Annotated in this window: 55 protein-coding genes, 2 tRNA genes and 2 riboswitches (1 of these 59 only partly in view); of the genes, 21 read left to right on the top strand and 36 right to left on the bottom strand. The window is 63.8% G+C overall.

The genetic code is table 11. From position 1 onward, the window contains the following. Positions 1-158: 158 nt before the first annotated feature. Together NKJ15_RS11115 and NKJ15_RS11120 are read right to left on the bottom strand one after the other, a co-directional pair. Entirely contained in the window at positions 159-941 is a 783-nt protein-coding gene (locus NKJ15_RS11115) for a CbtA family protein (RefSeq protein WP_352815291.1), read from the bottom strand. 15 nt (positions 942-956) lie between these two features. Continuing rightward, a complete protein-coding gene (locus NKJ15_RS11120) occupies positions 957-1,136 on the bottom strand; it encodes a CbtB domain-containing protein (protein ID WP_023676561.1) in 180 nt (59 codons plus the stop codon). A 36-nt stretch (positions 1,137-1,172) separates the two neighbouring features. Then, positions 1,173-1,370: riboswitch (cobalamin riboswitch) on the bottom strand. 122 nt (positions 1,371-1,492) lie between these two features. Between NKJ15_RS11120 and NKJ15_RS11125 the strand changes: the two genes are divergently transcribed. Beyond that, positions 1,493-1,885 carry an SRPBCC family protein gene (locus NKJ15_RS11125; protein WP_352815293.1) on the top strand — a complete coding sequence of 131 codons (393 nt, stop codon included), beginning with the start codon at positions 1,493-1,495 and terminating at the stop codon, positions 1,883-1,885. A 107-nt stretch (positions 1,886-1,992) separates the two neighbouring features. Here NKJ15_RS11125 and NKJ15_RS11130 read toward each other — a convergent pair whose 3' ends face one another. Both NKJ15_RS11130 and NKJ15_RS11135 read right to left on the bottom strand, forming a co-directional pair. Then, positions 1,993-2,319, bottom strand: a complete 327-nt coding sequence (locus NKJ15_RS11130) for a hypothetical protein (RefSeq protein WP_352815295.1) — start codon at positions 2,317-2,319, stop codon at positions 1,993-1,995. Then, entirely contained in the window at positions 2,316-3,311 is a 996-nt protein-coding gene (locus NKJ15_RS11135) for an IS5 family transposase (protein ID WP_352815297.1), read from the bottom strand. The genes NKJ15_RS11130 and NKJ15_RS11135 overlap by 4 nt, the downstream gene beginning before the upstream one ends. A 186-nt stretch (positions 3,312-3,497) precedes the next feature. On the opposite strand from NKJ15_RS11135, the gene NKJ15_RS11140 reads away from it, so the two are divergent. Beyond that, positions 3,498-4,496, top strand: coding sequence for a heparan-alpha-glucosaminide N-acetyltransferase (locus tag NKJ15_RS11140; RefSeq protein ID WP_352815299.1), 999 nt, complete (start codon positions 3,498-3,500; stop codon positions 4,494-4,496). Positions 4,497-4,512: 16 nt separating this feature from the next. Further along, positions 4,513-5,019: a methyltransferase family protein gene (locus NKJ15_RS11145; RefSeq protein ID WP_352815301.1), complete on the top strand. Its 507-nt coding sequence runs from the start codon at positions 4,513-4,515 to the stop codon at positions 5,017-5,019. Positions 5,020-5,037: 18 nt separating this feature from the next. Here the strand turns inward: NKJ15_RS11145 and NKJ15_RS11150 are convergent, their stop codons facing one another. The 4 genes from NKJ15_RS11150 to NKJ15_RS11165 all read right to left on the bottom strand — a co-directional run bounded on the left by NKJ15_RS11150 (position 5,038) and on the right by NKJ15_RS11165 (position 8,108). Continuing rightward, positions 5,038-5,424 carry a MerR family transcriptional regulator gene (locus tag NKJ15_RS11150; RefSeq protein WP_023676566.1) on the bottom strand — a complete coding sequence of 129 codons (387 nt, stop codon included), beginning with the start codon at positions 5,422-5,424 and terminating at the stop codon, positions 5,038-5,040. A 139-nt stretch (positions 5,425-5,563) separates the two neighbouring features. Beyond that, positions 5,564-6,961, bottom strand: coding sequence for a magnesium transporter (gene mgtE / locus NKJ15_RS11155; RefSeq protein WP_502894205.1), 1,398 nt, complete (start codon positions 6,959-6,961; stop codon positions 5,564-5,566). 350 nt (positions 6,962-7,311) lie between these two features. Next, the gene (locus NKJ15_RS11160; RefSeq protein WP_352618927.1) at positions 7,312-7,794 is read right to left on the bottom strand and encodes an SRPBCC family protein; all 483 of its coding nucleotides are present in this window, start codon (positions 7,792-7,794) and stop codon (positions 7,312-7,314) included. Next, positions 7,791-8,108 carry an ArsR/SmtB family transcription factor gene (locus tag NKJ15_RS11165; RefSeq protein ID WP_352815303.1) on the bottom strand — a complete coding sequence of 106 codons (318 nt, stop codon included), beginning with the start codon at positions 8,106-8,108 and terminating at the stop codon, positions 7,791-7,793. Before NKJ15_RS11165 ends, NKJ15_RS11160 begins: the two co-directional genes overlap by 4 nt. A gap of 346 nt (positions 8,109-8,454) precedes the next feature. Here NKJ15_RS11165 and NKJ15_RS11170 point away from each other — a divergent pair, with 346 nt between their 5' ends. Next, complete coding sequence (locus tag NKJ15_RS11170; protein ID WP_352815490.1) at positions 8,455-9,366, top strand: phosphatase PAP2 family protein; 912 nt, start codon at positions 8,455-8,457, stop codon at positions 9,364-9,366. Positions 9,367-9,711: 345 nt separating this feature from the next. Here the strand turns inward: NKJ15_RS11170 and NKJ15_RS11175 are convergent, their stop codons facing one another. Together NKJ15_RS11175 and NKJ15_RS11180 are read right to left on the bottom strand one after the other, a co-directional pair. After that, positions 9,712-10,779: a cyclic nucleotide-gated potassium channel gene (locus NKJ15_RS11175; protein ID WP_352470245.1), complete on the bottom strand. Its 1,068-nt coding sequence runs from the start codon at positions 10,777-10,779 to the stop codon at positions 9,712-9,714. 454 nt (positions 10,780-11,233) lie between these two features. After that, positions 11,234-11,318, bottom strand: a tRNA-Leu gene (locus tag NKJ15_RS11180). Between the two features lie 175 nt (positions 11,319-11,493). On the opposite strand from NKJ15_RS11180, the gene lipB reads away from it, so the two are divergent. Continuing rightward, positions 11,494-12,237: a lipoyl(octanoyl) transferase LipB gene (gene lipB / locus NKJ15_RS11185; protein WP_352539628.1), complete on the top strand. Its 744-nt coding sequence runs from the start codon at positions 11,494-11,496 to the stop codon at positions 12,235-12,237. A gap of 389 nt (positions 12,238-12,626) precedes the next feature. Here lipB and NKJ15_RS11190 read toward each other — a convergent pair whose 3' ends face one another. The 23 genes from NKJ15_RS11190 to NKJ15_RS11300 form a co-directional block, all read right to left on the bottom strand. Then, complete coding sequence (locus tag NKJ15_RS11190; RefSeq protein ID WP_254818120.1) at positions 12,627-13,310, bottom strand: ABC transporter ATP-binding protein; 684 nt, start codon at positions 13,308-13,310, stop codon at positions 12,627-12,629. Next, positions 13,307-14,593: a lipoprotein-releasing ABC transporter permease subunit gene (locus tag NKJ15_RS11195; RefSeq protein WP_352815306.1), complete on the bottom strand. Its 1,287-nt coding sequence runs from the start codon at positions 14,591-14,593 to the stop codon at positions 13,307-13,309. Before NKJ15_RS11195 ends, NKJ15_RS11190 begins: the two co-directional genes overlap by 4 nt. Beyond that, a complete protein-coding gene (proS, locus tag NKJ15_RS11200) occupies positions 14,590-15,918 on the bottom strand; it encodes a proline--tRNA ligase (protein WP_352815308.1) in 1,329 nt (442 codons plus the stop codon). Before proS ends, NKJ15_RS11195 begins: the two co-directional genes overlap by 4 nt. A gap of 560 nt (positions 15,919-16,478) precedes the next feature. Next, positions 16,479-16,763: a DUF1467 family protein gene (locus NKJ15_RS11205; RefSeq protein ID WP_352470241.1), complete on the bottom strand. Its 285-nt coding sequence runs from the start codon at positions 16,761-16,763 to the stop codon at positions 16,479-16,481. Next, a complete protein-coding gene (mce, locus tag NKJ15_RS11210; protein WP_352815310.1) occupies positions 16,760-17,164 on the bottom strand; it encodes a methylmalonyl-CoA epimerase in 405 nt (134 codons plus the stop codon). Before mce ends, NKJ15_RS11205 begins: the two co-directional genes overlap by 4 nt. A 120-nt stretch (positions 17,165-17,284) precedes the next feature. Beyond that, positions 17,285-18,955, bottom strand: a complete 1,671-nt coding sequence (locus tag NKJ15_RS11215; RefSeq protein ID WP_352815312.1) for a ribonuclease J — start codon at positions 18,953-18,955, stop codon at positions 17,285-17,287. A 118-nt stretch (positions 18,956-19,073) separates the two neighbouring features. After that, positions 19,074-19,895: a biotin--[acetyl-CoA-carboxylase] ligase gene (locus NKJ15_RS11220; RefSeq protein WP_352767887.1), complete on the bottom strand. Its 822-nt coding sequence runs from the start codon at positions 19,893-19,895 to the stop codon at positions 19,074-19,076. Positions 19,896-19,899: 4 nt separating this feature from the next. Continuing rightward, a complete protein-coding gene (gene nuoN / locus NKJ15_RS11225; RefSeq protein WP_352767884.1) occupies positions 19,900-21,336 on the bottom strand; it encodes an NADH-quinone oxidoreductase subunit NuoN in 1,437 nt (478 codons plus the stop codon). Between the two features lie 17 nt (positions 21,337-21,353). Further along, entirely contained in the window at positions 21,354-22,859 is a 1,506-nt protein-coding gene (locus NKJ15_RS11230; RefSeq protein WP_352815314.1) for an NADH-quinone oxidoreductase subunit M, read from the bottom strand. Continuing rightward, complete coding sequence (gene nuoL / locus NKJ15_RS11235) at positions 22,859-24,832, bottom strand: NADH-quinone oxidoreductase subunit L (RefSeq protein ID WP_352815316.1); 1,974 nt, start codon at positions 24,830-24,832, stop codon at positions 22,859-22,861. The genes NKJ15_RS11230 and nuoL overlap by 1 nt, the downstream gene beginning before the upstream one ends. Before the next feature lie 10 nt (positions 24,833-24,842). After that, positions 24,843-25,151, bottom strand: coding sequence for an NADH-quinone oxidoreductase subunit NuoK (gene nuoK / locus NKJ15_RS11240; RefSeq protein WP_023676620.1), 309 nt, complete (start codon positions 25,149-25,151; stop codon positions 24,843-24,845). A gap of 1 nt (position 25,152) precedes the next feature. After that, complete coding sequence (locus tag NKJ15_RS11245) at positions 25,153-25,773, bottom strand: NADH-quinone oxidoreductase subunit J (RefSeq protein WP_023676621.1); 621 nt, start codon at positions 25,771-25,773, stop codon at positions 25,153-25,155. A gap of 118 nt (positions 25,774-25,891) precedes the next feature. After that, a complete protein-coding gene (gene nuoI, locus NKJ15_RS11250) occupies positions 25,892-26,383 on the bottom strand; it encodes an NADH-quinone oxidoreductase subunit NuoI (protein WP_023676622.1) in 492 nt (163 codons plus the stop codon). Positions 26,384-26,579: 196 nt separating this feature from the next. Beyond that, positions 26,580-27,623: an NADH-quinone oxidoreductase subunit NuoH gene (nuoH, locus tag NKJ15_RS11255; RefSeq protein ID WP_292663045.1), complete on the bottom strand. Its 1,044-nt coding sequence runs from the start codon at positions 27,621-27,623 to the stop codon at positions 26,580-26,582. 2 nt (positions 27,624-27,625) lie between these two features. Continuing rightward, complete coding sequence (gene nuoG / locus NKJ15_RS11260) at positions 27,626-29,707, bottom strand: NADH-quinone oxidoreductase subunit NuoG (protein ID WP_352815318.1); 2,082 nt, start codon at positions 29,705-29,707, stop codon at positions 27,626-27,628. Positions 29,708-29,781: 74 nt separating this feature from the next. Next, positions 29,782-30,477, bottom strand: coding sequence for a helix-hairpin-helix domain-containing protein (locus tag NKJ15_RS11265; RefSeq protein WP_352539620.1), 696 nt, complete (start codon positions 30,475-30,477; stop codon positions 29,782-29,784). Between the two features lie 77 nt (positions 30,478-30,554). Then, positions 30,555-31,859, bottom strand: a complete 1,305-nt coding sequence (gene nuoF, locus NKJ15_RS11270; RefSeq protein WP_023676626.1) for an NADH-quinone oxidoreductase subunit NuoF — start codon at positions 31,857-31,859, stop codon at positions 30,555-30,557. Between the two features lie 10 nt (positions 31,860-31,869). Next, positions 31,870-32,931, bottom strand: coding sequence for an NADH-quinone oxidoreductase subunit NuoE (gene nuoE / locus NKJ15_RS11275; RefSeq protein WP_352815320.1), 1,062 nt, complete (start codon positions 32,929-32,931; stop codon positions 31,870-31,872). A gap of 433 nt (positions 32,932-33,364) precedes the next feature. Then, positions 33,365-34,555, bottom strand: coding sequence for an NADH-quinone oxidoreductase subunit D (locus NKJ15_RS11280; RefSeq protein ID WP_352450015.1), 1,191 nt, complete (start codon positions 34,553-34,555; stop codon positions 33,365-33,367). Between the two features lie 66 nt (positions 34,556-34,621). Continuing rightward, positions 34,622-34,999, bottom strand: coding sequence for a four helix bundle protein (locus NKJ15_RS11285; RefSeq protein ID WP_352815322.1), 378 nt, complete (start codon positions 34,997-34,999; stop codon positions 34,622-34,624). Positions 35,000-35,032: 33 nt separating this feature from the next. Next, the gene (locus tag NKJ15_RS11290; protein ID WP_352617419.1) at positions 35,033-35,635 is read right to left on the bottom strand and encodes an NADH-quinone oxidoreductase subunit C; all 603 of its coding nucleotides are present in this window, start codon (positions 35,633-35,635) and stop codon (positions 35,033-35,035) included. Positions 35,636-35,640: 5 nt separating this feature from the next. Continuing rightward, complete coding sequence (locus NKJ15_RS11295; protein ID WP_023670824.1) at positions 35,641-36,222, bottom strand: NuoB/complex I 20 kDa subunit family protein; 582 nt, start codon at positions 36,220-36,222, stop codon at positions 35,641-35,643. Further along, positions 36,213-36,578, bottom strand: a complete 366-nt coding sequence (locus NKJ15_RS11300; protein ID WP_023676631.1) for an NADH-quinone oxidoreductase subunit A — start codon at positions 36,576-36,578, stop codon at positions 36,213-36,215. Before NKJ15_RS11300 ends, NKJ15_RS11295 begins: the two co-directional genes overlap by 10 nt. A 335-nt stretch (positions 36,579-36,913) precedes the next feature. On the opposite strand from NKJ15_RS11300, the gene NKJ15_RS11305 reads away from it, so the two are divergent. The 8 genes from NKJ15_RS11305 to NKJ15_RS11340 all read left to right on the top strand — a co-directional run bounded on the left by NKJ15_RS11305 (position 36,914) and on the right by NKJ15_RS11340 (position 47,160). After that, positions 36,914-38,113 (top strand): winged helix-turn-helix domain-containing protein, encoded by a 1,200-nt coding sequence (locus NKJ15_RS11305; RefSeq protein WP_352470229.1) that lies wholly within the window; start codon positions 36,914-36,916, stop codon positions 38,111-38,113. A gap of 29 nt (positions 38,114-38,142) precedes the next feature. Continuing rightward, positions 38,143-38,346, top strand: a riboswitch (cobalamin riboswitch). A gap of 38 nt (positions 38,347-38,384) precedes the next feature. Then, positions 38,385-38,819: a DUF1636 family protein gene (locus NKJ15_RS11310; RefSeq protein WP_352815324.1), complete on the top strand. Its 435-nt coding sequence runs from the start codon at positions 38,385-38,387 to the stop codon at positions 38,817-38,819. Further along, positions 38,816-39,856 (top strand): cobalamin biosynthesis protein CobW, encoded by a 1,041-nt coding sequence (gene cobW / locus NKJ15_RS11315; protein WP_352815326.1) that lies wholly within the window; start codon positions 38,816-38,818, stop codon positions 39,854-39,856. Before NKJ15_RS11310 ends, cobW begins: the two co-directional genes overlap by 4 nt. A gap of 18 nt (positions 39,857-39,874) precedes the next feature. Further along, complete coding sequence (locus NKJ15_RS11320) at positions 39,875-43,534, top strand: cobaltochelatase subunit CobN (RefSeq protein ID WP_352815328.1); 3,660 nt, start codon at positions 39,875-39,877, stop codon at positions 43,532-43,534. After that, a complete protein-coding gene (gene cobG / locus NKJ15_RS11325) occupies positions 43,531-45,000 on the top strand; it encodes a precorrin-3B synthase (protein WP_352815330.1) in 1,470 nt (489 codons plus the stop codon). Before NKJ15_RS11320 ends, cobG begins: the two co-directional genes overlap by 4 nt. Continuing rightward, positions 44,997-45,644: a precorrin-8X methylmutase gene (locus NKJ15_RS11330; RefSeq protein WP_502895661.1), complete on the top strand. Its 648-nt coding sequence runs from the start codon at positions 44,997-44,999 to the stop codon at positions 45,642-45,644. Before cobG ends, NKJ15_RS11330 begins: the two co-directional genes overlap by 4 nt. Continuing rightward, a complete protein-coding gene (locus tag NKJ15_RS11335) occupies positions 45,641-46,399 on the top strand; it encodes a precorrin-2 C(20)-methyltransferase (RefSeq protein WP_352815332.1) in 759 nt (252 codons plus the stop codon). Before NKJ15_RS11330 ends, NKJ15_RS11335 begins: the two co-directional genes overlap by 4 nt. After that, positions 46,396-47,160 (top strand): precorrin-3B C(17)-methyltransferase, encoded by a 765-nt coding sequence (locus tag NKJ15_RS11340; protein ID WP_352815334.1) that lies wholly within the window; start codon positions 46,396-46,398, stop codon positions 47,158-47,160. The genes NKJ15_RS11335 and NKJ15_RS11340 overlap by 4 nt, the downstream gene beginning before the upstream one ends. On the opposite strand, the gene NKJ15_RS11345 is transcribed toward NKJ15_RS11340, so the two are convergent. Then, entirely contained in the window at positions 47,124-47,906 is a 783-nt protein-coding gene (locus tag NKJ15_RS11345; protein ID WP_352815492.1) for a cobalt-precorrin-6A reductase, read from the bottom strand. The genes NKJ15_RS11340 and NKJ15_RS11345 overlap by 37 nt on opposite strands. Position 47,907: 1 nt before the next feature. Here NKJ15_RS11345 and cbiE point away from each other — a divergent pair, with 1 nt between their 5' ends. Genes cbiE through NKJ15_RS11385 form a run of 8 tightly spaced genes read left to right on the top strand, consistent with a single transcriptional unit; the run spans position 47,908 to position 54,937 of the window. Continuing rightward, positions 47,908-49,149, top strand: a complete 1,242-nt coding sequence (gene cbiE / locus NKJ15_RS11350) for a precorrin-6y C5,15-methyltransferase (decarboxylating) subunit CbiE (protein WP_352815336.1) — start codon at positions 47,908-47,910, stop codon at positions 49,147-49,149. After that, positions 49,146-49,526 (top strand): cobalamin biosynthesis protein, encoded by a 381-nt coding sequence (locus NKJ15_RS11355; RefSeq protein ID WP_352767859.1) that lies wholly within the window; start codon positions 49,146-49,148, stop codon positions 49,524-49,526. The genes cbiE and NKJ15_RS11355 overlap by 4 nt, the downstream gene beginning before the upstream one ends. After that, positions 49,523-50,287 carry a precorrin-4 C(11)-methyltransferase gene (gene cobM, locus NKJ15_RS11360; protein ID WP_352539603.1) on the top strand — a complete coding sequence of 255 codons (765 nt, stop codon included), beginning with the start codon at positions 49,523-49,525 and terminating at the stop codon, positions 50,285-50,287. Before NKJ15_RS11355 ends, cobM begins: the two co-directional genes overlap by 4 nt. Next, complete coding sequence (gene cobA, locus NKJ15_RS11365) at positions 50,284-51,090, top strand: uroporphyrinogen-III C-methyltransferase (protein WP_352815339.1); 807 nt, start codon at positions 50,284-50,286, stop codon at positions 51,088-51,090. Before cobM ends, cobA begins: the two co-directional genes overlap by 4 nt. After that, positions 51,087-52,457, top strand: a complete 1,371-nt coding sequence (locus NKJ15_RS11370; protein ID WP_352815340.1) for a cobyrinic acid a,c-diamide synthase CobB — start codon at positions 51,087-51,089, stop codon at positions 52,455-52,457. The genes cobA and NKJ15_RS11370 overlap by 4 nt, the downstream gene beginning before the upstream one ends. Before the next feature lie 4 nt (positions 52,458-52,461). After that, a complete protein-coding gene (locus NKJ15_RS11375; protein WP_352815342.1) occupies positions 52,462-53,235 on the top strand; it encodes an adenosylcobinamide-GDP ribazoletransferase in 774 nt (257 codons plus the stop codon). A gap of 24 nt (positions 53,236-53,259) precedes the next feature. Next, complete coding sequence (gene cobT, locus NKJ15_RS11380; protein WP_352815343.1) at positions 53,260-54,270, top strand: nicotinate-nucleotide--dimethylbenzimidazole phosphoribosyltransferase; 1,011 nt, start codon at positions 53,260-53,262, stop codon at positions 54,268-54,270. Further along, positions 54,224-54,937 (top strand): hypothetical protein, encoded by a 714-nt coding sequence (locus NKJ15_RS11385; RefSeq protein ID WP_352815344.1) that lies wholly within the window; start codon positions 54,224-54,226, stop codon positions 54,935-54,937. The genes cobT and NKJ15_RS11385 overlap by 47 nt, the downstream gene beginning before the upstream one ends. A gap of 178 nt (positions 54,938-55,115) precedes the next feature. Here the strand turns inward: NKJ15_RS11385 and NKJ15_RS11390 are convergent. Continuing rightward, positions 55,116-55,191, bottom strand: a tRNA-Lys gene (locus tag NKJ15_RS11390). 105 nt (positions 55,192-55,296) lie between these two features. Continuing rightward, on the bottom strand, positions 55,297-55,677 hold the 3' end of the coding sequence (locus tag NKJ15_RS11395; RefSeq protein ID WP_352681705.1) for a PhzF family phenazine biosynthesis protein. It continues 525 nt past the right edge of the window; only the last 381 of its 906 coding nucleotides appear in the window; its start codon lies beyond the right edge, outside the window; its stop codon occupies positions 55,297-55,299.

Raw genomic sequence — 55,677 nt, forward strand, 5'->3', positions numbered from 1 at the left:
CGGCCCCGCCCCCCCCCCCCGCCCCCCCCCCCCCCCCGCCCCCGCCCCGGCCCCCCCGCCACCCCCCCCCCCCCCCCCCCCCCCCCCCCCCCCCGCCCCCCCGCGCCCCCCCCCCCCCCCCCCCGCCGATGACCAGGGTCAGTGCCCCGACAGCGCGGTCAGGCAAAGCTGTCGCGCAGGCTGGTCGCCGTGCCCGTGAAGCGTCCGCGCACCACGCCGACGACCGCGCCGAGCACCAGCCAGAACACCAGATTGGTCAGCGTCACCGCCACCACGAACTGGTGGTGCAGGCCTTCCGGGATCGCCGTCTCGAAGCTATCGGGCTGCGGCGCGCCGACAATATGCGGCGCCACGATCAACGCTACGGCAAGGATCGCCAGCGGCAACGATCTGCGGAAGGCGATAAGGCCGAGCCCGGCGGCGGTCGCCACCACTGTTGCCCACCACCAGATCTGGCGTTGGACAAGGTCGGCCGCCGGCATCGCCGGCAGTTCCGGCGGCAGGCCGAGGCCCGGCGCCAGCGTGAACACGGCAAAGCCGGCAAGCCCCCAGAACACGCCCTGGCGCCAGTTGCCGATGCCGCCGGCGAATTCCGAAACCGCGACCAGGACCAGCGCGAAGCCGATGCCGGTGACGATATTGGCAACGACGCTGAAGGCGAAGCGTTCGAAACCGTCGGCCGGCGCCCAGCCTTCGCCTTCCGCCGGAGCCATTGCTTCAGCCGGTGCCGGCGCGGCGCTGCTCATAGCCGTCGTGCCCGCGGCGTTTTCGGCCGGTGCCGCAGGTGCCGCGGCATGCTCATGGCCGCCGCCGGCCTGTTCGTAGATTTCCGCCTTCAGGATGAGCGGCACCGTGGCATAGGCTTGCATGCAGGCGAGAGCCACGCCGGCCACAAGCCCTGCGATCGCCGCGATGAACACGACGTTGCGAAACAGTGTCATGATGTCAGCCCCTTGTCAGTGGCAGGGAAAGCCCATCGAATGGCGATAGTCGTGCGCGGCATTGTGGACCGCATCGATATGCGAGAAGCCGACAAAGCCCATGACGAAAATGCCGAGGAATGCAGCAAGCGCCAGCTGCATGAGACGCGACTGCGAGGAGGCGGAAGCGCCGAGCGAAACGGAAGCGGTATTCATGTCTTGTCCTTTCGCCCTCCACCCGAGGGCATAGAAGTCAGTTTCCTGTCGCCGGCAGGTCTCCTGGCTCGCGGATCAGCGCCCTTCCCCACCTTCCCGAAGGCGGACCTTCAGTGGCATATGGAGAGGACTACCGCACACAGTTGCGGGGGCAGCCGCGGCATTGGGCAAACAATTTCGCCCGCACCGCATTCCCTCTTGGTTCCAAACGGAACCGACGACATCAGCGACTATAGGCAGAATCGCCGCGCCCGGCAAACCAAATTCCGCCGGATCGTGTGGCGAATGCGCCGCCTCGCCAAGTTCGCAGACCGGCGCCGCGATTGACAATTTTCGCAGCCGGGTGTCGGCTGGCGGTGGGGAGGAAGCCGGCATGCAACCCAGCCCGAACAAGCGATCCCTACAACGGCCTGACGCGGCCCGAGCCGACGCTGCCGTCAAACAGCCTATTGGGACATCGCAGCCTATCAGCGCGATCTCGAGGCGATCTGGTATCGCAACTGGCTGCTCGTCTGCCGCGACGCGAAGCGCTCGCCGATCCGGCCGCCGATATCGACAACATCGTCGCGTTCGGTACCCAGGTGCTGGAGGAGGATGCTGATATCTGCGAGGTCAACCAGATGGGCCTGCGCTCGATGCGCCACAAGGCCGGCGTACTGATGCCCGAGGAATACGACTTGCACCGCTTCCACAACTGGGTGCGCGAGCGCCATGCGGCGCTCACACATCAAAGCGATTTGGGCAGATAGCGCCAGGTGACGAAGCCGCAGGCCACCGCCAGCAGGCCGAGCGTCGCGAAAACAGCGCCCAGTCCGAAAAACGCCAGCACGCCGGCCAAAGGCTTTCCGGCTCTGGCCTAACAGGCTGTTGAAGTAGTCCATTTGCGGGCGATGAAATCTACTTCGTCGCCGCGATGGAAGCCGATTTGCCCGTTGATAGAGCCGTTTGGCTGGATTTCAGCCCAGCCAGTGCCTTGGACCTCGTCCATTTCGTCATTGCCTTGCCAGGAGAAGGCGACGTTGTTGCCGTGGCCCGCGCCGAAGATCTGCCCGGTAACGCAGCCGAAGGCGAATTCGCCAGAGCCATCGGCCGCGAATTCAATGTAGGCTGGCTCCATCATATCGGGATAGTCCTCGACATAGTCGGGCATCTCAACGATCCGCCAGCGGGCCACGATGCTCATGCCGGGGCCGCCAGCAGCTTGGGCAGGCGGATCAGATTATAGGCCGCCAGGTTCAAGGTGAAGGCAGCATTCACACGGGCACATCCTCGCAGCTTAACCTTGGCCATGCCGGCCGAGGCCTTGATCCAACCGAACACCTCTTCGATCCGCTTGCGGCAGCGCTGGCTGACGTCATAACCCGGATGGCGTTTCGTGCGGTCATCGATTGCCGTCACGCGCGGCTTGCCGGTTTTGCTCAGATGGCCGTCGATGGCGATGTGCGGTGTGACCTTGCGCTCACGCAGATCCTTGACGAACTGGCGGACATCATAGGCTTTGTCGGCGCCCAGCGTGATGCGCCGCCGCGACGGTCTGCGGTCCAACATGGCGAGCGCGGCATCACGCTCGCCCGTGCCTGTCGCCTGGGTAATGCCGCCATCGACCGCCAGCCCATGACGGTTCTCCATTAGCGCATGCCCCAAGTAGCACAGCCTCGCCGGCTGACCATCGCCCTTCTTGTAGAGCCGCGCTTCGGGGTCGCTCGTGCTCTGGTGTGTGTCGTTGGAGCGCTTCTCCTTATGGAAGCCTCGTTCGGCGTTGCGGCCAGCACCATCCGGGCCGTTGTCGCCGCCATCCTTGCGACGGAAACTCTTGATCGAAGCCCAAGCCTCTATCAGCGTTCCGTCCACCGAGAAGTGATCCGACGACAACAGCCGCTTTACCCTTGGCTGCGCTAGCACCGCGCGCAGAAACTTTGCCGCGATCTCACCTTCCAACAGCCGATCCCGGTTCTTGGTGAAGCTCGAATGATCCCAGGCCGGCTCGTCAACACCAAGCCCCACGAACCAGCGGCCGAGCCCAGGCGGATAAAGCACCGCAAAATCGCCGTCCATCTCCACAAGAGCCGTGTTGACGATCTCCCGGATCGTCCGAAGCGGATGATCTCGCCGCACCCGCGCCTCAAGGTCGACATACGAAAACAGCGAACCTGTCCGCTCGTCCAATCCGCGCATCCGCAAATCCCCATTCTTCCGGGGAGCAGTGAATCACGCTACCAACGACTGCGCTAGCACTTCTTCAACAGCCTGCTAAAGCAGCTCTGATGCCGACCGGCGCCAACACGACGCAAGGCCCTGCTTCTTTTGACGGTGGCAACCGTGATAGTCGTCTTGCCGGGGCTGAACCAAGACAGCGAGACCATGAGCATCGACACGCCGAGCGCAGCCGTTCAGGATCAACCGAAGTCGAAGCGCATCGCCGCTATCGACATTGCACGCGGCATCGCTTTGCTTGCCATGGCGAGCTATCATTTCACCTGGGACCTCGAATTCTTCGGCTACACCGATCCCGGCCTCACCGCCTTCGGCTGGTGGAAAATCTACGCGCGCTGCATCGCCTCGAGCTTCCTGTTCCTGGTCGGCATCAGCCTCTATCTCGCCCATGGCAAAAAAATCCGCTGGACCGGCTTCTGGAAGCGCTTCGCCATGGTTGCCGGGGCAGCGCTCGCAATATCGCTGGTCACCCGCATCGCCACGCCCGACGGCTTCATCTTCTTCGGCATATTGCATGAGATCGCGCTCGCCAGCCTGCTCGGCCTGGCGTTCCTGCGCCTGCCGGCGCTGCTGACGCTGCTTGTCGCCGTATTCGTCGTCGCTGCGCCTTTCTACCTGCGATCCGGAACGTTCGATCATCCGGCTTTGTGGTGGGTCGGCCTGTCGGCGACCAACCCGCGCTCCAACGACTACGTGCCGCTGCTGCCCTGGTTCGGCGCCGTACTTGCCGGCATCGCGGTTACCAAGCTCGCCGCCACCTCCGGCGCGCTGACGCGGCTGTCGGCATTGGCGCCCGGCCGCTGGGCAAATCCGCTAGTCTTCATCGGCCGGCACAGCCTTGCTTTCTATCTGATCCATCAGCCGGTGCTGATCGGCTCGGTCTGGCTGTTTTCGCAATTCATGCCGGCGCAGGCCGAAACCAGGGAGGTGCGTTTTCTGAAATCCTGCCAGATATCCTGCGAGCAGGCACGCGACACCGAGTTCTGCTCCAGCTATTGTGCCTGCATGCTGGACACTCTCCAGGGCGAAGCCTCGCTTGACCGGCTCTACAGCGACGACCAGTCCCCGGAGTGGAAGGCGCATATTGGCGAGCTCGCCGGCACCTGCACCGCCCAAACCGAGGCGGCGGAACCGGGAACGCGCTAATCGAGGGAGGACAATAATGAGCGACAGTCACCCGAAACCCATGCAGCAAAATCCTGGGCAGCCGAAGCTGGGGCACATCCCATGGCCGCCGCTGATCTATATCGCTGCCATCATCGTCAGCGTCGCGCTAGGGCTGTTCTATCCGCTGCCGTGGATCGGCGATCTTCTCGGCGACATCCTGTTCGCCGCCGGCCTTGTGGGGTTGGTGGCGGTTGCCGCGCTCTGGTTCACGGCAATCCGCACCATGATCCGCGTCAAGACGACGCTCAACCCGAACGGCGTGCCTGACCATCTGGTGACCACCGGACCCTTCGCCGTCAGCCGCAACCCGATCTACCTCGCCAACACGCTGCTGCTGGTCAGCCTCGCCTTTGTCACTGGGATCGCCTGGTTCCTGCCGCTGGCAGTCATCGCGGCGTTCCTGACGCAGAAGCTGACGATCGAGAGCGAGGAGAAGGTGCTGACGGCCAAATTCGGTAAGAAATACCGGGACTACGCCAAAAGGGTGCGGCGCTGGATTTGAGCCGAGGCTGACACCGGCTTAGGTGGTGACGCCGAGCTCCACCAGCCGCTCGACGCAGGATTCCTCGGCCTGGTCGAGCTCTGCCAGGGTCTCTTCGAGGTCGCGGCGTTTCTGGCGAAGATCCTCGCGCTTTTCCTCGATGCGCTTGATCATCAGTTTGAGCTGGCCTACCTCGCCGGGCGGCTCCCTGTACATCTGGATGATCTCGCGGATCTCGTTGATCGAGAAGCCGAGTCTTTTTCCCCGCATGATCTGGCGGATGAGATGCCGGTCCGACGGACGGAACAGCCGCGTGCGGCCGCGTCTTACCGGCTGCACCAGCCCTTCGTCCTCATAGAAGCGCAACGTCCGCGTCGACACGTCGAATTCGCGGGTCAGCTCCGTGATCGAATAATATTCCCGCATCGTCACTCCAATGCCCCGGCCACGCCGCGAGTTCCAACTGGCCGGCGCCGCCGGCGCCCAGGCGCGTACCAGAATCGGCGGACAAGGCACCTTTCAAAGCCTCGCATGGCATTTACGTAAAAGTCAATTGAGGTGACGTTCAGCGCACGCCGAACCACCATGTGGCGAGCCCGAGAAAGGCAAAGAAACCGACGACATCGGTGACCGTGGTGACGAAAACCGCCGAAGCCACAGCCGGATCGATCTTGAAGCGGTCGAGCAGCAGCGGGATAAGGATGCCCGCCAGAGCCGCCACGAACATATTGATGATCATCGCAGCCGCAATGATGCCGCCGAGATTGCGATCGTGGAACCAGGCAGCAGCGACGAGGCCGATCAGGATGGCAAAGATGATGCCGTTGATGAAGCCCACCCCGATTTCGCGGCGGATGATGCGGCCGGCATTGTAGATGTCGAGGTCCCTGGTCGCCAGCGCCCGCACCGTGACCGTCATGGTCTGCGAGCCGGCATTGCCGCCCATGCCGGCGACTATCGGCATCAGCACCGCCAGCGCCACGATATGCTCGATGGTGCGGTCGAACAGGCCGATCACCGAGGCCGCCAGGAAAGCCGTCAAAAGATTGACCAGCAGCCAGGGCACGCGCGAGCGCGAGGTCGAAAAGATGCTGTCCGAGAGTTCTTCGTCGCCGACGCCGCCCATGCGCAGCAGATCTTCCTCGGCCTCCTGCTGGATGACGTCGACGACGTCGTCGATGGTCAGCACGCCGACCAGCCGCTCGTTCTCGTCGACGACGGCGGCGGACAGAAGATCGTATTGTTCGAATTCGCGTGCCGCCTCCTCCTGGTCCATGGTGGCCGGGATGGCATGCCTAGTCTCATGCATGACCTCTTCGACCTTGACCGAGCGCTTGGTACGCAGGATTTGGTCGAGGTCGATGGCGCCGAGCAGCTTGAAGCTCGGATCGATGACGAAGATCTGGCTGAAACGATCGGGAAGATTGTTGTCCTCGCGCATGTAGTCGATGGTCTGGCCGATCGTCCAGAAGGGCGGCACCGCGACGAACTCCGTCTGCATGCGGCGGCCGGCGGTCTCTTCGGGATAGTCAAGCGAACGCCGCAGCCTGATCCGCTCGGTGAACGGCAGCTGCGACAGGATCTCGTCCTGGTCCTCCTGGTCGAGGTCTTCGAGAATGTAGACCGCGTCATCGGAATCGAGATCCTGCACCGCCTGGGCGATCTGCGCATTGGGCAGACTGTCGACGATGTCGCGGCGGATCGCCTCGTCAACCTCGGTCAGCGCGGAAAAATCGAAATCCTTGCCCAGCAATTCGACCAGCGCGCGTCGCTGTTCCGGGTGCAGGGCCTCGAGCAGGTGGCCGAGTTCCGACTGGTGCAGATCGTCGACTTCACGCTTCAGCGTCAGCGTATCGCGATCGGCGATCGCGGCACCGATCTGGGCGAGGAACGACGACAGGATGACGCCGTCCTCGTCATAGATGTCGGCGCGGCGCTCCTCGGCGGCCCTGGCGCCGGTCATCTGTTCGTCCTGGCCTTCCACCAGCGCCTCCCGCCATCGGATTTCCGGATAAGGTGCCTGTCAGGTCTAGACCATGATCCTGACAATCGGAATCGATTTTGCGAAAGGACCATGCACAACGACAAATTGCTACAGCGCCGTTCGCGCGTCCAAACGACGCGGCGCATACCGGATGGTAGGAGGAGAGGCGTTCTACAAACCTGCGGCGCTGCAAACCTTCGCGGCGGCAGGTAAAGGGCAGCGTATCTCCCTGCCCCGGTCAACCAGATGGGCAGATCGACACTGATTCAAAAACGGCGAGGCCGACGGTGCGACGGCCTCGCTGGATAATGGACTTAACGGCTTCCCGATCAGGCGGCGTGGCGCTTGGCCTCAGCCGCATAGCGGTCCAGGAGACCGCTCCAGCCACCCTCCGATTCGAAGGCCTCGCGCATCGCCTCTGCGGTTTCGCCCATGTTCTCCAGAAGCCTGTGCTCGAGTTCCACGCGCGTCGCGTTCTCGCCGAGCGCGACAAAGCGGATCTCGACTTCGGTCAGCAATGCCGGATCGTAGCGCCAGCCGGCTCCAATGCGCCAGGCGAGCGTCAGCCTCGACGGCGGATCCCAGGCGAGAACCTCGCCCCAATCGCATTGTGACCCATCCTCGTCGATCTCGTACCAGCGGCCGCCGGCTTTCGGTTCGATCACCGCGGTCGTCAGGGCGGATTTGCCGATCGAGTGCGAAGCCGGCCACCAGCGCCCGAATCCCGTGGTGAACACATCGAATGCCTTGTCGAGCGGCACCTCCACCGTCACCGACTTCCTGACCGGCGCGGGCTTGATCATGGTCGTCATTTCCTCTTCTCCTTGCTGTTGTCGACTTTCCGTTTGAAGGCGTCGAGCGCATCGCCCCACATGCGGTCGAGCCAGGCACGCATCTCGCAGAGCCCATGCGGGTCGAGATGATAGATGTTGCTGGCACCTTTCGGCTCTGCGCGGACCAGCCGGGCTTCCTTCAAGACCTTGAGGTGCTGCGATACCGCCGGCTGCGAGACCGGAAGCACTCGCGTCAGATCTATGACCGAGCGTGGCCGATCGGCGATGAGCTCGAACACCTTGCGGCGCGTCGGATCGGCCAAGGCCACCATTCCTGCATAATCATAAATCATGACTTATGATAAGCTAAAACTTATGATAAGTCAACCGAGGGCGTGGCGGGCCCGTGTTCAAGCAACCGGCCGGCTCGGCCCCGAGGCTCCGGGGCAATTCCTTCACGCGGGGGCATGGACAGCGATGCGGATGCAAGACTGCTCAGGGAATCGATCCACCGCATGCGGGCCGGCCGGCAAATGTCGACCACCGGCGAAAAGTAAACCTGGCAGCAAGGTTTTTACCTTACCGGTGTATGTGTCTCTCCGGCGAAACGTTAAGAACAGGTAAATTGGTTTGGCCCTAACCACGGAAGCCTCTCGCTACAGGCCCTCCGCCATATGGCAATTGCGCCTCTCCTTGTTCATGGCGACATACGTTTTAGGCGCATCTGCATTATATCCAGAAATATTCTATACGTCCGCCTTAATCTATTCTCACAAGTTTCTTGTTGGCATTCCGGTGTTGTTTATCGGCGGCGTCTGCTGTGCCGCGCTAATCCATGGCCGGCGGCAACCGGTTCGCTACGCACTGGATTTGGTTCAAGGGCGCTGGCGCGGTTGTCTGCTGGTGCTGCTGTTCTTCTTTGCCAGCTTGACCGCGTTCTCGACCTACAAGATCGCCATCCCGTCCGTCGTCCCATACTATGCCGACAACTGGTTGGCCGACGCTGATGAATGGCTGCACGGGATGCCGCCATGGGAGATCGTCCATAAGCTCGACAGCAACAATTGGTCGTTCGTCGTCTTCAACAGCTATGAAGTCATTTGGTTTTACCAGTGGTTCGGCGCCATCCTTTTCGTGTCGCTCTGGTCGGACGAGATTGCCCGCATCCGCTATCTCTGCGCAGCAGCGCTGACGTTGTCCGTCCTCGGAACGGTCTTGGCCGTGGCGCTGGCATCGGTCGGACCGGTTTACTACCACCACTTTGTCGGCGTGGATCGCTTCCACGGATTGAATGTGGCCTTGGACAAGCTGGACCATAGTTACATGGTGCGGGAACCCGCGGCATATCTCCTGATGGCTTACCAAAGCGGCCGGCCAAGTCTTGGCGGCGGCATCTCGGCCATGCCAAGCATGCATGTCGCCTTTGCCGCATTGAACGCCTATTTGCTGTCATCGATCAATCGCTGGCTTGGCGTTCTGGGTTGGACCTTTGCAGCCCTGATCCTGTACGGATCGGTGTTCACCGGCTGGCACTATGCCGTGGACGGCTACGCATCGATCGTTGTTGTATCGGTGATCTGGTGGGCGACCGGACGCCTGGTGCGCGAATAGTTATGTGCGCTTGTCGATAGATGGCCATGCCTGCCGATGGCCACTTCGCATAAGCCAAACTCGCGACCGCAATCAGGCAAAAAGCACGTGCCCCGACATGGACGCTCCCTGCCGTGCTCGAATTTCAACGGGCAAGAGATTCCGCTTTCGAATTTAATGGTGCGGTCGAGATGCAGCGCCGCAACGCCTCCCGCGTTGATTTTTAAAGCATTTTTCTACGATTCCGTGGCGATTTGTATTGAGGATGGGTCGGCAGCGGCAAAGCATGTAGTTCCAGCCAGCCACCATCGGCAGGCAGCTGGCAGCCTTGCCATCACATCCTCCTCTGACGAACACCTAGTACGGTCAACCCTTAGCTGCCGCGCCGCGCCGCTCGAGCGCGGTCTTGCGGATGGTTTCTGCGATCTCCGGGCTGCTGCTGCACAGCATCTGGAAATCCGCCGAGTGTAGCGACAGGAGTGAGACCACCGTTGTGGCGCTGACGGTCGCCGAGCGCGGTTCGCCGGTGATCAGCGCCATCTCGCCGAAGAAGGCGCCAGGGCCCAGATCCACCGGGTTCGGCGTCGCGACGCTGACGCGCCCCTCCACGACGAAGAACATCTGGTCACCGGTCTCGCCATTGCGGCAGATCACAGCGCCCGCCGGCACGATGCGAGGTCGTAATGCGCGCACGATCTCGACTAGTGTGGCCGGGCCGAGCTTCTGAAACAACGGCACGGCGGCGACCAATTGCCAATTGCGGACGAAATCCTCGCGACGGACTTCTTGATAAAAGCCGGTGGCAAGAATGCCAGCCCAGAGCGCGAAGATGCCGATGCCACTCATCATGACCGCCCCGGCAAGGACGCGGCCGGCGAAGCTTTCCGGAATAGCGTCGCCATAGCCGGTGGTGGACAGCGTGACCACCGCCCACCACATTGCCTGGGGGATGCTGCCGAACTGTTGCGGTTGGACGTCGCGCTCGATGACATAGGCTGCGAGCGCAAAACCGAAAAGAACGATGCCGAAGACGGTGGCGACGCCGATCAGGTTGCGCGCTTCGTTGGTCAGGATTCTGCCCAGCAGCGGGAAGAAAGTTGAGTCGCGCAGCGGTTTCAGCAGCCAGACAGCACAGTAGAGGCTCCGGTCGGGCGTGCCGACGAGCAGAAATGCGGCGAGTGGAACCAAAACCGCGAGCACATCAATGGCGATTGCCGGCGTCCTGTCCCGAACGTCTCCCGCCCGGCGCTTGAGCAGTTTCTCGGCCAATTCCAGGAGATAGACGCCCCAAATGACCGCGAGCACGGCAGCCAAAGCCAGTCTGCTTCGTCCGGACAGGTCCGGTGTCGTGAGCGTAGCCACCGCCACAAGCCCAGTCGCAGCCAGCACCGCGTTGAGCGGCGCGTAAATTCTTAAGAAAGGCAGTACCGACATTCTATGCCCACGAGCGGCTACTACCCTCCAGAATAGGATGCCTTCAAGGCAAGCGCAAAGGTGCTTATTTTCGCTGCGATCGTCGCTGGACCATAGGCCATGAACCATCCGATCAGCGTCGAGATCGAGCTGCCCCTCGAACCACACCCAGCGCCGGCTCGTTCTCGGTTGGACCTTTACAGCCCTGATCCCGTACGGATCGGTGTACACTGGCTGCCACCATGCCGTGAACGGCTACGCATCGATCGTTGTTGTATTTGTGATCTGGTGGGCAACCGGACGCCTGGTGCGCGAATAGTTTGCACGCCAACCGCATAGATGGCTCCGCGCGCCGATTGCTTCTTCACTGGGCCACATTCGTGATCGCAACCAGGCAAAAAGCCTCGCGCCCTGACAAGGACGCTCCCCGCCGTGCTCGAATTCAACGGGTTAGAGGTTCCGCTTTCGAATTTAATGGTGCGGTCGAGAAGACTCGAACTTCCACGGGTTGCCCCACAGCGACCTCAACGCTGCGCGTCTACCAATTCCGCCACGACCGCACGTGGTAGGAGCCGGAACCAACCGGCCCGCGGCGTGTAGCAAATCGTTTCCGGTGAAACAAGTGCGCGGCCAGCAATAATCGGCCGGACATCGGCATAACTGTTCAAGGGCCGAACGTGCCGGAACTGGACGTTTGTACCGATTGCCGCCATATGAGTGGCGAGACGAGATATCATGACAGAACGCAGCCAGATCGCCACGTCGTTCCTGCCCTTGCCCGGCTCGGCGCCGGTCGAATGGCGCATCGAGCCGGGGCTCACCGCCTATCCCGATGCGCTCGCCGTGATGGAGGCGCGCGCCGAGGCAATCCGCAGCGGCGGCGCCGGCGAGATGGTCTGGCTGGTCGAGCACCCGCCGCTCTACACCGCCGGCACCAGCGCCCGCATCGAGGACCTGATCGAGCCGGACCGTTTCCCGGTCTTTGCCGCCGGGCGTGGCGGCGAATACACCTATCATGGGCCGGGCCAGCGCGTCGCCTACGTCATGCTCGACCTGAAGCGGCGGCGCGAGGATGTCCGCGCCTTCGTCGCCGCACTCGAACAATGGATCATCGGCTCGCTGGCCGCCTTCAACGTACGCGGCGAACGCCGCGAGGACCGCGTCGGCGTCTGGGTGGTTCGGCCGGACCGCCCCGCTTTGCCCGACGGCTCGGCGGCCGAGGACAAGATCGCCGCCATCGGCATCAGGCTGAGGCGCTGGGTGAGCTTTCACGGCATCGCCATCAATGTCGAGCCGGACCTTAGCCATTTCAGCGGCATCGTGCCGTGCGGCGTCCAGGATCACGGCGTCACCAGCCTTGTCGACCTCGGCCTTCCCGTAACCATGGCCGACCTCGACCTGGCGCTGAAATCCGCTTTCGAGGACGTGTTCGGGCCCGCCGCGGTGTCGCCTGTCGAAGTATCCCGCAAGGCCGGCTGAAACACTCGCCCAATGCCTGCGCCAATATGCGAAGGCGGCCCTCGCTCATCAGCATCGAGCCCGTCCTTGAGCTCAATCCTCACATCGCGCCGATCCAGATTGCCATGGAAATGAGGAACGTGCTCATGCACACCAGCGAGACGACATCCTGAACAAGATCGGTCATAACTCTCTCCTGTTGTTAGTATGTTCGTATTTTGTTCTAATTTTGTTCGAGTGTCAACGATCGCAGTCCGGGCGTCACCGGAATTTGCGCCCGGTCAATTCGACAGGGTTAAGAAAGGGTTGAGAGGGAAATGCCGAGCGTTTCGCGGCCGACAGGCGCGCGAAAGGCGGCGGGACGGCGCACGGCAGCTCGCAGGCCGTCATCGCCTCAATTGCAGCGCACCCTAAAGCGGCACGACCTTGCCGTCGGCGAGCGTCACGCGGCGGTCCATGCGCGAGGCGAGCTCGTGATTGTGGGTGGCGATGAGCGCCGCCAGGCCCGATTGCCGGACCAGCGCTGCCAGCGCCTCGAACACATAGGAAGCGGTCACCGGGTCGAGATTGCCGGTCGGCTCGTCGGCCAAAAGCACCAGCGGCGCATTGGCGACGGCACGCGCAATGGCGACGCGCTGCTGCTCGCCGCCGGAGAGCTCGGAAGGACGATGCTGCGCGCGCTTGCCGATCTGCATATAGTCGAGCAATTGCGCCGCCCGCTCGGCCGCCTCCTTGCGCGGCAGCCCTTTTATCAGCTGCGGCATCATGATGTTTTCCAGCGCAGAAAACTCAGGCAACAAATGATGGAACTGGTAGACGAAGCCGACATCGTTGCGGCGGATCGCCGTGCGTTCGTCGTCGGAAAGCCGGCCGCAGGCGCGCCCCGCCAGGATCACGTCGCCGGCGTCCGGTCGCTCCAGCAGCCCGGCGGTGTGGAGCAGCGTCGACTTGCCGGTGCCCGACGGCGCCACAAGCGCCACCATCTCGCCACGCTTCAGCGAAAAATCGGCGCCGTTCAGGATGGTCAGCTTGCGCGGCCCCTGTACATAGTGGCGTTCGACGCTCTTCAGCTCGATAATGGCCTCGGCCATCATTCGTACCTCAGCGCTTCGACCGGATCGAGCCTGGCAGCGCGCCATGCCGGAAACAGTGTCGCCAGGAATGACAGCGCCAAAGCCATGAGAACGACCGAGATCGTCTCGCTGGCATCCATGCGGGCCGGCAGCTGGCTTAGGAAATAAAGCTCGGGATTGAACAGCCGCTCGTTGGCCAGCCAGGAGAAGAACTGGCGGATGCGCTCGACGTTGAGGCAGATCACGATGCCGAGCAGCACGCCGGCGATTGTGCCGACAACGCCGATCGCAGCCCCGGTCATCAGGAAGATGCGCAGGATGGCACCGCGCGTGGCGCCCATGGTGCGCAGGATGGCGATGTCGTGGCCCTTGTCCTTGACCAGCATGATCAGGCCCGAAATGATGTTGAGGGCCGCCACCAGCACGATCAGCGTCAGGATCATGAACATGACATTGCGCTCGACCTGCAACGCGTCGAAGAACGTCTTGTTGCGCTGCCGCCAATCGACAAGGCTGATCGGCCGCTGCGCCGCCTCTTCGACCTTCGGCTTCAGCGCGTCGATATTGTCGGGATTGTCGGCGTAGATCTCGATCGTCTGCGCCCGGCCGTCCATGTTGAAGTAAAGCTGCCCTTCCGAAAACGGCATGTAGACGATGGAACTGTCATATTCCGACATGCCGACCTCGAAGATCGCGGTGACCGGATAGCCTTTCATGCGCGGCGTCGTACCGAGCGGCGTGATGTCACCCTCGGGCGAGATCAGCGTGATGGTATCGCCGAGCACAAGACCGAGATTTTCGGCCATGCGGCTGCCGATGGCGACGCCCTCGCCGGTGTCGAAGCCGACGATCGAGCCCTCCTTGATGTTGTTGGCGACGATGGTGATCTTGCCGAGATCCTCGCCGCGTATGCCGCGCACCAGCGCGCCGGTGCCGCCGCCGACATTGCCTTGCGCCAGCACCTGCCCGTCGATCAGCGGGATGGCGTATTTAACGCCGGGCACGCCGTTGATGCGGCCGGCAACCTGGGCATAGTCCTCCAGCGGCATGTCGAGCGGCTGCACGATCAGGTGCCCGTTGACGCCTAGGATGCGCGTCAAAAGTTCGGCGCGAAAGCCGTTCATGACCGCCATGACGACGATCAGCGTGGCGACGCCCAGCATGATGCCGAGGAAGGAGATCGAGGCGATCACCGAGATCACCGTCTCCTTGCGACGCGAGCGCAGATAGCGCCACGCCACCAAGCGTTCGAAGCCGGAAAAAGGCCCGGCGCCCGATGGTCTTGCTGCCGCCGCTTCGTTCATGCGGCGGCACCGAAACGCTTTTTCACGTCGCCGATCGGCAGCGTCTCGCGCTCGCCGGTCCTGCGGTTCTTGATCTCGACCTCGCCGGCGGCGACACCACGCGGCCCGACGATCACCTGCCACGGGAGCCCGATCAGGTCGGCGGTGGCGAACTTGCCGCCCGGCCGCTGGTCGGTGTCGTCGTAGAGCACCTCCTTGCCGGCGGCGGCAAAGGCGGCATTCAGCTCGCCGCAGACGCGGTCGCATTCGGCATCGCCAACCTTCATGTTGATCAGGCCGACATCGAACGGTGCCACCGCCTCCGGCCAGATGATGCCGTTATCGTCATGGCTGGCCTCGATGATCGCCGCGACCAGCCTGGACGGGCCGATGCCGTAGGAACCGCCAGAAACGAAATGATCCTTGCCGTCCGGCCCGGTCACCTTGGCGCCCATCGGCTTGGAATATTTGTCGCCGAAATGGAAGATATGCCCAACCTCGATGCCGCGCGCCGAGACCCGGTCGCTCGCGGGCACCTTCTCCCACGCCGCCTCGTCATGCATCTCGTCGGTGGCGGCATAGGGCGTCGTCCACGTCTTGACGATGCCGCCGATCTCGGCGTCGTTCGAAAAATCCGTGTCTGCGCCGGGCACTGCCAGCGAAAGATAATCGCGATGGCAGAACACCTGGCTCTCGCCGGTGTCGGCCAGGATGATGAACTCATGGCTGAGGTCGCCGCCGATCGGCCCGGTGTCGGCGCGCATCGGGATGGCCTGCAGCCCCATGCGCGTAAACGTCCTGAGATAGGAAACGAACATGCGGTTATAGGCGGCCTTGGCGCCTTCATAATCGAGGTCGAAGGAATAGGCGTCCTTCATCAGGAACTCGCGCGAACGCATGACGCCGAAGCGTGGGCGCACCTCGTCGCGAAACTTCCACTGGATGTGATAGAGATTGAGCGGCAGGTCCTTGTAGGACTTGACATAGGAGCGGAAGATCTCGGTGACCATCTCCTCGTTGGTCGGCCCGTAGAGCATATCGCGGTCTTGCCGGTCCTTGATGCGCAGCATCTCCTTGCCGTAGTCTTCATAGCGGCCGCTTTCGCGCCACAGCTCGGCCGATTGGATGGTCGGCATCAGGATTTCGAGTGCGCCGGCGCGATTCTGCTCCTCGCGAATGATCCGGCAGACCTTGTCCAGCACCCGCTTGCCGAGCGGCAGCCAGGAAAAGCTGCCCTGCCCCTGCTGGCGGATCATGCCGGCGCGCAGCATCAGCCGATGCGAGACGATCTCGGCCTCGCGCGGATTTTCTTTGAGGATGGGCAGGAAATAGCGCGACAAACGCATGAACTGGTCCGTGAGAGAGGATGGCGGCGCCGGAATCGGCGCAGCGCAGGCTTGCTTGCCCCGGCTTCATAGCCATTTCATGGCGGAATGGAAACCCGGCCCAGGCGCTGCACAGGCGCCGCAATTGCCGCACGCGGCTTGCTGGGCGTTTCGCAAGCAACGCCTGCCGTACTATTGTGCACTGCAGCACGAGATTGCCTGTTTCTGGGCAAAATTCTTCGTGACATTTTCACCCGCCTTAGGCTAGTGTGCCCCCATAACCGAGAGGGTAGAGAAAAATCTGCCCTCCTACGCGGTCAAAGTCTTGGGAGGATGCGATCTAGGCGCGGTAACTCGCTGCCGCCGGACACCGGAAACAGATCGGACGCGTTTAAATTGCAAGGCCTCGCGCCTTGCATTTTTTTTGTGCAATCATCTGGTTAGCACGACAGATTATCAAACCACATGACGTTGCGTCAGCCCAAACCCGCCCCGGCCTTTACTTTGGGTTGACCTTGCTGGCTCAGCTTGATTTCAGAGCCGCGGCTAGGCTGGGATAGTCGGACACGGTAGGTAGCCGGCTAATGCGCTGGGCTCTGGTTGAAATCCGGCACGATGTGCGGGATGTCGTCGATACCGAGGCCAAGCCCTCTCGTGATGCCGTAGAAGATACCCATGAGGACCAGCGTGGCGATCGTCGTGCGCAGCGCGGCGCGCAGCATGTGCGGTCCGCGCGGTGCGCTCGGAACGGTGCCAAGCGTCACGTCCCGATCCTCGTCCTGCGTCCGCATGCTGAACGGCAGGACGGCGAACAACACCACCCACCACGTGGCGAAGAACAGGGCGATAAACGAAACCCAACTCATGCTTGCTCCAGTTCGACCAGCGTGCCGAAGAAATCCTTGGGGTGCAGAAACAATACCGGCTTGCCATGTGCGCCGATCTTCGGATTGCCGTCGCCGAGCACGCGCGCGCCGCTGGCCTTGAGACGGTCGCGCGCCGCAACAATGTCGTCCACCTCATAGCAGACATGGTGCATGCCGCCGGACGGATTCTTCGCGAGGAATGCGGCGATCGGCGAGGCTTCGCCGAGCGGCTGGAGCAACTCGATCCTGGTGTTGCCGACATCGACGAACACCACCGTAACGCCATGCTCCGGCAGCGCCTGGGGCGCCGTCACGCGCGCGCCAAGCGTATCGCGATAGACCGCCGCAGCCGCGGCCAGATCCGGCACCGCAAGCGCGACATGGTTGAGGCGTCCGAGCATAGAGTGCTCCCGGTTAGGGGAGTAGGGGAATAGGGAAGTACGGGAGTAGGGAAAACAAGTTTGGAGAGTGCAAATTATCTGTTCTTCCCTACTCCCCTACTGCCATACTCCCCTACTCCCTCATCTTGTGACGAACACCGTCACCAGCGGCTTCTTGCCCCAGGCTTCGTTGGCCGCGCCGCGCCCCGCGCGGCGCACCGCCTCCTGGACCAGGTCGAGGTCTTTTCGGCGCTGGCGGGGGATGGAGTCCACGGCGCCGATTGCCGCATCGATCATCAGGTCTTCCAGGCTCTCGCCGCTGCCGTCGGCCTCGGCGACGCCGATGGCGACCAGATCGGGATCGCCGGCAAGCTCGTATTTGTCGTCGAGCACGACATTGACGGCGACATGGCCGGCAAAGGACAGCTTGCGGCGATCGCGAATGCCCATCGCCTGGTCGGTGCCGATCAGCCTTCCGTCCTTGTAGATGCGGCCGAACGGCACCTGGTCGATGATGGCGGCGGCACCCGGATACAGCCTGAGCATGTCGCCGTCGCGCACCTGCGCGACCTGGCCGATGCCGGACGTCGACATCAGCGAGCCCTGCGCCACCAGATGCGCCGCTTCGCCATGCACGGGAACGCCGATCTGCGGCCGTACCCATTCATACATCTTGCGCAATTCGCTGCGGCGTGGATGGCCGGAGACATGCACCAGCGCATCGCCGTCCTCGATGATCTTGATGCCGAGATCGATCAGGCGGTTCTTGATTTCGAGGATCGCCTTCTCGTTGCCGGGAATGGTGCGCGAGGAAAACACCACCGTGTCGCCAGCCGTCAGCGCCACCGACTTCATCTCGTCGCGCGACAGCTTGGCAAGTGCGGCAAGCGGCTCGCCCTGGCTGCCGGTGCAGATGATGACGAGGTTTTCGCGCGGGATGAAGCCGTAATCCTCCTCGGCGATGAATTCCGGCAACCCGTCCATATAGCCGAGTTCATCAGCCACATCGATGACTCGCTTCATCGAGCGGCCAATCACCAGGCACTGGCGGCCGGCATCCCGCGCCGCCTTGGCTATGGAGACGATACGCCCGACATTGGAGGAGAAGCTGGTGACGGCGACCCGGCCCTTGGCGTTCTGGATGACGCTCTTGAGGCCCTCGCCCACCGCCACTTCGGACGGCGATTCCCCTTCCCGCATCGCATTGGTGGAATCGCAGACCAGCGCCAGCACGCCCTTGTCGCCATAGGCTCGGAAGCGCGCCTCGTCGGTCATCGGCCCGACCGTCGGCGCCGGATCGATCTTCCAGTCGCCGGTGTGGATGACGACGCCGGCCGGCGTCGTGATCGCCAGCGACATCGGTTCGGGAATGGAGTGCGCAACAGGGATGGCCTCGATCTCGAACGGGCCGACGGTGAATTTCTCGCCGGCCCGGTAGATCGTCACCGGGATCTTCGGCGCCCCTTGCTCGCCCTGCCGCTTGGCTTCCAGCAGGCCGGCGCTGAACGGCGTCATCCACACCGGCGCCTTGAGCTTCGGCCAGATGTCGTGGAGCGCGCCGTAATGGTCCTCATGCGCATGGGTGATGACGATGCCGCGCAGATTGGCGACATTCTCCTCGATGAAGCGTGTGTCGGGCAGAACCAGGTCGACGCCGGGCAGGGTTGCATCGGGAAAGGTGACGCCGACGTCGACGACGATCCATTCGCGCGCATTGGCCGGCCCATAGCCGTAGAGGGCGAAGTTCATGCCGATCTCGCCGACACCGCCGAGCGGCACGAAGACAAGTTCGGCGTTTTCCGCTGTCGCCATGGTCTTTCCTTCCTTGCCGGTCAAAATTGCGGGCCGGTCAAAATTGCGGGCCGGTCAAAATTGTCGGCCGGTCAAATCCAAGCTGGTCAAATGCTGGCCAGTCAAACGTATTGGCCGGTCAAACGCCGGCCGAGGCAACCGCGCCGAAATGCACGTCGCCGGCGGCGATCGTCAGAACCGAACCTTCATCGTCGCGGATCACGAAACGGCAGTCCTCGTCAATGGTCTCGAAGGTGCCGCGCACCACATTACCGTCAATTCTGACAGCAACCTGGCCGCCAAGCCCCGCCGCACGCGCCAGCCACCGCCGCCTGACGGCGGCAAGCCCACGCCCTTCGTTCCACAGCCGCGCATTCTCGCTCCAGGCATCCGACAGCGCCAGAAACAGCGTCTCGGCATCGCAAGCAGACCCCAACGCGCTGAGCGACGTCGCTGGATAAGGCAAATCCTTGGGATAAGCCACCACGTTGACGCCGATACCGACAGCCACCGCGGAACGGTCGCCATCCAGCATCGCCGATTCCAGCAGGATGCCGGCGAGCTTGGCGCCCGAGGCAAGCACATCGTTCGGCCATTTCAATTCGAAACGGTTCTTGCCTTGGCTGGCACCATCGAGGCCGATCGCGATCTTGCCTTTCGGCACGACGGCGTCGAGTGCGTCGGCAAGCGCCAGTCCGGCAACGAAGCCGAGCGTAGCAGCGAGACGAAGCTCGGCATCGGTGATCACCAGCAGCGTCGCTGCCAGATTGCCTTCGGGCGTCGCCCAGGCGCGGCCGCGGCGGCCACGCCCGGCTTCCTGCTTTTTTGAGACGACCCAGAGTTTGCCCGGATCGCCGGCCCGCGCGTGCTCCAGCGCCAGCGCATTGGTGGAGCCGACCGTGTCGTGCGCCTCGAGCCGGAACCCGTCCGAAGCCGCGGTTGGAGCCAGCCTGAACGTCATTCCGTCAGAAGAAGGTCTTGGCCGCGGCTGCTGCGTAGGTTCCGATCGGGCCGCCGATCAGCACGTAGAACAGCACGAAAGCGCCGCAGACACCGAGCACGACGCGCAGTTCGGTCGCCATCGGCACGAAGCCGCCGACCGGTTCGTCGAACCACATGATCTTGATAATGCGCAGATAATAATAGGCGCCCACCACAGAGGCCAGCACGCCGATGATCGCCAGCGCGTAGAGGTTGGCATTGATAGCGGCGAGGAACACGTACCATTTCCCCCAGAAGCCGGCGAGCGGCGGGATGCCGGCCAGCGAGAACATCAGGATGGTGAGGATCGTCGCCATGATCGGATTGGTCGCCGACAGGCCGGCGAGATCGCTGATCTGCTCGACATTGCCCTCCTTGCGCCGCATGGCGAGGATGAAGGCAAAGGTGCCGAGCGTCATCACCAGATAGATCAGCATGTAGATGGCGACGCCGCGCACGCCGTCTTGGCTGTTCGCGGCAAGGCCGACCAGCGCATAACCCATATGACCGATGGAGGAATAGGCCATCAGCCGTTTGATGTTGGTCTGGCCGATGGCCGCAAAGGCACCAAGCGCCATCGAGGCGATCGAGATGAAGACGATGATCTGCTGCCAGTCGGCGGCGATCGGCTTGAAGGCGCCCATGGTGACGCGCACCATCAGCGCCATCGCCGCCATCTTCGGTGCCGCCGCCAGAAAAGCCGTCACCGGCGTCGGCGCGCCCTCATAGACGTCGGGCGTCCACATATGGAACGGCACCGCCGAGATCTTGAAGGCAAGGCCGGCCAGCACAAAAACCAGGCCGAAGACGAGGCCGAGCTGGCGCTCGCCGCCGCTCAGCGCCGCGGCGATCTCCTGGAAGCCGGTGTTGCCGGTGTAGCCGTAGACCAGCGAGATGCCGTAAAGCAGCATGCCCGACGACAGCGCGCCAAGGACGAAGTACTTCAGCCCGGCCTCGGTCGAGCGCAGATTATCGCGGTTGATCGCCGCCAGCACGTAGATCGCCAGCGATTGCAGCTCGAGGCCGAGATAGAGCCCGATCATGCCGTTGGCCGAGATCATCAGCATCATGCCGAGCGTGCAGAGCAGGATCAGCACCGGATATTCGAACTTGTCGAAACGCTCCGCCTGGGCAAAGCGGACCGACATGACCAGCGTCACCGCCGAGCCGATCAGCGCCAGCACCTTCATGAAGCGGGCGAATGGGTCCTGGATGAAGGCTTCGCCATAGGCATTGCCCTGCCCCGGCGAAAAGATCAGCCAGGCGCCGGCGATCACCAGCACGGCAACAGCAAGGCCGCTCACCGTGACAGTGGTGTTGGCGCGAGAATAGGCGCCGAGCATCAACAGCGCCAAGGCGCCGAGGGCGAGGATCAGCTCTGGCGTCGAGAGCGACAGGCTTGAGAGAAGGTCCGGCGTCATGGTTCGCAAACCCCCAGTCAGTTCGCCGCCGCGGTCTGCGCGGCGCCGATGGATGCGGTGGCATTGGTAACGAGCGCCTTGACCGATTCGGCGGTCGCGTCGAAGATCGGCGCCGGATAGACGCCGAAGAAGATGACCAGCGCGACCAGCGGATAGATGATCACCTTCTCGCGCGTCGACAGGTCGAGCAGGCCTTTCAGGCTTTCCTTGGTCAGCGCGCCGAAGATCACCTTGCGGTAGAGCCAGAGCGCATAGGCCGCCGAAAGGACGACGCCGGTGGCGGCGAAGAACGCCACCCAGGTGTTGACCCGGAACACGCCGAGCATGGTCAGGAACTCGCCGACGAAGCCGCTGGTGCCGGGCAGGCCGACATTGGCCATGGTGAAGATCATGAACACGGTTGCATATTTCGGCATGTTGTTGACCAACCCGCCATAGGCGTCGATGTCACGCGTGTGCATGCGGTCGTAGACGACGCCGACGCAGAGGAACAGCGCGCCGGAGACCAGGCCGTGCGACAGCATCTGGAAGATCGAACCCTGGACGCCTTCCTGGTTCATCGCGAAGATTCCCATGGTGACGAAGCCCATGTGAGCGACCGACGAATAGGCGATCAGCTTCTTCATGTCCTCCTGCATCAGCGCCACCAGCGAGGTGTAGATGATGGCGACGACGGAAAGCGTGAAGATCAGCGGCGCGAACATTTCGGATGCGATCGGAAACATCGGCAGCGAAAAACGCAGGAAGCCGTACCCGCCCATCTTGAGCAGGATGGCGGCCAGGATTACCGAGCCGGCCGTCGGCGCCTCGACATGCGCGTCCGGCAGCCAGGTATGCACCGGCCACATCGGCATCTTCACCGCGAAGGACGCGAAGAAGGCAAGCCATAGCCAGGTCTGCATATTGGCCGGGAAGTTATGCGTCAGAAGCGTCGGGATATCGGTGGTGCCGGACTGGAAGAACATCGCCATGATGGCGAGCAGCATCAGCACCGAGCCGGCCAGCGTATAGAGGAAGAACTTGAAGGAGGCATAGACGCGCCGCTTGCCGCCCCACACGCCGATGATGATGAACATCGGGATCAGGCCGGCTTCGAAGAAGACATAGAACAAGACGATGTCGAGCGCGCAGAACACGCCGATCATCAGCGTCTCGAGCAGCAGGAAGGCAATCATATAGGCCTTGACGCGCTTCTCGATCGATTCCCACGAGGCGAGGATGCAGAGCGGCATCAGGAAGGTGGTCAGGATGACGAACAGCATGGAGATGCCGTCTACGCCCATATGGTAGGAGATGCCGGAATCCAGCCAGGCAAACTTCTCGACGAACTGGAAGCCGGGCTGCGAATTGTCGAAGCCGGTCCAGATGAACAGCGAAACCACGAAGGTGAACGCAGTCGTGAACAGCGCGATGGCGCGGATGTTGCGGCGCGCGTTCTCGCTGTCGTCACGCACGAAAAGGATGAGCAGCACACCAACCAGCGGCAGGAAGGTGACCAGCGATAGGATCGGCCAGGCGGTCATCAGAGCATCATCCAGGTGACGAGTGCGGCAACGCCGATCAGCATGGCGAAGGCATAGTGGTAGAGATAGCCGGTCTGCAGCTTGACGACCCGGTTAGTGACGTCGACGACGCGCGCCGAAATGCCGTCCGGCCCGAGCCCATCGATGACGGTGCCGTCGCCGGTCTTCCACAGGAAGCTGCCGAGGCGCTTTGCCGGCCGCACGAACAGGAAGTCGTAGAGCTCGTCGAAATACCATTTGTTGAGCAGGAAGGCGTAGAGCAGGCGATGGTTGGCGGCGACGCTCCGAGGCATTTCCGGCGCGCGAATATAGAACTGCCAGGCAATCGCAAAGCCGATCAGCATGGCGATGAACGGTGACAGCTCGACCCACAACGGCACTTCGTGGATTTCGTGCAGGATGTGGTTGTCCGGCAGCGTGAACAGCGACGCCTTCCAGAATTCGGCGTAGCCCTCGCCGATGAAGGCGCCGTGGAAGATCACGCCGGCGAACAGCGCGCCCGCCGCCAGGATGAACAGCGGCACCAGCATGACCGGTGGCGATTCATGGACATGGTGCATGACCTCGTGGCTGGCCCGCGGCTCGCCATGGAAGGTCATGAAGATCAGCCGCCAGGAGTAGAAGGAGGTGAAGCAGGCAGCAATGACCAGCAATATGAAGGCAAACGCGGCTACCGCATTGTGGCCGGCGAAGGCCGCTTCGATGATGGCGTCCTTGGAAAAGAAGCCGGCCGTGCCGATGATCGTTACCGGAATGCCGACACCGGTCAGCGCCAGCGTGCCGATCACCATCATCCAGTAAGTCGTCGGGATCAGCGTCCTCAGGCCGCCCATTTTGCGCATGTCCTGCTCGTCGGAGACGGCGTGGATGACCGAGCCCGAGCCGAGGAACAGCAGCGCCTTGAAGAAGGCGTGGGTGAACAGATGGAAAATCGCTGCGCCATAGGCGCCGACGCCGAGCGCCACGAACATGTAGCCGAGCTGCGAACAGGTCGAATAGGCGATGACGCGCTTGATGTCGTTCTGGACGAGACCGACGGTCGCCGCGAAGAAGGCGGTGAAGGCGCCGATGAAGGTAACCACCGTCAGTGCCGAATGCGACAGCTCGAACAGCGGCGACAACCGCGCCAGCATGAACACGCCTGCCGTCACCATGGTCGCGGCATGGATCAGGGCCGAGACCGGCGTCGGGCCCTCCATGGCATCCGGCAGCCAGGTGTGCAGCGGCACCTGCGCCGACTTGCCCATGGCGCCCATGAACAGGAGCAGGCAGACGACCGTCATCGCAGCCTGCCTGTCGAGTGCGTAGCCGAGGAAGGTCAGCACGGCCGCACCTTGCGGCGCGCCTTCCGCCGGAATGAACGTCGCCGCATTGGCGAAGATGGTGCCGAGATTGACCGAGCCGAACAGCACGAACACGCCGAAGATGCCGAGCGCAAAGCCGAAATCGCCGACGCGGTTGACGACGAAGGCCTTGATTGCAGCCGCATTGGCCGAAGGCTTCTTGTACCAGAAGCCGATCAGCAGATAGGAGGCAAGGCCGACGCCTTCCCAGCCGAAGAACATCTGCACGAGGTTGTCGGCCGTCACCAGCATCAGCATAGCGAAGGTAAACAGCGACAGATAGGCGAAGAAGCGCGGCCGGTCCGGATCATGATGCATGTAGCCGATCGAGTAGATATGGACCAGCGACGACACCGTGTTGACGACGACCAGCATCACCACCGTCAGCGTGTCGATCCTGAGCGCCCAGGACGCCTCCAGCCCGCCCGACTGGATCCAGCGCATCACCGGCACGGTGAACACCTCTCCGCCGCCGAAGCCGACCGAGAAGAAGGCGACCCACGACAGCATAGCCGCGATCACCAGGAAGCCGGAGGTGATGTATTCTGAAGCCTTGGCGCCGAGCGAAGTGCCGAACAGGCCGACGATCAAGAAGCCGAGCAGCGGAAGGAAGACGATGGCCTGATACATGGTGGTTCCGTCAACCCTTCATCATGTTCACGTCTTCGACCGCGATCGAGCCGCGGTTGCGGAAGAAGACGACGAGAATGGCAAGGCCGATCGCCGCTTCGGCCGCCGCGACCGTCAGCACGAACAGTGCGAACACCTGGCCGACCAGGTCGCCGAGCGCCGCCGAAAAGGCGACGAAATTGATGTTGACCGCAAGCAGGATAAGCTCGATCGACATCAGGATGACGATGACGTTCCTGCGGTTCAGGAAGATGCCGAATACGCCGAGCGTGAACAGGATCGCCGATACGGTCAGGTAGTGCGCGATGCCGACGACCATCTCAGACTCCTTCGCCCGTCTTGACCTTGCGGATTTCCACTCCGGTTGCCGCCGTGCGGCCGACCTGGGCGGCGATCGACTGCCGCTTGACGCCCGGCTTGTGGCGCAGCGTCAGCACGATGGCGCCGATCATGGCGACCAGCAGCACCAGCCCCGCCACCTGGAAGTAATAGAGGTAATCCGTATAGAGGATGTCGCCGAGCGCTGCCGTGTTCGAGCGCGCGGCCAGGTCCGGAATGGGTTTGGCGACCGTCGCCGCCAGTTTCGGCGCGAATGTATAGCCGCCGAGCACGACGATCAGCTCCGCCGCCAGGATCAGACCGACCAGCGCGCCGATCGGTGCATATTGCAGGGCGCCTTCCTTCATTTCGGCGAAGTCGACGTCGAGCATCATGACGACAAACAGGAACAGCACCAGCACAGCGCCGACATAGACGACGAGCAGGATCATCGCCAGGAACTCGGCGCCGGTCAGCATGAACAGGCCGGCGGCGTTGAAGAAGGTCAGGATCAGGAACAGCACCGAATGCACGGGATTGCGCGCCGATATGACCATGAACGCCGATGCCACCGCGACAAAGGCGAAGAGGTAGAAAAAGGCCGCCTCTAGTCCACTCAGCATGGGTTCCCCCGGGTTTCCTGTCAGAACAGGACGTTCGTCCTGTTTTTTGCCACCGCCTCCGGTCGGCAAGTTGCGTGTTCCTTAAACGAGGGCCCTCGCCCCGTCCATGCTTCAAATATCAGCGGTAAGGCGCATCCAGCGAGATGTTGCGCGCCAGTTCACGCTCCCAGCGGTCGCCATTGGCCAGGAGCCTGTCCTTGTCGTAATAAAGTTCCTCGCGCGTCTCGGTCGCGAACTCGAAATTCGGGCCCTCGACGATGGCGTCGACCGGGCAGGCTTCCTGGCAGAAGCCGCAGTAAATGCATTTCACCATATCGATGTCGTAGCGCACGGTGCGCCGCGTGCCGTCGTTGCGGCGCGGGCCGGCTTCGATGGTGATGGCCTGCGCCGGGCAGATCGCCTCGCACAATTTGCAGGCGATGCAGCGTTCCTCGCCGTTGGGATAACGGCGCAGCGCATGTTCGCCACGGAAGCGCGGGCTGACCGGCCCCTTTTCATGCGGATAGTTGATCGTCTCCTTCGGCGCGAAGAACTGGCGCATCGACAGGAAGAAAGCGCTGACGAAATCCTGCAAAAGCAGTGACTTGGCGGCCTGGGAAAGAGCGGACATCAAAGGGCTCCCGAAAGTTTCATACCTTGAATCCATCCAACTATTGGCAGAAAGGCAAAACCGAAAAAGGCAACGCCTCTTAGGACACGTCGGTTTTTCAGTGGAAGTTCGGGCTTCAACCAGTAAGCGCGAAGTAGAAAGAACTCGACAGCCGCAAAAGCAACGCCACCGATCGCTCCCCCAATTTCATATGTCATCACGCAAACCCCGTGATTTTGAGGAATGCCGCGGTGGCGACCACCATGAACAGCGAGATCGGCAGGAAGACCTTCCAGCCGAGCCGCATCAGCTGATCGTAGCGATAGCGCGGCACGAACGCTTTCACCATCGAGAACATGAAGAATACCAGGCAGACCTTGAGCACGAACCAGATCAGCCCCGGCACCCAGGTGAACGGCGCGAAGTTGAAGGGTGGCAGCCAGCCGCCAAGGAACAGGATGGTGGCCAGCGCGCACATCAGGACGACGGCGACATATTCGCCGAGGAAGAACAGCAGGAACGGCGTCGAGGAATATTCGACCATATGGCCGGCGACGAGTTCCGATTCGGCTTCCACAAGGTCGAAGGGCGGCCGGTTGGTCTCGGCCAACGCCGAGATGAAGAAGACGATGAACATCGGGAACAGCGACAGCCAATGCCAGTCGAGGAAGGTGTTGGGCAGGCCGAGCCGCGTGCCCAGCCCGTCCTGCTGCGACAAGACGATGTCGGACAGGTTGAGCGAGCCGACGCAAAGCAGCACGGTCACGATGACGAAACCGATGGAGACTTCGTAGGACACCATCTGCGCCGCCGAGCGCAGCGCGCCGAGGAACGGGTATTTCGAATTGGACGCCCAGCCGCCCATGATGACGCCATAGACCTCGAGCGAGGAGATGGCGAAGACATAGAGGATGCCGACATTGACGTTGGCGATCGCCCAGCCTTCATTGACCGGTATGACCGCCCAGGCAGAGATCGCCAGCACCGCCGACACCAAGGGCGCCAGCAGGAAAACGCCCTTGTTGGCGCCGGACGGGATGACCGGTTCCTTGAAGACGAATTTCAGCAGATCGGCGAACGCCTGCAGCGTGCCCCACGGGCCGACGACGTTCGGTCCGCGGCGCAATTGCACCGCCGCCCAGATCTTGCGGTCGGCGTAAAGCACATAGGCGACGAAGATCAACAGAACGACGATCAGCACGACCGACTTCAAAAGGATCAGCAGCGCCGGCAGCACGTAGAAGGAGAAGAAGGTGTCCATATCTACTCCGCCGCCTGCCTGAAGCCGTTCTTCGCCAAAGCCGAGCACTCCGCCATCACCGCGGAAGCCCGCGCGATCGGGTTGGTCAGGTAGAAATCCTTGACCGGCGAGGTGAAGGTGCCCTTGTTCAGCCGCCCGCCGAGCTTGGCAACCCTGGCGATGTCGGCCGGGTCGCCGGCCACGACATGGTCGATGCGGGCAAGATGCGGGTATTCCGCATAGAGCTTTGCGCGTAGCTGCGGCAGCGAATCGAACGGCAGCTTCTTGCCGAGCACATCCGACAGTGCCCGAAGGATCGCCCAGTCCTCGCGCGCCTCGCCGGGCGCGAAGCCGGCCCGGTTGGTCTGCTGCACGCGCCCCTCGGTGTTGACGAAGGTGCCCGACTTCTCGGTATAGGCGGCACCCGGCAGGATGACGTTGGCGCGATGCGCGCCCTTGTCGCCATGCGTGCCGATATAGACGACGAAAGCGCCGCCGGTCTTGGCCATATCGATTTCGTCGGCGCCGAGCAGGAACAGCACATCGGTCTCGCCCAGCATGCCGGCGACGTTCCTGCCGCCCTCGCCCGGCACAAACCCGACATCGAGGCCGCCGACACGTGCCGCGGCGGTGTGCAGCACGGCAAAGCCGTTCCAGTCGGCCCTGGCGGCGTTGACGGCGACGGCGAGCTTCGCCGCCTGGCCGAGCACGGCCGCCCCGTCCGGACGCGCCAGCGCACCCTGTCCGACGATGATCAGCGGATGCGTCGCCTTCTTCAGCAGCTGGAAAAACTTGCCGTTACCGTCGGCCAGATCCTTCAGCGATTCCGGCCCGGCGCCGAGCTGCTCGTAATCATAGCGTGTATCGCCGACATCGCCGATGACGCCGACCGGCAGATTGCCGGCCCGCCAGCGCTTGCGGATGCGGGCGTTGAGCAAGGATGCCTCGAAGCGCGGATTGGCGCCGATGATCAGCACCGCATCGGCCTGTTCGATGCCTTCGATGGTCGGGTTGAACACATAGCTCGCCCGGCCGAGCGACGGATCGAGTGCGGCGCCGTCCTGGCGGCAGTCGGTGTTCTTCGAGCCGAGCGAAGCCATCAGAAGCTTCAGCGCGTAGATCTCCTCGACGGCTGCGAGATCGCCGGCAATGGCACCGATCTTTTCGGGTGCCGCATTCGACACCGCTTCCTTGATCGCGGCAAAAGCCTCGGCCCAGCTTGCCGGGGCCAGTCTGCCGTCCTTGCGCACATAGGGGCGGTCGAGGCGCTGCGTGCGCAAACCGTCCCAGATGAAGCGGGTCTTGTCGGAAATCCACTCCTCGTTCACCGCCTCGTTGGTACGCGGCAGGATGCGCATCACTTCGCGGCCTCGGCTATCGACGCGGATCGCCGAGCCGACGGCGTCCATCACGTCTATGGATTCGGTCTTGGTCAGTTCCCACGGCCGTGCCTGGAAGGCGTAGGGTTTGGAGGTCAGCGCACCGACCGGGCAAAGGTCGATGACATTGCCCTGCAGTTCCGAAGTCATCGCGCTTTCGAGATAGGTGGTGATCTCGGCATCCTCGCCGCGGCCGATCAGGCCGAGCTCGGATATGCCCGCAATCTCGGTGGTGAAGCGGACGCAGCGCGTGCAATGGATGCAGCGGTTCATGATCGTCTTGACGAGCGGCCCGATATACTTGTCTTCGACCGCCCGCTTGTTTTCATGGTAGCGCGAGGAATCGACTCCGAACGCCATCGCCTGGTCCTGCAGGTCGCACTCGCCGCCCTGGTCGCAGATCGGGCAGTCCAGCGGATGGTTGATCAGCAGGAATTCCATCACGCCTTCGCGCGCCTTCTTGACCATCGGCGTGTTGGTGAAGATCTCCGGCGGCTCGCCGTTCGGGCCGGGGCGCAGGTCGCGCACGCCCATGGCGCAGGACGCCTGCGGCTTGGGCGGGCCGCCTTTCACCTCAATCAGGCACATGCGGCAATTGCCGGCGATCGACAGCCGCTCGTGGAAGCAGAAGCGCGGCACTTCCGCGCCGGCGTCCTCGGCCGCCTGCAGCAGCGTGTAATGGTCGGGTACAGTGATCTCTTTCCCGTCGACCTTGAGCTTTGCCATTTCGCCTCAAACCCCTGCGGACGTTCCGCAATCTTTCCTTCCGGGCGCAGCCGAGACCGCGCACGACATTGAATTCACTTTTTGGCCCCGGCCAACGCGGCCGCCTGACCGATCCAGCCGTCACGGCCGATGCGGCCCTTCAACGACAGGTAATCTTCGACCCAGGCGATCTCTTGCGGCGTCCACGCGGCGATCTGGGCGTATGTCCAGATGCCAAGGCCGTTCAGCACCTTTTCCAGTTTCGGCCCGATGCCCGATATCGCCTTGAGGTCAGCCGGCTCGGCTGGCCGATCCATCGGCTTAGGCTGCTTGAAATCCTCCGGCATCAGGCCGGCCGACGCATCCGCTGCAACGGTGCTGGCATTCGCCAAGCTCCGCGCCGCGGTGCTCGTCGCAATGTCGGTCACGTCGTTGGCGAAGGACTGCGCCTCGGCAATCAGGGTTTTGGTCGCCGCGCGCGCCTTTGTCGAGGAGCTTTTGCCGGTCGCGGAAACGCGTTCCGTTCGAGCCTCGAAATCCTCGGCGACCGGCTGCCAAAGCCGCTGCGAGGTCTCGGCCGCGCCTGAAAGCACGCCCATCCAGATACCAAAGGCGTGGTTGGCAAGGCCGATGCCGAGTGCCGTCATCGCCGCCGCGCCCGCGACAGGGTGCGCCAGGAGATTGACGGCATTGGCCATCTCCTTCGGCATCATCCTGGTCAGATCCTGGTTCATCTTCAGCAACGGGTCCATATCGGGCGTAAAATCGTCGGGTGTCGAAAACAGCGACATAGGTGGTCTCCTGGTCGTTTCCGTCTGCCCCGCGCTCGTTTCCTCGTGTCGGACATTCGTCCGCATTTTGAATTCTTCTATTCCGCCGCCGCCAGCACCGGTTCGGCGCGGTGTGCGTTGCGCGAAAACTCGTCGATGCGCCGCTCCACCTCGCCGCGGAAATGCCGCATCAGGCCCTGGATCGGCCACGCCGCCGCATCGCCCAGCGCACAGATCGTGTGGCCCTCGACCTGCTTCGTCACGTCGAGCAGCATGTCGATCTCGCGCTTCTGCGCCTCGCCGCGCACCAGCCGTTCCATCACCCGCCACATCCAGCCGGTGCCCTCACGGCAAGGCGTGCACTGGCCGCAGCTCTCGTGCTTGTAGAAATAGGACAGCCGCGCGATCGCCTTCACGATATCGGTCGATTTGTCCATGACGATGACAGCCGCCGTGCCGAGGCCCGATTTCAGGTCGCGCAACGCATCGAAATCCATCGGCGCGTCGATGATCTGCTCGGCCGGCACCAGCGGCACCGAGGCGCCGCCCGGAATGACCGCCAGCAGGTTGTCCCAGCCGCCGCGGATGCCGCCGCAATGCGTCTCGATCAGTTCGCGGAACGGGATCGACATCGCCTCTTCGACGGTGCACGGATTGTTGACGTGGCCGGAGATGCAGAACAGCTTGGTGCCGACATTGTTGGGCCGGCCGAAGGACGAGAACCAGGCGGCACCGCGGCGCAGGATGGTCGGCGCGACAGCGATGGACTCGACATTGTTGACTGTCGTCGGGCAGCCATAGAGGCCGACATTTGCCGGAAATGGCGGCTTCAGCCGCGGCTGGCCCTTCTTGCCCTCGAGGCTTTCGAGCAGCGCCGTTTCCTCGCCGCAGATATAGGCGCCGGCGCCATGGTGCATGTAGATGTCGAAATCGTAGCCGGAGGTATTGTTCTTGCCGATCAGCTTGGCCGCATAGGCCTCGTCTATGGCGCGTTGCAGCGCCTCGCGCTCGCGGATGAACTCGCCGCGCACATAGATGTAGGCGGCGACCGCGCCCATGGCGAAGCCGGCAAGCAGGCAGCCTTCGACCAGCGTGTGCGGGTCATGGCGCAGTATGTCGCGGTCCTTGCAGGTGCCGGGCTCGGATTCGTCGGCATTGACGACGAGATAGCTCGGCCGGCCGTCGCTTTGCTTGGGCATGAACGACCATTTGAGCCCGGTCGGGAAACCGGCGCCGCCGCGGCCGCGCAGGCCCGATGCCTTCATCTCGTTGACGATCCACTCGCGCCCCTTGGCAACGATGCCGGGCGTGTTGTCCCAGGCGCCGCGCGCCATGGCGCCGGCCAGCGACTTGTCGAAGCGGCCGTAGATGTTGTTGAAGATGCGGTCTCTGTCCTGAAGCATTGCTCGTTCCTCAGACCGGCTTCTTGCCGGTCGGCCGGCTCCTGTTTCCGGGCGACGGCTTGGCCGCCTTGGCGGCAGCCTTCGCCGGTTTGACCTTGGCCTCCGGCGCCTTGAAGGCAGACGCCGGCTCGGCCTTGTTCTTTGGGCCCTTGCGCTGTTTCGAGACGTCCTCGACCTGCGGTTCGGCCTTGTTGGCATTGGCGGCCGAATGCAGAGGCGCTGCGACGCTCGCCGCCCTTTCCGCCGCAGGCGCGACTTTCGTCGCCGACGGCGATTTCAGCGCCGGGCTGGTCTCGACCGCGTCGGTCTTCGGCTTGCTGGCATTCGAGGGCGCAACCGGCGCCGGCGCGGCAGGAGCAGCTGGCGGAACTGGTGCTGCGGCGGCAGCCGCCGGCTCTGCATCCTTGGCGGCCTTGGTCGCCGCCCTGGTTTCCCGGTCGCGGGTCGCCTTGAGGATCGCCTTTTCGCTCTTGAGGGTCGTCAGGCCGCTGGCCGGCTCCGAGGTGATGCGGCCGTTTTGCGGTCCTGGCGTCACCGAAGCACCTTTGCCGGCGTCATAGAGGTCGATGATCTCGGCAAGCCGCTCCGGCGTCAAATCCTCATAGGTGTCCTTGAATATCATCATCATCGGTGCGTTGACGCAGGCGCCGAGGCACTCGACCTCCTCCCACGACAGCGTGCCCTTGTCGTTGGTGTGGAATTGGTCGTGATGGATTTTCGAGCGGCACACATCCATCAGCGCTTCCGAGCCGCGCAGCATGCAGGGCGTGGTGCCGCAGACCTGGATATGCGCGCGGGTACCGACCGGATTGAGCTGGTACTGCGTATAGAAGGTCGCGACTTCGAGCCCACGGATACGGGGCATGCCGAGCATGTCGGAGATCGTCTCGATCGCCGCCTTGGTCACCCAGCCTTCCTGTTCCTGCGCCAGCATCAGCAAGGGAATGATCGCGGACTGTTCGCGCCCCTTCGGATATTTCTTGATCCACTGCTTCGCCGCCGCCGCATTCGCCCGGTTGAAGGCGAAGGAGGCTGGCTGGAGGCTGGCTTCTGCGAGACGGCGGACTGACATTACGATTTCGCTTCTATGTTTCTACTGGTTAGAGTTGTAGGCGCGATAGCAATCCTCGGATCGCCCCAAAACGCATACGAACTCTTCATTTCCACGCTCAGGCGGATGTATCCGTCATAGCGGCTATACACCCAAGCTATTGGCTTGCAACGATATTCTTCGGGGATCAATGACGCTACGAGGTTGTCATGAACCGCGCAGTTGGACGATGTCGACGGCCGGCCATGGACAAGAATGCCCTCATCCATTGCTGGGGTCTGGGTGCTCAAGCCACGGACTGTAAGCAGATCGCCTTCTGCAATAAGCTTGAACCCCTCTTTGAGAAGATCGGTCGACGAGAGACCCTCACCGGACCCAGCAAGCGACACTTCAGCGGAAGCCGCAAGGCATGCCGCGGCCAGAAACGCCTTTGACGGTCGAGCCATTCCCATCATCACCGATCGACCTCACCAAACACGATGTCGAGTGAACCCAACACGGCGGTGACGTCGGCCAACATGTGGCCGCGACACAAAAAGTCCATGGCCTGGAGATGCGCGAAGCCGGGCGCGCGCAGCTTGCAGCGATAGGGCTTGTTGGTGCCGTCGGAGACGAGATAGACGCCGAACTCGCCCTTCGGCGCCTCGACCGCCGCATAGACCTCGCCGGCCGGCACGCGGTAGCCTTCGGTGTAGAGCTTGAAATGATGGATCAGCGCTTCCATCGAGCGCTTCATCGCCGCGCGCTTCGGCGGCACCACCTTGCCGTCAAGGTTGGACACCGGCCCGCTGCCCTCCTTACCGAGCAACAGATCGACGCACTGGCGCATGATTTTCGCCGACTGCCGCATCTCTTCCATGCGCACCAGATAGCGGTCGAAACAGTCACCGTTCTTGCCGATCGGAATGTCGAAATCCATCTCGGCATAGCATTCGTAGGGCTGCGATTTGCGCAGGTCCCACGGCGCGCCCGAGCCGCGCACCATGACGCCGGAAAAACCCCAGGCCCAGGCGTCGGCCAGAGACACCGTCGCGATGTCGACATTGCGCTGCTTGAAGATGCGGTTGCCGGTCAAGAGTGAGTCGAGGTCGTCGACCGATTTCAGGAATGGGTCGATCCACTTGCCGATGTCCTCGATCAGCTTCTGCGGCAGATCCTGATGCACGCCGCCGGGGCGGAAATAGGCCGCGTGCATGCGCGAACCCGAGGCGCGCTCGTAGAACACCATCAGCTTTTCGCGCTCGACGAAGCCCCACAGCGGCGGCGTCAGCGCGCCGACATCCATCGCCTGCGTCGTCACATTGAGGATGTGCGACATGATGCGGCCGATTTCCGAATAGAGCACTCGGATCAACTGGCCGCGCTTTGGCACCTCGATGCCGAGCAGACGCTCGGCGGCAAGCGCAAAGGCATGCTCCTGGTTCATCGGCGCGCAATAATCGAGCCGGTCGAGATAGGGCACGGCCTGCAGATAAGTCTTGGCCTCGATCAGCTTTTCCGTGCCGCGGTGCAACAGCCCGATATGCGGGTCAACGCGATCGACGACTTCGCCGTCAAGCTCCAGCACCAGGCGCAAAACGCCGTGCGCCGCTGGATGTTGCGGGCCAAAATTGATGTTGAAGTTGCGGACCGAAGTTTCAGCCATTTTGGCGTCTCTGGCGAAGAGTCAGTAGTGAGTAGTGAGTAGTGATCATCAATCTCAATGCCTGCTTCATTCCGCCTGCTTGGCCTGCACCGTTCGGATAAGAGATCTCGTCATTTTTCCAATCTCTTCGCATCGCAGCAGCAGCTCAATCTCGTTGTCCTTTCGTAGCAGGCCAACCCGGCATGCCAGTAGTATGTGCGTTTCCAGTTCCTTCAACGAACCTTGCGCCATGCGCAAAAATTGAACGAACGAACCTCTGTTCTCCCGACCGTACCCCTCCGCGATATTGGCTGCGATCGACACCGCCGATCGGCGCATTTGAGAGGTCATGCCGTAGATCTCCTCTCTCGGAAACCCTTTGGTGATGCGGTAACAATCTTCAGCGAGTAGCATCGCCGATTGCCACACCTTCAGGTCACGATAAGATTCGATCCGTTGCTCCAATTCTTTCCTACCGACTACTCACTATTTCACTACTCACTGTTTCGCCTTCTCATCCCCCGGAAGCACGTAATCCGTACCTTCCCACGGAGACAGAAAATCGAAATTGCGGAATTCCTGCTTGAGCTCCACTGGCTCGTAGATGACGCGCTTGGCTTCGTCGTCGTAACGCACCTCCACGAAGCCGGTCAGCGGAAAGTCCTTGCGCAGCGGATGGCCTTCAAAGCCGTAATCGGTCAGAATCCGCCGCAGATCGGGATGGCCTGAAAACAGCACGCCATAGAGATCATAGGTCTCGCGCTCGAACCAGTCGGCGCCGGGATAAATCCCGGTGATTGACGGCACCAGCGTCTCTTCGTCGGCCTGGACCTTGATTCGGATGCGGATATTCTGTCTCGGCGACAGCAAATGATAGACGACGTCGAAGCGCTTCGCCCGCGATGGATAATCGGCGCCGCAGACGTCGATGATCGAAATGAACTGGCATTTCGGGTCGTCGCGCAGGAAGGTCACCACCTCGATCAGGTCGCGCGGCTCGACCGAGATGGTGAGTTCGCCATAGGCGAACACCGCCTCGCCGATCCGGCCGATCAGCTTCTCGCCGAGATAGGTCGAGAGGTCATTCAACGCCTGGGTCATGCCGCTCACCGCTCGATCGTGCCGGTGCGGCGGATCTTCTTCTGCAGCAGAAGGATGCCGTAAAGCAGCGCTTCAGCGCTCGGCGGGCAGCCGGGCACGTAGATGTCGACCGGCACGATGCGGTCGCAGCCGCGCACCACCGAATAGGAATAATGATAATAGCCGCCGCCATTGGCGCATGAGCCCATCGAGATGACGTAGCGCGGCTCCGGCATCTGATCGTAGACCTTGCGCAGCGCCGGCGCCATCTTGTTGGTCAGCGTGCCGGCGACGATCATGATGTCGGACTGGCGCGGAGACGCGCGCGGCGCCACGCCGAAGCGCTCGCTGTCATAGCGCGGCATCGACGTGTGGATCATCTCGACGGCGCAGCAGGCGAGGCCAAACGTCATGAACATCAGCGAGCCGCTGCGCGCCCAGGTGATCAGCGCCTCGGTCGAGGTGACGAGAAAGCCCTTGTCGGCGAGCTCGTTGTTGATCTCCAGGAAGAATGGATCGTCGGACCCGACCGGCCTGCCGGTGTTGGGATCGATGAGGCCCTTGGGCTTCGGCGCGACGAGCGTACCGGAACTGTCGTTCAATCCCATTCCAGCGCTCCTTTTTTCCATTCATAGGCAAAGCCGATGGTCAACACCGCCAAAAACACCATCATCGACCAGAAACCGAGCATGCCGATCTGACTGAATGACACCGCCCACGGAAACAGGAAGGCCACCTCCAGATCGAAGATGATGAACAGGATCGACACCAGGTAGAAGCGGATGTCGAATTTCATGCGGGCGTCGTCGAACGAGTTGAAGCCGCACTCGTAGGCGGAAAGCTTTTCCGGATCGGGGTTGCGGTAAGCCACCAGGAACGGTGCGGCGAGCAGCGCCAGCCCGACGATCAGCGCCACGCCGATGAACAGGACGATGGGCAGGTACGAACCTAAAAGTGCGTTCATGCTGCAGTTTCCGTTGGCGGCCAATCCACTCTGATTACAGCACCGGACCCACTTGCGGAAGCGTGACAGTTTAACCACTGAACCGTTTTAAGGGGGCTCTATGCTGCAACGCGGCGAGGGTTAGCGCAGCGCTTTCGGCGAAGCAAGTCAAACCTTGTTCAAATCGCGGTGCTGGACGGCATATCCGGGAAAACTGGTCCGATCCGCTCCTGTTTGATTTCCTTCACTTTTTACTCCACTTTTCTCTCCTGACATGGATGCCGCCAAAACCCTGCTAGCATGGCACGGAATCGCAGGTCATTTTCTCTGTCCAAAATCGTCCGGATGCCGCCTTCATGAAGGAAAAAATCTCGCTTGCCATGGCCCGCCGCATTGCGCTGGCGGCACAGGGATTCAATGACCCGCGCCCCACCGGCACGCCTGACCGCCGGCATCTGGCCCGCGTGCTTGCCCGTACCGGCCTGCTGCAGATCGATTCCGTCAGCGCCGTGGTGCGCGCCCACTATATGCCGCTCTATTCGCGGCTTGGCCCCTACAAGCTGGCGCTGCTCGACGACGCCGCCGTAACGCGCAAGCGCATGGTCTTCGAATATTGGGCGCACGAAGCCTCCTTCTTGCCGGTCGAGACCTATCCGCTGATGCGCTGGCGCATGCAGCGGGCCGAGTGCGGCGACGAAATGTACAGCGGACTGGCCAAATGGGGTCGCGAGCACGCCGCCTATATCGAAGACATCTATCGCGAGGTCGCCGAACGAGGCCCGATCGCGGCGTCGGCTTTCGAAGGGCAGAAGGGTTCGGGCGGCTGGTGGGGCTGGAGCCATGCCAAGCACGCCTTCGAATGGCTGTTCTGGGCCGGCCGCATCACCACGGCGCATCGCCGCGGCTTCGAACGGTTCTACGATCTGCCGGAGCGCGTGCTGCCGCCAACAATACTGAGTCTGCCAACGCCCTCCCCCGAAGACGCTCACCGCGAATTGCTGCGCATCTCGGCCCGCGCCCACGGCATCGCCACGGCAGGCGACCTGCGCGACTATTTCCGCCTCTCGCCCGCCGACATCAAGGGCCGCATCGAGGAGCTGGTCGAGGCCGGCGAGCTGTTGCCGGTGAGCGTCGACGGCTGGAACAAAACAGCCTATCTCCACAAGGACGCCCGTTTGCCGCGCAGGATCGAGGCGCGCGCCTTGCTCGCGCCGTTCGATCCTGTCGTCTTCGAACGATCGCGCACCGAGCGGTTGTTCGACTTCCACTACCGCATCGAGATCTACACGCCGGCCGAAAAGCGCCGGTATGGCTATTATGTGCTGCCATTCCTGCTCGGCGACAGCATCGTCGGGCGCGTTGACCTCAGGGCCGACCGTCCGGCCGGCGTATTGCGCGTCCATGCCGCCTATGCGGAGCCCGGCGCCCCGCCACAAACCGCTGCCGAACTCTTCAAGGAATTGAAGCAGATGCAGGGCTGGCTCGGCCTGGAACGCATCGAGGTGACCGCTGCCGGCGATTTGGGCCGGCCGCTCGCGGATATCGCCGCGCCATAGACGTGCGTTGACACAACTGCCTCCACAAGCCTAAATCCGTTTCAGACGGTCCCCTGCCCGCAACGGCAGGGGCCAAGAGGGAATGCGGTGCGAAATCTCGATTTCAAATCCGCGGCTGTCCCCGCAACTGTAAGCGACGAGCCAAGGCCGAAAACCACTGGGATATTCCCGGGAAGGCGGCACCCAGGCGATGACCCGCGAGCCAGGAGACCTGCCGTCTAGGACCTAAGAATCCGATCGCCTGGCGGGTTTTCCGGGCAAGGAGCCTGATTTGGAACGCGACAGCAGTTTTCCGGCTGAGACAGCGGATTTATTGTCCGGCCATGGTGATTCCCCGGCCGGCGTTACCGTCATCGTCTGCTCGTCCTGCCGTGACGAGACCGGTTCGGACGCTCATCCACGCGCCGGCGAACTGCTCGCAGAGGACACGCGCCGCGCTGCTTCCAGCGACAACATCAAAATCCGCACCGTCGAATGCCTCGGCAATTGCAAGCGCCGGCTCAGCGCGGCCATGCTGCGCGACGGCTGCTGGAGCTACGTCTTCGGTGATCTGATCACGACCAGCGGCGCCGATCTCGTCACCGGGGCAAAGCTGTTCGCCACCTCGACGGATGGGCTCATTCCATGGCGCGGCCGTCCCGATTGCCTGAAGCGCGGCCTGGTTGCCCGCATCCCTCCCCTTGACCTTTTGAAGGACCTGACATGACCGCTGCCTCCCTTTCGCGCGTTCCCTGCACCGTGGTCACCGGCTTTCTCGGCGCCGGCAAGACGACGTTGATCCGCCATTTGCTCGAAAACGCCAAAGGCAAGCGCCTGGCCATCATCGTCAACGAGTTCGGCGACATCGGCATCGACGGCGAGATCCTGAAGGGCTGCGGCATCGACACCTGCCCCGAGGAAAACATCGTCGAGCTGGCCAATGGTTGCATCTGCTGCACCGTCGCCGACGATTTCGTCCCGGCGCTGGACCAGATCCTGTCGCTGACGCCGAGGGTCGACCACATCCTGATCGAGACATCCGGCCTCGCTTTGCCCAAGCCGCTGGTCCAGGCCTTCCAGTGGCCGTCGGTGAAAAGCCGCGTGACGGTGGACGGCGTCATTGCCGTGGTCGACGGACCGGCGCTGGCTGATGGCCGCGTAGCCAACGACATGGACGCCCTGCAGGCCCAGCGCGCGCAGGACGAGACGCTCGACCATGACGATCCGGTCGAGGAAGTGTTCGAGGACCAGCTCGCCTGCGCCGACCTGATCATCCTGTCGAAGAGCGACCTGATGGACGCAGCCGGCTCGGCCCGTGCCAATGCCGTCATCGGCAAGCACGTTGCGCGGGCGGTGAAGATCGTACCGACTTCGCAAGGCAAGGTCGACCCGTCGGTGCTGCTCGGCCTCGGCCTCGCCGTCGAGGACGACATCGAGAACCGCAAGACCCACCACGACGACGAGCTCGACCACGAACATGACGATTTTGACTCGTTCGTCATCGACATCGCATCTGTGTCCAACCCGGACGAGCTCGCACAACGCGTCGCCACGGCGGCGGAGGAAGAAAACGTGTTGCGCGTCAAGGGTTTCGTCGAAGTCGGCGACAAGCCGATGCGGCTCCTGCTGCAGGCCGTCGGTCCGCGCGTCAACCACTATTACGACCGCGCCTGGACCGCTGAAGACGACCGCCGCTCGCGCCTCGTCGTCATCGGCCTGAAAGGGCTGAACCGCCCGGCCATCGAGCGTATCCTCGCCGGCTGACCCCAGGTACGAGCCGCGATGCACATCCTCACCACCACATCCGCCTCGCTCGACGATCTCGCCGAGCCTGTCGATCTCAGGCAAACGCCTGCGGATGTCGTGGCGCTGTCCTTCACCGACAGCGACCTGGCCGGGCTGGCGGCGGCGTGGAAGGCAGATGCGCACCGCCTGCCGTCGATGCGGCTCGCCGCCTTGCGCGACCTGCGCCATCCGATGTCCGTCGACCTGTGGATCGACAGCGTCGCCCGCCACGCCAAGGTCATTCTGGTCCGCATCCTCGGCGGCTATGACTGGTGGCGCTATGGCTGCGACCAGCTCGCCGCTATCGCGCGAAATCGCGGTATCAAGCTGGCGCTCCTACCGGGCGAGAGCCACGACGAGGATTTGCGACTGATTGAAGGCTCGACGCTGCCGCGCGAGGAGTTGGACGCCCTGCTTGGCTACTTCCGCGAGGGCGGGCCGGCAAATATGACGGCGCTGGTGCAGAGGCTGGCAAGTCTCGCTGGATCGGGTGCGGCGGTAGCCGAACCTGTTAGCGTGCCAAAGGCGGGATTTTACGAGCCGGGACTGGGGGTCGTAGAACGCGGTGTCCCCCTCCCCCTCGAGGGGAGGGTCCGGCCGCAGGCCGGGGGTGGGGTCCTCTCCGAAGCGCGCCTGCACGAAACGTCGCGCACTGCCGTGACGACCCCACCCGGCCCTGCGGGTCCCCTCGAGGGTGAGGGGGACGTCGTGCCAATTCTCTTCTACCGTTCGATGCTGCTCGCGGCCGATGTCGCGCCCATCGACGCGCTTTTCGAAGCCCTGCGCCACCGCGGCATGGCTCCCGTGCCTATGTTCGTCTCCAGCCTCAAGGACCCGGCGTCGCTCGCCTTTGTCGCAACCGCGCTCGCAACCCTGAAGCCTGCCGCCATCATCACCGCCACAGCTTTCGCCTCGGGTGCCGAGCCCGGCGTTGAAACCCTGTTCGACCGCGCCGGCGTGCCCGTGTTCCAGGTCATCGTCGCAACCACCCGCCGCGACATCTGGCAAACCAATCAGCGCGGCCTGGCGCCCGCCGACCTTGCCATGCATGTCGTCCTGCCCGAGCTCGACGGCCGCATCCTGGCCGGCGCCATTTCATTCAAGGGCGAAAGCGAAACCGACCCGGCGCTGGCCTTCCGCGCCTTCGCCAACCGGCCTGAGCCCGACCGCGTGGCGCAAGTGGCGAACCGTGTCGAGGCCTTCGTGCGCCTGCAGCGGACGCCGCGTGCGGAGCGCAAGCTCGCCATCCTGATCCCCGACTATCCGAGCGCCCCCGGTCGCACCGGCTACGCGGTTGGTCTCGACGTGCCGTCCAGCGTGCTGGCAATGCTGCGCGACCTCAGCGAACAGGGCTACGCCGTTGAAAGCATTCCACAAACGCCGCGCGAGTTGCTGGAGACGCTGGAAAAGGGCGGCCATGGGCTGGCATTGAAGGAATATTTGACCTTCTCGACGGAATTGCCGCCGTCGGCCATCGCTGCGGTGGAAGCCGCATGGGGAAATCCAGAAGATGAGACAGGTTTGTGCGAGGCACCCCCCTCTGTCCTGCCGGACATCTCCCCCTCAAGGGGGGAGATTAGCAGTTCCGCCACCGGCTCTCCCTTAAGGCCCTCGGTAATTGGCGAAAGTAGAGACAACAGCGCAATCTCCCCCCTTGCGGGGGAGATGTCCGGCAGGACAGAGGGGGGCGCGACAGAACGCCAACCTTCGCTGCTGGTCAGCGAAAAACAATTCGCCTTCCGCACAGCCACCTTCGGCAACGTCACCGTGGCACTCGCCCCTGACCGCGGGCGCTCAGCCGACCGCCGCGCCGACTATCACGACCCGACGCTGCCGCCGCGCCATGCGCTGGTCGCCTTTGGGCTCTGGCTGCGCAAGTCGCTCGGCATCCATGCAATTGTCCATGTCGGCGCCCATGGCACGCTGGAGTGGCTGCCCGGCAAGACCGTGGCGCTCAGCGAAAACTGCTTTCCCGAGATAGTCACCGGTCCCCTGCCCGTCATCTATCCCTTCATCGTCTCCAACCCGGGAGAGGCAGCGCAGGCCAAGCGGCGCATTGCCGCCGTCACGCTCGGCCATCTGCCGCCGCCGCTGACCGGCGCCGGGCTGGACGAAAACCAGCACAGGCTTGAACGACTGGTTGACGAATATGCCCAGGCCGACGGGCTCGACCGCCGCCGCCGCGACCGCCTGGCGAAGCTGATCGTCGAGACGGCGGAAAAGACCGGCCTCGCCTCAGAGGCAGGCGTCGCCAGGACCGACGCAGCCGACGAGGCTTTGCGCCGCATCGACGCCTGGCTCTGCGATCTCAAGGATTTCGCCATCAAGGACGGCCTGCACATTTACGGCCGCTCGCCGGAAGGCGAGGCTGATCCGTTGCGGCGGCAAAGCGCGGCAGCTGAAAAAACCGCGCTGCTTGCCGCCCTCGACGGCCGCCACGTCGCTGCCGGTCCGGCCGGTGCGCCGGCGCGTGGCCGGAGCGATGTGCTGCCCACCGGCCGCAATTTGTTTACCGCCGACCCGCGCACCATGCCGACGCCGACCGCCTATGATCTGGGCAAGGTGGCAGCGGAGGAAGTCGTCCGCAGCTACATGCAATCGCATGGCGACTGGCCGCGCTCGCTGGTCATCGACCTCTGGGGCTCGGCCTCGCTGCGCACCGGCGGTGAGGAGATCGCGCAAGGCCTGGCGCTGATGGGCTGCCGGCCGCAATGGGATTCCGCCACCGGCCGCATCACCGGCATAGATGTGCTGCCGCCGGCAACACTCGGCCGTCCGCGCATCGATGTCACCTGGCGCATATCGGGCCTGTTCCGCGACATGTTCCCGACCCAGATCGCGCTGATCGACGCCGCGGTCAACGCGGTGGCGACCCGCGACGAGGACGATTCGGAAAACCCGCTCGCCGCTAGGACCCGCATCGACGGCAAGATCAGCCCGCGCATTTTCGGCACCTCGCCGGGCACTTACGGCGCGGGCGTCGAGGACTTGTTGTCGAGCGGCGACTGGGCCGCGCGCGAAGAGATCGGCCGCACCTATCTCGCCGCCACCTCGCACGCCTATGGCGGCTCCGAGGGCAAAGGCAGTTCGGCGCCCGGCGCGTTCGAGGATCGCCTCGCCGAGGCCGACCTTCTGGTTCATACCGGCGACGACCCCGGCCGCGACATCCTCGAAGGCTCGGCCGACGTCGCCTTCATCGGCGGCTTTTCGGCAGCGCTTGCCGCGCTCGGCAAGAACGCCGACGTGATCGTGCTCGACACCACGGACCCGCAAAAGCCCAAGCCGCGCTCGATCAGTGAGGCCGTATCCCGGGTAGTTCGCGCCCGCGCGGTCAACCCGCGCTTCATCGCCGGCCAGCTGCGGCACGGGCCGCGCGGCGCCTCGGAATTCGCCGAGACGGTCGACCGGCTGGTCGGCTTTGCCGAGACTACCCATGCCATATCGGGCACGCTGATCGAGGCGGTGCACGACGCCTATCTTGGCGACCCCGTGGTGCGCGCCTTCATCCTGCGCGAGAACCCGGCGGCGGCGAAGGTGATCGCCGAGCGTTTGCTGTCGGCACGGCGGCGCGGGCTCTGGCATCCGCTGCGCAATTCGATCGATGACGATCTCGCCGCACTGATTGCCGAAGCGCAAGCGCTGGGAGTGGCGGCATGAACGCTTTCTCGCGCCGTGGCGCCTGCCCCGCTTTGTCGGCGCCGATGCAGACCGGCGACGGGCTGCTGGTGCGGCTCAATCCGGTCGCTGGAGGACTGTTGCCGAAGTCGTTGATCGGACTCTGCGAATTCGCCTTACGCCATGGCAACGGCATCATGGAAGTGACCGCCCGCGGCAGCCTGCAGATCCGCGGCCTGACGCCGGCAAGCGCGCGGCTGCTGGCGATGGAGGTCGATGCGCTCGGCATCGCTGTGCGCACCGGCGTGCCGGTCGAGACCGGCCCGCTGGCCGGGCTCGACCAGGAGGAGATAGCCGACCCGCGCCCGATGGCGGAGCGGATTCGGGCGGCAATTGAGGACGCCGGTGTTACGCAACGTCTTGGCCCGAAGGTGTCGGTGATTGTTGACGGCGGCGGGCAGCTGACAATGGATGCGGTTACGGCCGATGTCTGGCTGGTCGCGGTGCGGGCCGCCGACGGAATTAAGTGGCGGGTATCGCTCGCCGGAGATGCGCAGGGGGCCACGCCGCTGGCGATGTCCGAGGAAGATGCGGCTTGTGACATCGCCGTCGCCATTCTCAGGATGGTTGCCGAAAAGGGCCGCGATGCTCATGCACGGGATTTGACGGCGAGGCAGCTGAGATCTCTCGCAAGTTGGCGATCCGTCGCGCCCCCCTCTGTCCTGCCGGACATCTCCCCCTCTAGGGGGGAGATCTGCAGCTTCGCCGGCGGCTTCCCCCCAGCACCTTCGGCGATTGGCGAAAGCGGCGACGAAGGCGCAATCTCCCCCCTAGAGGGGGAGATGTCCGGCAGGACAGAGGGGGGCGCGAAGGATCGCCGGCCCATCGGAATTTTCGATCTGGCAGCCGGCAGTACCTCCCTCGGCATCGGCCTGCCGTTCGGCAGCATACCAGCGCAAAAGCTTATCGATCTCACCGAACACGCCCTCACCCTCGGCACTACCGAAATCCGCCTGGCGCCGGGTCGCGCGCTGCTTTTGCTTGGCCTCTCCCCAGCCGCATGTCTTTCCCTCCAGAAAACCGCCGCTACCCTCGGCTTTGTCACCGACGCAGCCGATCCGCGCACCAGGATCGCCACCTGCCCCGGCGCACCCGCCTGCGCCTCCGGCCGGATCGCGACACGCGACATCGCCGAGATCATCGCTACAGAAAACCGCGACATCCTCGATTCCTCCTTAACGCTGCACATCTCAGGCTGCGCCAAGGGCTGTGCCCATCCCGGTCCGGCGGCGCTGACCCTGGTCGGTGGCGAAAACGGAGCCGGACTTGTCGTGGACGGGACGGCAAAGGCATTGCCCGCCGGATACAGGCCGGGCTACGACGCCGCGCACGGCATCGGCCGCATTGCAGCTGCGATCCGCAGCGCACGACATTCCGGCGAAACCGCTGCCGCCTGCCTGGCGAGGCTCGGCGCGGCCGGCATCACCGAAATCTATCGACAGGAATGAGCATGCCCGCCCAGAACGCCTACGACTACATCCATGACGGCACGGCGATCTACGAGCGCTCCTTCGCCATTATCCGCGCCGAGGCCGACCTGTCGCGCTTTTCCGAAGCCGAGGCCGAAATCGCTATCCGCATGATCCACGCCTGCGGCCAGGTCGACGCTGCGCGACACTTCGTTTTCTCGAGCGATTTCGTCGCCGCCGCGCGCACGGCGTTGGGGGCCGGCGCGCCGATCTTCTGCGACGCGCAGATGGTCTCGCATGGCGTCACGCGCGCCCGGCTTCCGGCCGGCAACGAGGTGATCTGTACGCTGCGCGATCCACGGACAGCCGACATCGCGAGAAAGATCGGCAACACCCGCTCGGCCGCCGCGATCGACCTGTGGGGCGAGCGCATGGCCGGTTCGGTCGTCGCCATCGGCAATGCGCCGACAGCCCTTTTCTATCTGCTGGAAAAGCTGCGCGACGGCGCGCCGAAGCCGGCGGCGATCATCGGCATGCCGGTCGGGTTTGTCGGCGCCGCTGAATCGAAGGATGCGCTGGCCGAAAATTCCTATGGCGTGCCTTACGCCATCGTGCGCGGCCGGCTGGGCGGCAGCGCCATGACCGCCGCCGCCCTCAATGCATTGGCGAGGCCGGGCCTATGAATGCGATTGCAAAAGGCAGGCTTGTCGGCGTCGGCACCGGACCCGGCGACCCGGAACTCTTGACGCTGAAGGCAATGCGCGCGCTGGCCGAGGCCGATGTCGTCGCGCATTTCGCTAAGCGCGGCAACAACAGCAATGCGCGCGCCATTGTCGGCGCGCATTTTCGCCCTGATCTGATCGAACTGCCGCTGCTCTACCCGGTGACGACCGAGATCGACAAGGACCACAGCGATTACCGCTCGCAGATAACCGATTTCTACGAGCAATCGGCCGAAAAGGTCGCCGCGCACCTCAGCGCCGGCAGGATGGTCGCTGTGCTTTCGGAAGGCGACCCGCTTTTCTACGGCTCCTACATGCATCTTCATGTCCGGCTGGCGCACCGCTTTCCGAGCGAAGTCATTCCCGGCGTCACCGCCATGTCCGGCTGCTGGTCGGCGACCGGCCTGCCTATCGTCCAGGGTGACGACGTGCTGACGGTGCTGCCGGGCACCATGAGCGAATTCGAGCTGACGCGTCGCCTCGCCGATACCGACGCTGCGGTGATCATGAAGGTCGGCCGCAACCTGCCCAAGATCAGGCGCGCGCTGGAGGCAACCGACAAGCTGGCGCGGGCCATCTATGTCGAGCGCGGCACCATGCCGGGCGGCGTCTCGATGCGGCTGGCCGATAAAAAGGACGACCAGGCGCCTTATTTCGCCATCGTGCTGGTGGCCGGCTGGTCGGGCCGGCCAAGCGCATTGAAAGCCGAAGCATGAGCGGCCGCCTCACTGTCATCGGCCTCGGGCCCGGCAACGCCGACCAGGTGACGCCGGAGGCAACCCGCGCCGTTGCCGAGGCAAAATTCTTCTACGGCTATAAACCCTATCTCGACCGGCTCGATCTGCGCCCCGACCAGATTCGCGTCGCTTCCGACAATCGCGAGGAACTCGCGCGCTCCAGGGACGCGCTGCTGAAGGCTGTGGAAGGCCACGATGTCGCCGTCGTGTCGGGCGGCGATCCCGGCGTCTTCGCCATGGCCGCGGCCGTCTGCGAGGCGATAGAGGCGGGCCCACCCGAATGGCGCGCGGTCGACATCGCCATCGTGCCCGGTATCACCGCCATGCTCGCCGTCGCCGCCCGCATCGGCGCGCCGCTCGGCCATGATTTCTGCGCTATCTCGCTGTCCGACAATCTGAAGCCGTGGGACCTGATCGAGCTACGCCTGCTGGCGGCAGCCGGCGCCGGCTTCGTAATCGCGCTCTACAACCCGATCAGCAAGGCGCGCCCATGGCAGCTAGGCCGCGCCTTCGAATGCCTTGCTGCGATCCTGCCCGGCACCACGCCGGTGATCTTCGGCCGTGCCGCCGGCCGTCCCGACGAGCGCATCGAGGTTTTTCTGCTGGCCGACGCCGATGCCGCGAAGGCCGACATGTCGACCTGCATCATCATCGGCTCGCCGGAAACCAGAATCATCAAGCGGGGTGACAAGGCCGCGCTGGTCTACACGCCGCGTTCGGCAGCGGGCCCAAGAACATGACCGACCAGAAAATGATCGACCATCGCGGCAAGAGATTCGACGGTCTCAGCCGACGTGACGTCCGGCAGCGCCGGCCTGCGGATCATCACCACCTCGATTCCCAGCGCTCGCGCCGCCGCGATCTTGCCGTAGGTCGCCTCGCCGCCGCTGTTTTTGGAAACAACGACTTCGATGTGGTGTTGCAGAAGCAGTGCATGTTCGTCGACTTCCCGAAACGGCCCGCGCGCCAAGAGATAGGTCGCGTCGGGCACAGCGAGCCTGGGCTCGACCGGGTCGACACTGCGGATGAGATAATGATGCTGGGGAGCGGCCTTGAAGGCAGCGACCTCCTGTCGCCCGAGCGCCAGGAACACGCGGCGCGGCACCGATCCCAGAGCCGTCACCGCGCTGGCAACGGTGTCGACCAACATCCAGCGATCACCTTCGACCGCCTCCCATCCGGGACGCCTGAGCGCAACGATAGGCACGCCGGTCATGCGCGCTGCTTCCGCCGCATTGGCGGAGATTCGCGCCGCATAGGGATGCGTGGCGTCGATCAGCAGGTCGATCTTGTTCTGGCGGAGATACGCCGCCAGCCCGCCGGCACCGCCGAAGCCGCCGACCCGCACCGGCACCCCCTGCGCGGCCGGGTTTTCGGTGCGGCCGGCGAGCGACAGCATGACCGAAATATCCGCGCGCGCGGCCAGCTTTCCGGCCATTTGCCGGGCTTCCGTGGTTCCGCCGAGGATCAGAATGCGGTGGGTCATCATGCCTGCTGAAGCTCCGCGCGGCGCCAAGCTCACCTCAAAGTGGCTCACGATCATCGGCATCGGCGAGGACGGTGTAGCGGGTCTCGGCGACGAGGCCAAGCGGTTGATCGCGGAGGCCGAATTCGTCTTCGGCGGCAAGCGCCACCTTGCCCTCGTCGCGTCGCTCGCCAAAGGTGAAGCGCGCGCCTGGCCGACACCTTTCGATGCCGAGATGCGCGGCGTGCTGGCGCTCTCCGGCAGACGCGTCTGCGTGCTGGCCTCCGGCGATCCCCTCTACCACGGTGTCGGCGTCACCCTCGCCCGCAAGGTCGCGGCAGAGGGTATGCGGGTGATCCCCGCGCCCTCGGCCTTTTCGCTGGCCGCCTCACGCCTGGGCTGGGCGCTGCAGGACGTCGAGACCATTTCGCTGCATGGCCGCTCGCTCGACCTGATCCGGCCGTTGCTGCATCCTTGCACCCGCATTCTCGCGCTGACCTCGGACAGCGATGCACCGGGAGCGATTGCCCGTCTCATGACCGAACTTGGCTTCGGCGTTTCGCGGTTGACGGTGCTGGAGGCGCTGGGTGGGCCGAACGAAAGGCTGCGCTCGGCGAGCGCCGGCACTTTCGACCTCGAAAAGATCAACCCGCTCAACGTGCTCGCAATCGAAGTTGAATCGACTTCGCAAGCACGCATCCTGCCGCTGACACCGGGACTTGCCGATCATTTGTTCGAGCATGACGGCCAGATCACCAAGCGCGAAGTGCGCGCCGTCACCCTGTCCGCTCTCGCGCCAAGACGCGGCGAACTGCTGTGGGACATCGGCGCCGGATCGGGCTCCATCGGCATCGAATGGATGCTGGCGCATCCCTCCATGCGCGCCATCGCCGTTGAGGCCGATCCGGCCCGTGCCACCCGCATCCGACGCAACGCCGCGGCCTGCGGCGTTGCCGGTCTCACCGTCGTCGAAGGTTCGGCACCGCAAGCGCTTGCCGGGCTGGAGACGCCCGCGGCGATCTTCGTCGGCGGCGGCGGCAGCGATGCCGGCGTGCTGGAGGGAGCCGTCGATGCCTTGCCTGCCGGCGGCCGGCTCGTCGCCAATGCGGTGACCCTGGAGATGGAGGCGCTGCTGCTTTCCCGTCACGCCGCGCACGGCGGCCAGCTCACCCGCATCGCTGTATCCCGTGCTTCGCCGGTCGGTTCGATGCAGGCGTGGCGGCCGGCCATGCCGGTTACCCAATGGAGCTGGGTGAAGCCATGATGGTCGCGGGCATCGGCAGCCGCAAAGGCGTCAGCGCGCGCGACGTGCTTGCCGCGGTAGAAACCGCTCTGGAAGCGCACGGGCTTGCCCTGCCCGCGCTTTCAGCCCTCGCGACCACGTCTCTCAAGCAGGATGAAGCGGCAATCTTCGCCGCCGGACGCGAACTCCGCCTTCCGGTGATCGTCGTCGAGCAGGATGAACTCAAAGCCGCATCTACGACCAGCCGTTCCGACCTATCGCAGGAGCATGCCGGCACGCCGTCGGTTTCCGAAGCCTCGGCGCTTGCCGCCGCCGGCAAAGGCGCAAAACTGCTCGGGCCGCGCACCGTGCTCGGTGCCGTCACTTGCGCCATCGCCATCAGCGGAGATGCGGCATGACCGTTCACTTCATCGGTGCCGGCCCCGGTGCTGCCGACCTCATCACCTTGCGCGGCAGCCGACTGCTCGGCAGTTGTCCCGTCTGCCTCTATGCCGGATCGATCGTCGCGCCGGAGCTGTTACAGCACTGCGCGCCCGGAACGAGGTTGATCGACACCGCGCCGATGTCGCTCGATGAGATCGAGGCCGAATATCTGGCCGCCCACGCGGCCGGCAATGATGTCGCCCGCCTGCATTCCGGCGATCTTTCGGTGTGGAGCGCCGTTGCCGAGCAGATCCGCCGGTTGGAAAAGCACGGCATTCCCTACACGCTGACGCCGGGCGTGCCGTCATTCGCCGCTGCGGCGGCAGCGCTGCGCCGCGAGCTGACCATTCCAGAAGTCGCGCAAAGCCTGGTGTTGACCCGAATCTCCGGCCGCGCCTCGAAAATGCCGCCCGGCGAAACGCTGGCCGGCTTCGGCCGCACCGGCGCCACGCTGGCCATCCACCTTGCCATCCACGCTATCGACCGCGTCGTCGCCGAGCTGACGCCGCATTGCGGCGCCGACTGCCCGGTCGCGGTCGTCTTCCGTGCCTCCTGGCCGGACGAGCGCGTGCTGACCGGCACGCTGGCCACCATCGAGGCGCAATTGGCCGCCGATCCGATGGAACGCACGGCAATCATCTTCGTCGGCCGCTCGCTGGCGGCCGAAGGCTTTGGCGAAAGTTCACTGTATGACGCGCATTACCAGCGGCGCTTTCGCGGACGGGACGGATTGTGAGCGGCAGCAATAGAAACACTACGGTCGAGCAGGCGCTCACCCGGCTGAACTTCAAGCCGCGCCAGCTGGAGCCCGGTCACGTCTGGCTAGCCGGTGCCGGCCCTGGCGATCCCGGCTGCCTGACGCTGGAAGTGCTGGCCGCCCTCGGACAGTGCGACGCGCTGGTTTATGACGCGCTGGTCTCGCCCGCGGTCGTCGCCGTCGCCGAGGGCGCGGAACTGTTCTATGCCGGCAAACGCGGCGGCAAGCCGTCGATGAAGCAGGACGACATAACCGCTCTGCTGGTCCGGCTGGCGCGCGCGGGCCGGCGCGTCGTCAGGCTGAAGGGCGGCGACCCCTATATTTTCGGGCGTGGCGGCGAAGAGGCGCTGGCGCTGGCCGGGGAAACTATCCCGTTCCGCATCCTGCCTGGCCTGACGTCCGGCCTCAGCGCGCTGGCCGCGACCGGCATTCCCGGCACCATGCGCGGCATCAACAAGGCGCTGATCCTGGCGACCGGCCATGCCGCCGGCACCGATGATGATCTCGACTGGGCGGCAATCGCCCGCACCGGCCAGCCGGTGGTCATCTATATGGGCATGGCCAATCTGCCGCTGATCGCCGCCTCGCTGCTCGAGGGCGGGCTGGCGCCTTCGACGCCCGCCGCGGTGATTGTCGCTGCGACGACACCGCAGGAACGGATCGTCGCCGCCACGCTCGCCACGATTGCCGAGGAAACGGCCGCGGCCGGCTTGACCTCGCCGGCGCTGATCGTCGTCGGCGGCATCGTCGGGATGCGCGCGGCACTGGCGGGTGAGCCATGACCCGCGCCATCATCATCGGCGCGCCCCGCTCGGGCTCGGGCAAGACCAGCGTCACCATCGGCATTCTACGCGCCCTCGCCCGGCGCGGCCTGAAGGTGCGCGGCGCCAAATCCGGCCCGGACTATATCGATCCCGGCTTCCACACCGCAGCCACCGGCTTGTCCGGCGTCAATCTCGACAGCTGGGCAATGCCGCCCGCACTGCTCAATGCGCTGGCCGGCGAAGCGAGCGAGGACGCCGACTTCATCTTTCTCGAAACCGCCATGGGCCTGTTCGATGGAATTCCGGCTGCTCCGGGCCGCACCGGCTCGGCCGCCGACCTTGCCCAACTCTACGGCCTGCCGGTGCTGCTGGTGCTCGACGTTTCCGGCCAGTCGACCACGGCGGCGGCCGTTGCTAAGGGCTTTGCTACTTATGACCCCGATGTGCGCATGGCCGGGGTCGTGCTCAACCGGCTGGGCAGCGAGCGCCACCGCCGGCTATGCGGCGATGCCATCGAGGCACTCGGCCTGCCTGTCGTCGGCGCCATCCTGCGCGATCCCTCGCTCAACCTGCCCGAGCGCCATCTCGGTCTCGTCCAGGCCGGCGAATATGAGAATCTGATGGCGCATCTCGACCGGCTGGCCGACATGGTCGAGCGGTCGCTCGACCTCGACGCCATTATGGCGCTGGCGGCGCCATTCACGCCCGCGCCGGGCAATTTCGACGACGCGCTGCCGCCGCCCGGCCAGCGCATCGCATTGGCCGAGGACGCCGCCTTCACCTTCCTCTATCCGCACGTTGCCGCGCATTGGCGCAAGGCCGGCGCCGAGATCGTTCCGTTCTCGCCGCTCACCGATGAGGCGCCAGGCGACGATTGCGATGTCTGCTGGCTGCCCGGCGGCTATCCCGAGCTTCATGCCGGCCGCCTCGCGGCCGCGGCGAATTTCAGGGCCGGCACGGCGCGGTTCGCCACCACGCGGTCGGTGCACGGCGAGTGCGGCGGCTTCATGGTGTTGGGCGAAGCGCTCGAGGACGCGTCGGGCGAGACGCATCGGATGCTTGGCCTCCTCGGCCATTCGACCAGCTTCGCCAAGCGCAAGATGAATCTCGGCTACCGCGAGGCGCGGCTGCGGTCCGGCTGTCCGCTCGGCAGCCAAGGCACGCTGATCCGCGGCCATGAATTCCACTACGCGCAGATGATTGCGACCGGCAATGACGAGCCGCTGGCCGACCTCGCCGACGGTCAAGGAAATCCGCTCGGCGCCTCGGGCTACCGGCGCGGCAATGTCAGCGGCACGTTCTTCCATGCCATTGCGAGGGGCGAGAGCATGATCCCGAACCGAAGGACCGCGTTAGCGAAAAGTGGTAGCCGGTTTTCGGAATAGAATCATGCTCAACCTCCAGATCCCCTCGCAACAGCAAATTCTCGATGATATCGCGCTTTGCCTCGTCTTCTTTACCCGGCTGCCGCTGCCGCAAGCCGACTTCCGTGGCCGCAGCCTTGCCGCTGCGATCTGGGCTGCACCCGCTGCCGGCCTCGCCGTTGCTGTTGTCGGTGGGCTGGTCTACGCCGTGGGCACAAGGCTCGGCCTTGCCACGGCTCCCGCTGCCGCATTGACCCTTGCCGCGATCTTGCTCGCTACCGGCTGCCTGCATGAAGACGGGCTTTCGGACGTCGCCGACGGCTTTGGCGGCGGCAAGACGCGCGACAGGAAACTCGAGATCATGCGCGACAGCCGCATCGGTGCCTACGGCGCCTGCGCGCTCGGCATCTCGCTGCTGATCCGCTGGAGCGTGCTCTCTGGATTCGCCGGCCCGGCCCATGTCTTCTGGGCCCTTATTGCCGCGCATGCGGGCTCGCGCGGCCTGCTCGGCGCCTTCATGCACCTGCTGCCGCCGGCCCGCGCCGACGGCCTCTCGGCTGATGCAGGCTTAGTCACCGCCGAAACCGCGGGTGTCGGTGCCGTGCTCGGCGCCGTCGCGCTGCTGGCGCTTGGGTTCAGTGCTGCCATGTTCGCGCTCATCCTGCTTGCGTTCTTGTTTGCCGCGTTTCGAGCGCTTTGCCTCAACCAGATCGGCGGCCAGACCGGCGACACCGTCGGCGCCCTGCAGCAGCTCGGCGAGATCGCAATCCTGCTCGTCGCTTCCATTTCCCTTTCCTGACTCTGTTTCGGAGATTTTGCCCCCATGCCTTTCAAATCGCTCGATGAACTGCGCGCCGCCTGCCTCGACCTGCCCATTGGCAGCGACGCCGCGGCCAATGCCGTCGCCCGCCGCCAGGACACGCTGACCAAGCCGCAAGGCAGCCTCGGCCGGCTGGAGACAGTAGCCGCCTGGCTGGCGCGCTGGCAGGGCCGCGACATACCAAAGCTCGACCGCGTCAAGGTTTTCGTCTTTGCCGGCAACCACGGCGTCACCGCGCAAGGCGTGTCGGCCTTCCCGTCGGAGGTCACCGTGCAGATGGTAGCGAATTTCGCCGGCGGCGGCGCCGCCATCAACCAGCTTGCCCGCATCGCCGGCGCGGAGCTGGACGTCATCCCGCTCGACCTCGACCGTCCGACCGGCGACTTCACGCAAGAGCCGGCGATGGAAGACGAAGCCTTCCTCGCCGCCGTCTCGGCAGGCTACGACGCGATCAGCAGGGATTTCGACCTTGTATGTTTCGGCGAAATGGGCATCGGCAACACCACGCCGGCGGCGGCCATCTCGACCGCGCTGTTCGGCGGTGGCGCGGAGCGATGGACAGGGCGTGGCACCGGCGTCGACGACGCCGGCCTCGTGCGCAAGATCGTCGCCATCGAGGCCGGCCTGAAGCGCCACGCCCCGGCGCTGGCCGATCCCCTGAAGGTAGCGGCAGCCCTCGGCGGCCGCGAGCTTGCGGCGATCTTGGGCGCTACACTGGCGGCGCGCCATCTCGGCGTGCCGGTGCTGCTCGACGGCTTCGTCTGCACCGCCGCCGCGGCACCCTTGGCCGGGCTGCATCCTGCCGGCCTTGCCCACACCATGGCCGCTCATGTCTCGGCCGAGTCCGGCCACCGCCGCCTGCTCGAAGCGCTCGGTCTGCCGCCGCTGCTTGATCTCGGCATGCGTCTCGGCGAAGGCTCCGGCGCTTGCCTGGCGGTCAACATCGTCCGCTCGGCGCTCGAATGCCATGCCCGCATGGCAAGCTTCGCCGAGGCCGGCGTGTCGGAGAAGTAAGGCGGAGCCAAGCGCGGATCGCGTTGATGAACAAACGCTCACAGATCTTCGGAGACCCAAACAGGGGCTTCGCGATATTCTTGCTCGGATCATCAGAGATTTCGACAGCAAGAGCGGCGCCTTTGCCGGGCTGAAATACAATTCGCCGTGGATACTCGCCACCGAGGATTGGGCAGAGCGATCGGGCCATACGGTCGAAGAGCTATGCGAGATGATTTCTCAATGGCGAATCTCAATCTTTTCTGGCGAGCAGACAGACCCGAGAATCGTTCAGATTTTTGAAGATCTTCGCAGCGCCGCGGAAGATTGGCGAACCGAGACAGACTACATCGATCCACCGCTTCCCTACGATCCTGAAGAGGCAAAATTCCCCAATCGCAAAGAACCGAAAGCGCATACCCCCAGGGCTTGGGATTCTTTGGGATTATCGACGCAATGGCATCACTACGATGCCCGAGACCTTAGTTTTAGCGGAATTATCGAAGATAGATTTGGTCACGAAATTAGATTCTCGATGACCTTCAAGCTGGCATATGGTGGTCCCATAAGGTTGTTCTTCCAATTTCCTTACTATTCTGAAGGCGATCCGAGACATCTAGACCTCTTTATGCTTTCAGGCTGTTTTGTCTGTCAGGAACCTCCGTTTGCCCGAAGCACCCGACCTTAAATGGACCGTCGGTAAAAGCAGGACAAACTTCGATGCCGTCGACGGCGTCTTGGCCATAGTGCGGGCGATCCTCAGCTGTCTGCGGCCGACTATCCAATAGCGGCTGCATAAATGCGGCCACCCGATAGCGGCGAAACATCCCGCTTTCTAGGTCTTTCCACCAATTTTCTGAAAAATTTGGTGGGTGCGCACAGGATTGAACTGTGGACCCGCTGATTAAGAGTCAGCTGCTCTACCAACTGAGCTACGCACCCACTCGGCCGGCAAAACCGGCGTTGGCGGGCATATAGCCGCCGATATCCGCCATGTCCAGCCCCGTGGGATTCATTTCCCGACAAATCGCCGAAGTGCCGCGCCCGTCAAACAAAAAGCCTGCCTTCAGCCACCTTCACCGCATGGCCGCCGATGCGGGCGGCCGCCAGTTTGCCGCCTTCGACATTCAGTTCGAGGCGAATGCGCGAAGGCCGGCCCATCTCCAGCCCCTGCTCGATCCACAGTTGTGAAACGCCGTCCGTCGGGCCGTCGAAATGCATGATCGCGCCGGCGAAGGCGGCCGCCGCTGAGCCGGTCGCCGGGTCTTCGTAGGACGGATTGCCGGGCACCATCATGCGGACATGGAAGGCGCTGTCGTGATGCACCGTCTCGCGGCAATAGACATAGGGGCTGGCGAAGGCCCATTCGCTCTTGCGTGGTGCGAGCTCCGACCAGGCCTGGTTGTCCAGCCTGATCCGGGCGGCCGC

The sequence above is a fragment of the Mesorhizobium sp. M0207 genome, assembly GCF_040321995.1.
Classification (GTDB): domain Bacteria; phylum Pseudomonadota; class Alphaproteobacteria; order Rhizobiales; family Rhizobiaceae; genus Mesorhizobium.

Bases quoted from the DNA above. Each gene is read 5' to 3' on its own strand.
- NKJ15_RS11355 (WP_352767859.1), top strand. From the start codon at position 49,146: ATGATGGTCGCGGGCATCGGCAGCCGCAAAGGCGTCAGCGCGCGCGAC.
- NKJ15_RS11375 (WP_352815342.1), top strand. From the start codon at position 52,462: ATGCTCAACCTCCAGATCCCCTCGCAACAGCAAATTCTCGATGATATC.
- NKJ15_RS11140 (WP_352815299.1), top strand. From the start codon at position 3,498: ATGAGCATCGACACGCCGAGCGCAGCCGTTCAGGATCAACCGAAGTCG.
- NKJ15_RS11320 (WP_352815328.1), top strand. From the start codon at position 39,875: ATGCACATCCTCACCACCACATCCGCCTCGCTCGACGATCTCGCCGAG.
- NKJ15_RS11195 (WP_352815306.1), bottom strand. From the start codon at position 14,593: ATGAACGAAGCGGCGGCAGCAAGACCATCGGGCGCCGGGCCTTTTTCC.
- NKJ15_RS11215 (WP_352815312.1), bottom strand. From the start codon at position 18,955: ATGGCGACAGCGGAAAACGCCGAACTTGTCTTCGTGCCGCTCGGCGGT.
- NKJ15_RS11280 (WP_352450015.1), bottom strand. From the start codon at position 34,555: ATGGCTGAAACTTCGGTCCGCAACTTCAACATCAATTTTGGCCCGCAA.
- NKJ15_RS11345 (WP_352815492.1), bottom strand. From the start codon at position 47,906: ATGACCCACCGCATTCTGATCCTCGGCGGAACCACGGAAGCCCGGCAA.
- nuoK (WP_023676620.1), bottom strand. From the start codon at position 25,151: ATGGTCGTCGGCATCGCGCACTACCTGACCGTATCGGCGATCCTGTTC.
- cobM (WP_352539603.1), top strand. From the start codon at position 49,523: ATGACCGTTCACTTCATCGGTGCCGGCCCCGGTGCTGCCGACCTCATC.
- NKJ15_RS11230 (WP_352815314.1), bottom strand. From the start codon at position 22,859: ATGACCGCCTGGCCGATCCTATCGCTGGTCACCTTCCTGCCGCTGGTT.
- NKJ15_RS11130 (WP_352815295.1), bottom strand. From the start codon at position 2,319: ATGAGCATCGTGGCCCGCTGGCGGATCGTTGAGATGCCCGACTATGTC.
- cobW (WP_352815326.1), top strand. From the start codon at position 38,816: ATGACCGCTGCCTCCCTTTCGCGCGTTCCCTGCACCGTGGTCACCGGC.
- NKJ15_RS11120 (WP_023676561.1), bottom strand. From the start codon at position 1,136: ATGAATACCGCTTCCGTTTCGCTCGGCGCTTCCGCCTCCTCGCAGTCG.
- NKJ15_RS11265 (WP_352539620.1), bottom strand. From the start codon at position 30,477: ATGTCGCTGTTTTCGACACCCGACGATTTTACGCCCGATATGGACCCG.
- NKJ15_RS11170 (WP_352815490.1), top strand. From the start codon at position 8,455: ATGGCGACATACGTTTTAGGCGCATCTGCATTATATCCAGAAATATTC.
- NKJ15_RS11220 (WP_352767887.1), bottom strand. From the start codon at position 19,895: ATGACGTTCAGGCTGGCTCCAACCGCGGCTTCGGACGGGTTCCGGCTC.
- cobT (WP_352815343.1), top strand. From the start codon at position 53,260: ATGCCTTTCAAATCGCTCGATGAACTGCGCGCCGCCTGCCTCGACCTG.
- nuoG (WP_352815318.1), bottom strand. From the start codon at position 29,707: ATGGCAAAGCTCAAGGTCGACGGGAAAGAGATCACTGTACCCGACCAT.
- nuoI (WP_023676622.1), bottom strand. From the start codon at position 26,383: ATGTCCGCTCTTTCCCAGGCCGCCAAGTCACTGCTTTTGCAGGATTTC.
- NKJ15_RS11145 (WP_352815301.1), top strand. From the start codon at position 4,513: ATGAGCGACAGTCACCCGAAACCCATGCAGCAAAATCCTGGGCAGCCG.
- nuoL (WP_352815316.1), bottom strand. From the start codon at position 24,832: ATGTATCAGGCCATCGTCTTCCTTCCGCTGCTCGGCTTCTTGATCGTC.
- nuoF (WP_023676626.1), bottom strand. From the start codon at position 31,859: ATGCTTCAGGACAGAGACCGCATCTTCAACAACATCTACGGCCGCTTC.
- NKJ15_RS11165 (WP_352815303.1), bottom strand. From the start codon at position 8,108: ATGATTTATGATTATGCAGGAATGGTGGCCTTGGCCGATCCGACGCGC.
- NKJ15_RS11295 (WP_023670824.1), bottom strand. From the start codon at position 36,222: ATGGGATTGAACGACAGTTCCGGTACGCTCGTCGCGCCGAAGCCCAAG.
- NKJ15_RS11300 (WP_023676631.1), bottom strand. From the start codon at position 36,578: ATGAACGCACTTTTAGGTTCGTACCTGCCCATCGTCCTGTTCATCGGC.
- mgtE (WP_502894205.1), bottom strand. From the start codon at position 6,961: ATGACCGGCGCCAGGGCCGCCGAGGAGCGCCGCGCCGACATCTATGAC.
- nuoH (WP_292663045.1), bottom strand. From the start codon at position 27,623: ATGGACACCTTCTTCTCCTTCTACGTGCTGCCGGCGCTGCTGATCCTT.
- NKJ15_RS11330 (WP_502895661.1), top strand. From the start codon at position 44,997: ATGAGCATGCCCGCCCAGAACGCCTACGACTACATCCATGACGGCACG.
- lipB (WP_352539628.1), top strand. From the start codon at position 11,494: ATGACAGAACGCAGCCAGATCGCCACGTCGTTCCTGCCCTTGCCCGGC.
- cbiE (WP_352815336.1), top strand. From the start codon at position 47,908: ATGCCTGCTGAAGCTCCGCGCGGCGCCAAGCTCACCTCAAAGTGGCTC.
- NKJ15_RS11115 (WP_352815291.1), bottom strand. From the start codon at position 941: ATGACACTGTTTCGCAACGTCGTGTTCATCGCGGCGATCGCAGGGCTT.
- NKJ15_RS11205 (WP_352470241.1), bottom strand. From the start codon at position 16,763: ATGAGTTGGGTTTCGTTTATCGCCCTGTTCTTCGCCACGTGGTGGGTG.
- NKJ15_RS11245 (WP_023676621.1), bottom strand. From the start codon at position 25,773: ATGCTGAGTGGACTAGAGGCGGCCTTTTTCTACCTCTTCGCCTTTGTC.
- NKJ15_RS11175 (WP_352470245.1), bottom strand. From the start codon at position 10,779: ATGTCGGTACTGCCTTTCTTAAGAATTTACGCGCCGCTCAACGCGGTG.
- NKJ15_RS11135 (WP_352815297.1), bottom strand. From the start codon at position 3,311: ATGCGCGGATTGGACGAGCGGACAGGTTCGCTGTTTTCGTATGTCGAC.
- NKJ15_RS11305 (WP_352470229.1), top strand. From the start codon at position 36,914: ATGAAGGAAAAAATCTCGCTTGCCATGGCCCGCCGCATTGCGCTGGCG.
- nuoN (WP_352767884.1), bottom strand. From the start codon at position 21,336: ATGACGCCGGACCTTCTCTCAAGCCTGTCGCTCTCGACGCCAGAGCTG.
- NKJ15_RS11160 (WP_352618927.1), bottom strand. From the start codon at position 7,794: ATGACGACCATGATCAAGCCCGCGCCGGTCAGGAAGTCGGTGACGGTG.
- NKJ15_RS11290 (WP_352617419.1), bottom strand. From the start codon at position 35,635: ATGACCCAGGCGTTGAATGACCTCTCGACCTATCTCGGCGAGAAGCTG.
- NKJ15_RS11370 (WP_352815340.1), top strand. From the start codon at position 51,087: ATGACCCGCGCCATCATCATCGGCGCGCCCCGCTCGGGCTCGGGCAAG.
- NKJ15_RS11150 (WP_023676566.1), bottom strand. From the start codon at position 5,424: ATGCGGGAATATTATTCGATCACGGAGCTGACCCGCGAATTCGACGTG.
- mce (WP_352815310.1), bottom strand. From the start codon at position 17,164: ATGCTCGGACGCCTCAACCATGTCGCGCTTGCGGTGCCGGATCTGGCC.
- NKJ15_RS11190 (WP_254818120.1), bottom strand. From the start codon at position 13,310: ATGATGGCCGAGGCCATTATCGAGCTGAAGAGCGTCGAACGCCACTAT.
- NKJ15_RS11385 (WP_352815344.1), top strand. From the start codon at position 54,224: ATGCCCGCATGGCAAGCTTCGCCGAGGCCGGCGTGTCGGAGAAGTAAG.
- NKJ15_RS11340 (WP_352815334.1), top strand. From the start codon at position 46,396: ATGAGCGGCCGCCTCACTGTCATCGGCCTCGGGCCCGGCAACGCCGAC.
- proS (WP_352815308.1), bottom strand. From the start codon at position 15,918: ATGCGTTTGTCGCGCTATTTCCTGCCCATCCTCAAAGAAAATCCGCGC.
- nuoE (WP_352815320.1), bottom strand. From the start codon at position 32,931: ATGTCAGTCCGCCGTCTCGCAGAAGCCAGCCTCCAGCCAGCCTCCTTC.
- cobG (WP_352815330.1), top strand. From the start codon at position 43,531: ATGAACGCTTTCTCGCGCCGTGGCGCCTGCCCCGCTTTGTCGGCGCCG.
- NKJ15_RS11335 (WP_352815332.1), top strand. From the start codon at position 45,641: ATGAATGCGATTGCAAAAGGCAGGCTTGTCGGCGTCGGCACCGGACCC.